This is a genomic window from uncultured Bacteroides sp., from assembly GCF_937912035.1.
Taxonomy (GTDB): Bacteria; Bacteroidota; Bacteroidia; order Bacteroidales; family Bacteroidaceae; genus Phocaeicola.
Genome location: NZ_CALDPF010000030.1, coordinates 1 through 57,671 on the forward strand (window position 1 = coordinate 1; position 57,671 = coordinate 57,671).

The 57,671-nt window shown below is 39.6% G+C and carries 53 protein-coding genes and 3 pseudogenes (1 of these 56 running past the window's edge); 29 read left to right on the forward strand and 27 right to left on the reverse strand.

Annotated elements, in window-relative coordinates; all coding sequences use genetic code 11:
- From Q0486_RS05335 to Q0486_RS05345, 3 genes are all read right to left on the reverse strand, one after another.
- Positions 1 to 433: S1 RNA-binding domain-containing protein (locus Q0486_RS05335; RefSeq protein ID WP_299230951.1), on the reverse strand; the 433-nt coding region annotated here is incomplete at its 3' end.
- Positions 434 to 625: 192 nt separating this feature from the next.
- Positions 626 to 1,327 carry an SIMPL domain-containing protein gene (locus Q0486_RS05340; protein ID WP_299230953.1) on the reverse strand — a complete coding sequence of 234 codons (702 nt, stop codon included), beginning with the start codon at positions 1,325 to 1,327 and terminating at the stop codon, positions 626 to 628.
- Between the two features lie 12 nt (positions 1,328 to 1,339).
- Positions 1,340 to 2,170 (reverse strand): ATPase, encoded by an 831-nt coding sequence (locus Q0486_RS05345; RefSeq protein ID WP_299230955.1) that lies wholly within the window; start codon positions 2,168 to 2,170, stop codon positions 1,340 to 1,342.
- 163 nt (positions 2,171 to 2,333) lie between these two features.
- On the opposite strand from Q0486_RS05345, the gene Q0486_RS05350 reads away from it, so the two are divergent.
- Positions 2,334 to 4,136 (forward strand): IdeS/Mac family cysteine endopeptidase, encoded by a 1,803-nt coding sequence (locus Q0486_RS05350; protein WP_299230957.1) that lies wholly within the window; start codon positions 2,334 to 2,336, stop codon positions 4,134 to 4,136.
- A gap of 24 nt (positions 4,137 to 4,160) precedes the next feature.
- Complete coding sequence (locus Q0486_RS05355; protein WP_299230959.1) at positions 4,161 to 5,024, forward strand: fimbrillin family protein; 864 nt, start codon at positions 4,161 to 4,163, stop codon at positions 5,022 to 5,024.
- Positions 5,025 to 5,075: 51 nt separating this feature from the next.
- On the opposite strand, the gene Q0486_RS05360 is transcribed toward Q0486_RS05355, so the two are convergent.
- The 3 genes from Q0486_RS05360 to Q0486_RS05370 form a co-directional block, all read right to left on the reverse strand.
- Positions 5,076 to 6,386 (reverse strand): histidine-type phosphatase, encoded by a 1,311-nt coding sequence (locus Q0486_RS05360; RefSeq protein WP_299230961.1) that lies wholly within the window; start codon positions 6,384 to 6,386, stop codon positions 5,076 to 5,078.
- A gap of 199 nt (positions 6,387 to 6,585) precedes the next feature.
- Positions 6,586 to 9,498, reverse strand: a complete 2,913-nt coding sequence (locus tag Q0486_RS05365; RefSeq protein ID WP_299230963.1) for a M16 family metallopeptidase — start codon at positions 9,496 to 9,498, stop codon at positions 6,586 to 6,588.
- 184 nt (positions 9,499 to 9,682) lie between these two features.
- Positions 9,683 to 10,255: an FKBP-type peptidyl-prolyl cis-trans isomerase gene (locus Q0486_RS05370; RefSeq protein ID WP_299230965.1), complete on the reverse strand. Its 573-nt coding sequence runs from the start codon at positions 10,253 to 10,255 to the stop codon at positions 9,683 to 9,685.
- Positions 10,256 to 10,460: 205 nt separating this feature from the next.
- Between Q0486_RS05370 and Q0486_RS05375 the strand changes: the two genes are divergently transcribed.
- The 8 genes from Q0486_RS05375 to Q0486_RS05410 all read left to right on the forward strand — a co-directional run bounded on the left by Q0486_RS05375 (position 10,461) and on the right by Q0486_RS05410 (position 16,554).
- Positions 10,461 to 10,943 (forward strand): DUF4252 domain-containing protein, encoded by a 483-nt coding sequence (locus Q0486_RS05375; RefSeq protein ID WP_299230967.1) that lies wholly within the window; start codon positions 10,461 to 10,463, stop codon positions 10,941 to 10,943.
- A complete protein-coding gene (locus Q0486_RS05380; RefSeq protein WP_299230969.1) occupies positions 10,930 to 11,436 on the forward strand; it encodes a sigma-70 family RNA polymerase sigma factor in 507 nt (168 codons plus the stop codon). The genes Q0486_RS05375 and Q0486_RS05380 overlap by 14 nt, the downstream gene beginning before the upstream one ends.
- The gene (locus Q0486_RS05385) at positions 11,433 to 11,957 is read left to right on the forward strand and encodes a hypothetical protein (protein ID WP_299230971.1); all 525 of its coding nucleotides are present in this window, start codon (positions 11,433 to 11,435) and stop codon (positions 11,955 to 11,957) included. The genes Q0486_RS05380 and Q0486_RS05385 overlap by 4 nt, the downstream gene beginning before the upstream one ends.
- Entirely contained in the window at positions 11,954 to 12,403 is a 450-nt protein-coding gene (locus Q0486_RS05390) for a DUF4252 domain-containing protein (RefSeq protein ID WP_299230973.1), read from the forward strand. The genes Q0486_RS05385 and Q0486_RS05390 overlap by 4 nt, the downstream gene beginning before the upstream one ends.
- Before the next feature lie 283 nt (positions 12,404 to 12,686).
- The gene (locus Q0486_RS05395; RefSeq protein WP_299230975.1) at positions 12,687 to 13,748 is read left to right on the forward strand and encodes a histidine kinase; all 1,062 of its coding nucleotides are present in this window, start codon (positions 12,687 to 12,689) and stop codon (positions 13,746 to 13,748) included.
- Entirely contained in the window at positions 13,745 to 14,464 is a 720-nt protein-coding gene (locus Q0486_RS05400) for a LytTR family DNA-binding domain-containing protein (RefSeq protein WP_299230977.1), read from the forward strand. The genes Q0486_RS05395 and Q0486_RS05400 overlap by 4 nt, the downstream gene beginning before the upstream one ends.
- A gap of 13 nt (positions 14,465 to 14,477) precedes the next feature.
- On the forward strand, positions 14,478 to 15,644 hold the full coding sequence (locus tag Q0486_RS05405; RefSeq protein ID WP_299230979.1) for a DUF1566 domain-containing protein: 1,167 nt from the start codon (positions 14,478 to 14,480) through the stop codon (positions 15,642 to 15,644).
- A 22-nt stretch (positions 15,645 to 15,666) separates the two neighbouring features.
- Positions 15,667 to 16,554, forward strand: coding sequence for a metallophosphoesterase (locus Q0486_RS05410; protein WP_299230980.1), 888 nt, complete (start codon positions 15,667 to 15,669; stop codon positions 16,552 to 16,554).
- Between the two features lie 120 nt (positions 16,555 to 16,674).
- Here Q0486_RS05410 and Q0486_RS05415 read toward each other — a convergent pair whose 3' ends face one another.
- On the reverse strand, positions 16,675 to 17,964 hold the full coding sequence (locus Q0486_RS05415) for a cytidylate kinase family protein (protein WP_299230982.1): 1,290 nt from the start codon (positions 17,962 to 17,964) through the stop codon (positions 16,675 to 16,677).
- 125 nt (positions 17,965 to 18,089) lie between these two features.
- Here Q0486_RS05415 and Q0486_RS05420 point away from each other — a divergent pair, with 125 nt between their 5' ends.
- Entirely contained in the window at positions 18,090 to 18,971 is an 882-nt protein-coding gene (locus Q0486_RS05420; RefSeq protein ID WP_299230984.1) for an AraC family transcriptional regulator, read from the forward strand.
- Between the two features lie 7 nt (positions 18,972 to 18,978).
- Here Q0486_RS05420 and Q0486_RS05425 read toward each other — a convergent pair whose 3' ends face one another.
- Positions 18,979 to 19,521, reverse strand: a complete 543-nt coding sequence (locus Q0486_RS05425) for a cyclophilin-like fold protein (RefSeq protein ID WP_299230986.1) — start codon at positions 19,519 to 19,521, stop codon at positions 18,979 to 18,981.
- A 140-nt stretch (positions 19,522 to 19,661) separates the two neighbouring features.
- Between Q0486_RS05425 and Q0486_RS05430 the strand changes: the two genes are divergently transcribed.
- Positions 19,662 to 20,117 (forward strand): GNAT family N-acetyltransferase, encoded by a 456-nt coding sequence (locus Q0486_RS05430; protein ID WP_299230988.1) that lies wholly within the window; start codon positions 19,662 to 19,664, stop codon positions 20,115 to 20,117.
- A 55-nt stretch (positions 20,118 to 20,172) separates the two neighbouring features.
- On the opposite strand, the gene Q0486_RS05435 is transcribed toward Q0486_RS05430, so the two are convergent.
- The 6 genes and pseudogenes from Q0486_RS05435 to Q0486_RS05460 all read right to left on the reverse strand — a co-directional run bounded on the left by Q0486_RS05435 (position 20,173) and on the right by Q0486_RS05460 (position 23,664).
- The gene (locus tag Q0486_RS05435; RefSeq protein ID WP_299231060.1) at positions 20,173 to 20,598 is read right to left on the reverse strand and encodes a GNAT family N-acetyltransferase; all 426 of its coding nucleotides are present in this window, start codon (positions 20,596 to 20,598) and stop codon (positions 20,173 to 20,175) included.
- Positions 20,599 to 20,646: 48 nt separating this feature from the next.
- Positions 20,647 to 21,237, reverse strand: a pseudogene (locus tag Q0486_RS05440) (sugar O-acetyltransferase); the annotation flags it as partial.
- Positions 21,235 to 21,705: pseudogene (locus tag Q0486_RS05445) on the reverse strand (GNAT family N-acetyltransferase); the annotation flags it as partial. The pseudogenes Q0486_RS05445 and Q0486_RS05440, both read right to left, overlap by 3 nt.
- 16 nt (positions 21,706 to 21,721) lie before the next feature.
- Positions 21,722 to 22,255, reverse strand: a complete 534-nt coding sequence (locus tag Q0486_RS05450; RefSeq protein ID WP_299231062.1) for a GNAT family N-acetyltransferase — start codon at positions 22,253 to 22,255, stop codon at positions 21,722 to 21,724.
- Positions 22,256 to 22,277: 22 nt separating this feature from the next.
- Positions 22,278 to 23,138: a helix-hairpin-helix domain-containing protein gene (locus tag Q0486_RS05455; protein ID WP_299230990.1), complete on the reverse strand. Its 861-nt coding sequence runs from the start codon at positions 23,136 to 23,138 to the stop codon at positions 22,278 to 22,280.
- 13 nt (positions 23,139 to 23,151) lie between these two features.
- Positions 23,152 to 23,664 carry a PH domain-containing protein gene (locus Q0486_RS05460; protein WP_299230992.1) on the reverse strand — a complete coding sequence of 171 codons (513 nt, stop codon included), beginning with the start codon at positions 23,662 to 23,664 and terminating at the stop codon, positions 23,152 to 23,154.
- A 176-nt stretch (positions 23,665 to 23,840) separates the two neighbouring features.
- On the opposite strand from Q0486_RS05460, the gene Q0486_RS05465 reads away from it, so the two are divergent.
- Entirely contained in the window at positions 23,841 to 24,833 is a 993-nt protein-coding gene (locus Q0486_RS05465) for a quinone-dependent dihydroorotate dehydrogenase (RefSeq protein ID WP_299230994.1), read from the forward strand.
- A 23-nt stretch (positions 24,834 to 24,856) separates the two neighbouring features.
- On the opposite strand, the gene Q0486_RS05470 is transcribed toward Q0486_RS05465, so the two are convergent.
- Genes Q0486_RS05470 through Q0486_RS05485 form a run of 4 tightly spaced genes read right to left on the reverse strand, consistent with a single transcriptional unit; the run spans position 24,857 to position 27,857 of the window.
- Positions 24,857 to 25,525, reverse strand: coding sequence for a nucleotidyltransferase domain-containing protein (locus Q0486_RS05470; RefSeq protein WP_299230996.1), 669 nt, complete (start codon positions 25,523 to 25,525; stop codon positions 24,857 to 24,859).
- Positions 25,506 to 26,156 carry a DUF2007 domain-containing protein gene (locus Q0486_RS05475; RefSeq protein WP_299230998.1) on the reverse strand — a complete coding sequence of 217 codons (651 nt, stop codon included), beginning with the start codon at positions 26,154 to 26,156 and terminating at the stop codon, positions 25,506 to 25,508. The genes Q0486_RS05470 and Q0486_RS05475 overlap by 20 nt, the downstream gene beginning before the upstream one ends.
- 7 nt (positions 26,157 to 26,163) lie before the next feature.
- Positions 26,164 to 26,925: an SDR family oxidoreductase gene (locus Q0486_RS05480; protein WP_299230999.1), complete on the reverse strand. Its 762-nt coding sequence runs from the start codon at positions 26,923 to 26,925 to the stop codon at positions 26,164 to 26,166.
- Positions 26,926 to 26,951: 26 nt separating this feature from the next.
- Complete coding sequence (locus tag Q0486_RS05485; protein ID WP_299231001.1) at positions 26,952 to 27,857, reverse strand: ion transporter; 906 nt, start codon at positions 27,855 to 27,857, stop codon at positions 26,952 to 26,954.
- A 469-nt stretch (positions 27,858 to 28,326) separates the two neighbouring features.
- Between Q0486_RS05485 and ilvD the strand changes: the two genes are divergently transcribed.
- From ilvD to Q0486_RS05515, 6 genes are all read left to right on the forward strand, one after another.
- Positions 28,327 to 30,129, forward strand: a complete 1,803-nt coding sequence (gene ilvD / locus Q0486_RS05490) for a dihydroxy-acid dehydratase (protein ID WP_299231003.1) — start codon at positions 28,327 to 28,329, stop codon at positions 30,127 to 30,129.
- Between the two features lie 13 nt (positions 30,130 to 30,142).
- The gene (ilvB, locus tag Q0486_RS05495; RefSeq protein ID WP_299231005.1) at positions 30,143 to 31,843 is read left to right on the forward strand and encodes a biosynthetic-type acetolactate synthase large subunit; all 1,701 of its coding nucleotides are present in this window, start codon (positions 30,143 to 30,145) and stop codon (positions 31,841 to 31,843) included.
- A gap of 18 nt (positions 31,844 to 31,861) precedes the next feature.
- Positions 31,862 to 32,413 carry an acetolactate synthase small subunit gene (ilvN, locus tag Q0486_RS05500; protein WP_299231007.1) on the forward strand — a complete coding sequence of 184 codons (552 nt, stop codon included), beginning with the start codon at positions 31,862 to 31,864 and terminating at the stop codon, positions 32,411 to 32,413.
- A gap of 13 nt (positions 32,414 to 32,426) precedes the next feature.
- Positions 32,427 to 33,170, forward strand: a complete 744-nt coding sequence (locus Q0486_RS05505) for an acyl-ACP thioesterase domain-containing protein (protein WP_299231009.1) — start codon at positions 32,427 to 32,429, stop codon at positions 33,168 to 33,170.
- Positions 33,171 to 33,226: 56 nt separating this feature from the next.
- Positions 33,227 to 34,270 carry a ketol-acid reductoisomerase gene (gene ilvC, locus Q0486_RS05510; protein ID WP_154042858.1) on the forward strand — a complete coding sequence of 348 codons (1,044 nt, stop codon included), beginning with the start codon at positions 33,227 to 33,229 and terminating at the stop codon, positions 34,268 to 34,270.
- Positions 34,271 to 34,434: 164 nt separating this feature from the next.
- Entirely contained in the window at positions 34,435 to 34,959 is a 525-nt protein-coding gene (locus Q0486_RS05515; RefSeq protein WP_299231011.1) for a nitroreductase, read from the forward strand.
- Positions 34,960 to 35,076: 117 nt separating this feature from the next.
- Here the strand turns inward: Q0486_RS05515 and Q0486_RS05520 are convergent.
- A pseudogene (locus tag Q0486_RS05520) lies at positions 35,077 to 35,677 on the reverse strand (AraC family transcriptional regulator); the annotation flags it as partial.
- A gap of 247 nt (positions 35,678 to 35,924) precedes the next feature.
- On the opposite strand from Q0486_RS05520, the gene Q0486_RS05525 reads away from it, so the two are divergent.
- The 3 genes from Q0486_RS05525 (at position 35,925) to Q0486_RS05535 (ending at position 39,545) form a co-directional block, all read left to right on the forward strand.
- Complete coding sequence (locus tag Q0486_RS05525) at positions 35,925 to 37,349, forward strand: MATE family efflux transporter (protein ID WP_299231012.1); 1,425 nt, start codon at positions 35,925 to 35,927, stop codon at positions 37,347 to 37,349.
- 148 nt (positions 37,350 to 37,497) lie between these two features.
- A complete protein-coding gene (locus tag Q0486_RS05530) occupies positions 37,498 to 38,364 on the forward strand; it encodes a DUF3737 family protein (RefSeq protein ID WP_299231020.1) in 867 nt (288 codons plus the stop codon).
- An 8-nt stretch (positions 38,365 to 38,372) separates the two neighbouring features.
- Positions 38,373 to 39,545: a MalY/PatB family protein gene (locus tag Q0486_RS05535; protein ID WP_299231064.1), complete on the forward strand. Its 1,173-nt coding sequence runs from the start codon at positions 38,373 to 38,375 to the stop codon at positions 39,543 to 39,545.
- A gap of 162 nt (positions 39,546 to 39,707) precedes the next feature.
- Here the strand turns inward: Q0486_RS05535 and Q0486_RS05540 are convergent, their stop codons facing one another.
- The 8 genes from Q0486_RS05540 to Q0486_RS05575 all read right to left on the reverse strand — a co-directional run bounded on the left by Q0486_RS05540 (position 39,708) and on the right by Q0486_RS05575 (position 52,759).
- The gene (locus Q0486_RS05540; protein WP_299231022.1) at positions 39,708 to 40,145 is read right to left on the reverse strand and encodes a hypothetical protein; all 438 of its coding nucleotides are present in this window, start codon (positions 40,143 to 40,145) and stop codon (positions 39,708 to 39,710) included.
- Positions 40,146 to 40,410: 265 nt separating this feature from the next.
- Positions 40,411 to 43,284 carry a PD-(D/E)XK nuclease family protein gene (locus Q0486_RS05545; RefSeq protein WP_299231024.1) on the reverse strand — a complete coding sequence of 958 codons (2,874 nt, stop codon included), beginning with the start codon at positions 43,282 to 43,284 and terminating at the stop codon, positions 40,411 to 40,413.
- Positions 43,285 to 43,302: 18 nt separating this feature from the next.
- On the reverse strand, positions 43,303 to 46,551 hold the full coding sequence (locus tag Q0486_RS05550) for a UvrD-helicase domain-containing protein (protein ID WP_299231026.1): 3,249 nt from the start codon (positions 46,549 to 46,551) through the stop codon (positions 43,303 to 43,305).
- A 9-nt stretch (positions 46,552 to 46,560) separates the two neighbouring features.
- Positions 46,561 to 47,703, reverse strand: coding sequence for a serine hydrolase (locus Q0486_RS05555; protein WP_299231028.1), 1,143 nt, complete (start codon positions 47,701 to 47,703; stop codon positions 46,561 to 46,563).
- A 178-nt stretch (positions 47,704 to 47,881) separates the two neighbouring features.
- A complete protein-coding gene (aat, locus tag Q0486_RS05560) occupies positions 47,882 to 48,523 on the reverse strand; it encodes a leucyl/phenylalanyl-tRNA--protein transferase (protein ID WP_204390400.1) in 642 nt (213 codons plus the stop codon).
- A gap of 6 nt (positions 48,524 to 48,529) precedes the next feature.
- On the reverse strand, positions 48,530 to 50,752 hold the full coding sequence (locus Q0486_RS05565) for an AAA family ATPase (protein WP_299231031.1): 2,223 nt from the start codon (positions 50,750 to 50,752) through the stop codon (positions 48,530 to 48,532).
- Between the two features lie 17 nt (positions 50,753 to 50,769).
- Positions 50,770 to 51,084: an ATP-dependent Clp protease adaptor ClpS gene (locus Q0486_RS05570; RefSeq protein WP_154042845.1), complete on the reverse strand. Its 315-nt coding sequence runs from the start codon at positions 51,082 to 51,084 to the stop codon at positions 50,770 to 50,772.
- Between the two features lie 130 nt (positions 51,085 to 51,214).
- Positions 51,215 to 52,759 carry a DUF4836 family protein gene (locus tag Q0486_RS05575; protein WP_299231033.1) on the reverse strand — a complete coding sequence of 515 codons (1,545 nt, stop codon included), beginning with the start codon at positions 52,757 to 52,759 and terminating at the stop codon, positions 51,215 to 51,217.
- Positions 52,760 to 53,220: 461 nt separating this feature from the next.
- On the opposite strand from Q0486_RS05575, the gene Q0486_RS05580 reads away from it, so the two are divergent.
- The 7 genes in view from Q0486_RS05580 to Q0486_RS05610 are tightly spaced (at most 46 nt apart) and all read left to right on the forward strand, a layout consistent with a single transcriptional unit that may run on beyond the window.
- Positions 53,221 to 54,174, forward strand: a complete 954-nt coding sequence (locus Q0486_RS05580; RefSeq protein WP_299231035.1) for an SPFH domain-containing protein — start codon at positions 53,221 to 53,223, stop codon at positions 54,172 to 54,174.
- Between the two features lie 36 nt (positions 54,175 to 54,210).
- Positions 54,211 to 54,714: a hypothetical protein gene (locus Q0486_RS05585; RefSeq protein WP_299231037.1), complete on the forward strand. Its 504-nt coding sequence runs from the start codon at positions 54,211 to 54,213 to the stop codon at positions 54,712 to 54,714.
- Positions 54,715 to 54,722: 8 nt separating this feature from the next.
- Positions 54,723 to 54,923: an Arc family DNA-binding protein gene (locus tag Q0486_RS05590; protein ID WP_154042841.1), complete on the forward strand. Its 201-nt coding sequence runs from the start codon at positions 54,723 to 54,725 to the stop codon at positions 54,921 to 54,923.
- A complete protein-coding gene (locus Q0486_RS05595) occupies positions 54,910 to 55,386 on the forward strand; it encodes a hypothetical protein (protein WP_299231040.1) in 477 nt (158 codons plus the stop codon). Before Q0486_RS05590 ends, Q0486_RS05595 begins: the two co-directional genes overlap by 14 nt.
- A gap of 46 nt (positions 55,387 to 55,432) precedes the next feature.
- Positions 55,433 to 56,257 (forward strand): 4-(cytidine 5'-diphospho)-2-C-methyl-D-erythritol kinase, encoded by an 825-nt coding sequence (ispE, locus tag Q0486_RS05600; RefSeq protein WP_235354335.1) that lies wholly within the window; start codon positions 55,433 to 55,435, stop codon positions 56,255 to 56,257.
- Between the two features lie 45 nt (positions 56,258 to 56,302).
- Positions 56,303 to 57,547, forward strand: coding sequence for an alpha/beta fold hydrolase (locus Q0486_RS05605; protein WP_299231044.1), 1,245 nt, complete (start codon positions 56,303 to 56,305; stop codon positions 57,545 to 57,547).
- A 35-nt stretch (positions 57,548 to 57,582) separates the two neighbouring features.
- A protein-coding gene (locus Q0486_RS05610) for an RluA family pseudouridine synthase (RefSeq protein ID WP_299231045.1) crosses the window boundary here: on the forward strand, positions 57,583 to 57,671 show its beginning. 1,546 nt of this gene lie beyond the right edge of the window; only the first 89 of its 1,635 coding nucleotides appear in the window; the start codon lies at positions 57,583 to 57,585; its stop codon lies off the right edge, out of view.

Genomic DNA, 57,671 nt, shown 5'->3' on the forward strand with positions numbered 1-57,671 from the left:
CAACGATCATACCACCCTTAGTGCGGCACTTAACGTAACCCTTAATGATTTCTTCATTTTCAAGAGCAGCGTTAACACGATCCCAAGAACGAGTAGCACGTGCTTTCTTGTGAGACAAGATCAACTGACCTTTTTTGTCTTCCTGATTTTCGATATATACTTCTACAGTATCACCGATTTTCAGATCTGGATTGTAACGGAATTCACTCAATGGAATGATACCGTCTGATTTGTAGCCAATGTTAACTACAACTTCGCGTTTGTTCATTGCGATTACAGTACCATCAACAACCTCACGGTCATTTACTTTGTTAAGAGTACTGTCGTAAGCCTTTTCAAGATCTTCTTTGCTTACATTTGTTAGTGTGTCACCACTTTCATACGCATCCCAGTTGAAATCTTCAATAGGAGCAATGTTCTTTAAGTTTTCCATTAAAATAAAAAATTGTTTTTAAATAATTAATTGTGTTAGACTTTATGTTGTTTATCTAAATCGGGCGCAAAGATATTAACTTATATCCATATATGCAACTTTTTGTCCGCTTTTATGCTGAAAAATAGAAGATTATATAAAAGAAGAGGAGACATGTGTAAGCATGCCTCCTGCAATATTATTATATAAGTTTTAGTCCTCAAGAGAATAGTCTATAGTAGTTACTACTCTTACTTTTTTTATGTACGGTGTATTTGCATCGCGGTCTGTGATACTGAACTGTCCTTGGTTGGCTTTTCTGATTTTACCAAGTTCGCTGTCCGAATCTTCCGCAAACTTTTCTGCTGCCTGTCGTGCATTTTTTGTAGCTTCCTCAATCATTTGCGGCTTGATTTTGTTCAGACCTGTATATTCGTACTGAACGTTATATCTGTAGTCGCCCGATGTGATTGCTACACCTTGTTTCAGAAGTTCACCCTGACTACTGATGAGTTTTCTAATCAGATCAACCTTGTCTGATGTTACTGTGATGACAGATGTGACGTTATATCTGTACGTACTTTCCTGATTGCTGTAGCGCTCAGCCTTCATATCTATTATTTCAGGTGCATTGACACTGATTTCTTTCTCTTCTATACCCTTGCTGATAAGAAATTGTGTAATTGTCTTGTTAGATTTGTTAATCTGGTCGTACAGTTCACTCAAATCATTTCCCAGACTTTTGTAAACCAGTGGCCATGTAACCTTGTCGGCAGGTACTTCCATTTCTGCAAGCCCTTTGACATTTACGCTGCGATCCTTGTCGGCGAAACTACTGATTCCACGTTCGATGAACACGCCAAGTAAAAGCAATCCTATTGCTATTACAATGGCTTCAAATCTTAAATTCTTCATAACTTTATTGATTTATTGGTTATTGTGAAATTCTTTCAGTCCCCATATAGGTTCTTTAATAAATTTACCTGTTTTCAGGTTAAGCCGTTTGGCTGTTTCTTTTATTTCTTCCTGAAAATACCAGGAAACGGAACCCGTAAACGAAATCTCCAAATTTGTGTCGTACTTCATTACATTTCTTTCGAAGAAATCGGTAAAACATTCACATAGGAAATTTTTTACCTGTGCTTCATGTTTTATATTATATATATAAGGTGTTAAAGATGCCAGGAAACGGTTTGCCTGTGGTTCTCTGTAAACTTTTCGCAATATGTTTTCTACCGTTAAACCGCAATTGTTCAAAAAGTCATTTTTAATATTTTCCGGTAGTAGTCCTTTAAGGCAGTCTGCTATAAATTTTTTTCCGAGATATGCTCCGCTTCCTTCATCTCCCAATATATATCCCAATGGAGAAATATTCTTTGTTATCTCTTTTCCGTCATACATACATGAATTTGAGCCGGTACCAAGAATACAAGCTATTCCCGGCTTTTTCCCGCATAATGCCCTTGCCGCTCCCAGCAGGTCGGTATATGCGTGGACTTTGGTTCCGGTGAAAAAAAACTGTAATATATTTATGATTTTTTCAGCCGGTTCAGGGAGGCATCCTGCACCGTAAAAATAGATCTCCGAGATATTTTCTTTTTCTATTTGTGGCAATAAATCAGTTTCTATTATTTTTCGAATGTAATTTTCATCTTGATGAAATGGATTTATACCTTCGGTCTTGATTATTTCTGATTTGTTTATATCGTTGATTAGCCAATCTGTTTTTGTTGCTCCACTGTCTGCTATTAGTATCATGTCTTTTTTTCGTTTATTACAAATGTAACTCTTTATTAATGAATAATCAATAAATAAATTGTCTTTTTTATCCTGATATGGTGATTCTATGAACAAAATAGTGTAATTTTGCGTTTCCTTACTGATACAAGCTATGTACTGACTGACTAATTCATTTAAATCAATGACTGTAAATTTAAAAAATCACATTCTTTTAATTGTTTTTTCTTTTTTATTTGGCATATCATGTACGTCTGATTATAATTTATCATCTGATAGTAATGCGGAACTTATTATTGAGTGTAACAGATCGCTTTCATGGATTGAAGGGCGTGCTGTTACAGAAGAAGATGGTAGTGGTAATTTTGTTGACGGTGATCGTATTGAGATGCTGATAAAATCTGGAGTTGTGAATAAGACATTCATGCCGGAGTATAAAGAAGGACGTTGGACACCCTCGTTAAATCGTGGAGATTATTCCTCAGATAAGATTAATGTTTCTGCCATTTATCCGATATTGCCATTTACAGATGAAGGTAATTTCTTGAGAACTATATCTTTACCGATTGATCAAAGCAATGTTGAGAATCATAAATCCGGTGATATTCTATATGCGAATACGGTGGCTGGTTTGTCAGATTCATATATAAGGTTACAGTTTTCTCATGCAATGCATCGGATCTGTATAAACCTGAAAGGTAATGTGCCTGAAGATTTGCAGGTAGAGCTCCTTAGCGTTACTGATGGGTATATCTCTTTAGAAAATGGAACTGTTGCCGGATTTGAAAGTTCTGTACCTCAATGGATGAGACCGTTCAAGAAAGGGGAAAATTCATATATGGCAATTATTTTACCACAAGACGCCACATCTTACCATAGCGATGAAGGGTTTATAAAGTTGACGAGTGGAGGTAAAACAGTACATTATACTCTTGATGAAGGCATAAATTCATTTAATCAAGGTATGCAGACTACTATAAATCTGACTTTAAAGTCAGCCGAAACAGGTGATGTGGATACTGAATTCAGTAATCAGACAAGATGGGTGTATGGAGTTAATGCACCTGATTTCCCCGGAAAGGAAAATGTTAAAACTTATAACGTCGGAAAATATGATGTTGAAGAAGGTATATGGTTACGATATGCATACGAAAATATGTATCCACCAATGCTCAATGAGAGTCAGTATCTTACATGGAAAGAAGGTTGTGGCTGGTATGACTGTAATAAGAGTTTTGAATATGAAGGTGACAGAAATATGTGCTGGGCGGCTTCCGCTTCAAATCTGATACACTGGTGGTTGGAGCATAACAGGAAATATATTGAAGCATACGATAAGAGATTCGGTCAGGATCATGCAAATATGAAACGTCCTGAAAAATACACAAAGATGACAAAAGAAAATCAGCATCACAGTGAGGTGTTTAATTTCTTTAAATCATCTTTCCGAGATAAAGGTAGTTGGGATACAGGCGGTGTCAACTGGTATATTAATGGAGACCGTAAAAACTTAAGTCCTGATATTCTGAATTTCAATGGCTTTTTCAGTGGAGTTTTTACAAAGGATGACAAGGTAGCAGAGGAGATAAAGAACATGTCGAAAGAGAACTTCAATAAATCAATGAAAGATGCTTTCAAGAATAACAAAGCTATTGGGTTCACTTCTTATGATTTTGCCGGAAAATATACAGGAGTACATGCCTTGACCATTTGGGGTGCTGAGTTTGACGCTGATGGAAATGTAGAATATGTTTATTTTTGTGATAACAATTCCAGTGATATTGAACCAAACCATGCATCATTACAACGATATAAAGTAGTGTATGTTGAATCTACTATTCCGGAGATAAAAGGTCTTATAGCCAACCTGCGCGCACTTGATAACAATGATGGCTCAATACCTACATTGTTACATCCTTTTTCTTCACTTACCTTAGTAGATTTACGTCAGGATGTCTGGCAGAGAGCTTTTCCAAGAATTGAATAAATTAATATTGATTAGATAATAAAAATGAAAAAGAAACATTTATCAGTTTGTTTAGCTTTAGCTTTTATAGCTTCTTCATGTAAAAATGAATTGCCTCAAGATGAGAATGTAATAAATATTGAGGCTAGTATAACTTCTCAATCTCGTGCTCCACAATTAGGATCAGATGGTAGTGGAAGTTTTTCAGATGGTGACGTCATGTCGCTTTTCATATCCAATACTGAAAATTCTACAGTAGCATTGGATTATGAGTATGGTACCGGTTTTATTACTTGGAATAGTATCGGTTTTGAAGAACAGTTTCCAAGTGTGATGGTTGCTGCTTGCTATCCGAAGCAGAGCAATATTCAGAATGGTAATTTTGAATTCAATGTTTTAACGGCCTCATATCAGGATTTGCTTCTGGCGCCTCAGCAGACAGTTAAAGTGGGAACATCAGAAACTGTGTATTTGACATTCAGTCATGCTATGCATAAGCTTGATATGTCTTTTACTCTAGGTGATAGCTATGCAGATAAGGATGTATCTTCACTTATGCTTTCTATTAATGCGAAAACCACGTGTGTAGTTGATGGTGTGAAGGGTAAGATAAAGGAATTGAAAGATGAAGTAGGACAATATAGTTCAACCGGTGCATCAGCATCTTTTTATCTTGTTCCTCAATCAACGTCCGGAGTTGTAATTAATATCAACATTGATGGTGATAGCAAGAGAATATCATTGGATGAATTGTTGAGTCAGTTAGGAAAACCACAGGAGGAAATTGAGGGTGGTAAATATACTTCGCTTAAATTGAAAATTAACCGAAACGGAATAAGTGTAGAGGGAGGCACCATAGGTGGCTGGGAAAATCAGGTAACTGCCGATGGCGAAGTCGTTATAGGATAATTTAAAGTATGATAAAACAAAAAATGCTCCTTTGGGGAGCATTTTTTTGTTTTAGTCTGTTTCATAATCTTCAGGCAATTCCGGAAGATAAATCTTGTCTGTAAGTTCTATCCATGCTTTTCTGAGGTCTTCCCAGTGATAGAAAGGGAAACAGTCTGTTTTTATTCCTGTCAGATGTATTTCACGTTCATTAAGCAATGGTTTGACCAGTATATCATTGCTATTTTTCTTGCGGAAAAAGATAAGTTGCATGTTTCCGCACATTGGAATCATACGGTATGTCTGATAATATTGAGGAATAGAGTCCCAGTCGGCTGTAGAATGGTTGAACCCGTCAATATTCATCAGAGCTAGCAGTGGGGCAAGGTTCGTGTCATGACCGAAACGAAGGGTGGCGCAAGGCTTTTTTGATACAAGTGCTGTGTCGGCAGCCTCTACGATGTTTCTCAGTAGATTGCGTGCCAGATTAGGCATTTTACCACCGCTCAGAGGTGATGGTCCCTGTTCGTAATACCATTCGAAATTGTTCAGTTGCCACAAGTCGAAAAGTTCTTTCCCGTTGAAAAGAAATGAAAGGTCTGGCATATTGTCCGAACTCTGGCTTATACCATGATACTCGAAAAGGTCGCATTCCAACTTTCCCGGATTCTTGACTTTTGAAATATATTCCTGTTTAAAAAGCTCTTTCATGATACGTTCCGGATGAACGAAACGCTTTTCTGCTTCTGCAAATACCGAATCTGCATTGTGCTGGCAACTGTCGGAATATATCGGATTCTTGTATTTTATGAAATATACGTCATGCTGGCTTGCATCTGTTGTGATGTTTAGTTTCGGATTCAGGCCTTTCAACTCTACACAGGCTGCTGCCATTGAAAGGAAAGCACGAGTCTTGTATGTAGAGCGGGCATCAATATGTGCTCCGTCTGTAAATATTTCAGGATAATTCTCAAACATTCTTCTTGCAAGTTCCTGATGTTGTCTGGCTCCTTTGGGAGTAAGCTCTCCGTAGCGGTTTTCGGCTATTTCAGCAAGCTGTCTCAGGATTTTCAGTGTCTTTTTTCCGTCATCAGTCAGCCCGTTGTTCTTCTCTGCTTCCTCCATTATTGTCAGAGCCGGTTCGTACTTGTCTTTCCCTGTCAGATAGCGTGAGCCGTGTCTGGCATACGTACTGATATAACATGGCACATATCCTTCCGGTGCAGGCGTCAATGGGGTAGTTGGTGCCTCGTATGCCATATACTTTCCCGTTGCTAATTTGGGATTTTCTCTTATTTCCACTTCTGCACGTGTTTGTGCATCGATACCCTGCATTCCTATAGCTGCAATGCAGATGCAAAACAAACTTTTTACCTTATTCATATAAATGTCAATCTTATTACGGCGCAAAAATAGCATATAGATATGTGTCGGTGTATGCAGTTGGCTATATGATATAATCAGACAAAGTGAAATGTAACAGGCTTGTAATGTTTCTGTAACAGTTTCTGCTGGTTAAGTAAAAAAAGAGACCCGCACTCAAGTAGTACAGGTCTCTTTACACTCTAGATTATATAAGAGATTAATATCCGAAAATATCCTTCTGTGAGAGTTTTGTAATCTTACCGTATTTTTCCAGTGATTTCATGTCAAGGTCTTTCTCGTTACCAAGAACGCAATAAGTATATTTGCGGTCTTTAACCCATTTCTGCTGGAAGTCTTTCACATCTTTCAGGGTCATTGTCTGTGCCTGTTCGAACAAAGCTTTTCTAGGATCTCCCTCGATACCTTTGTCCTGAAGGTCAAGATACTCCCACAAGATATTCATACCTGTAATTCTGTCAGTACGCAAGCGGCTGATAGTTCCTTCCTGAGCCAGCTTGAATGCTTTTTCAGATTCAGGCATATTGTTGATTATCTCATCGAAAGCCTTCATGGCGTCTATCATCTTGTCGTTCTGAGTAGCGATGAACGAACGGAAGATGTATGGATATTCCTTTTTAGAAGGAGAGGCGATGAAAGCGTATGATGAATATGCAAGACTTCTTGCTTCACGCATTTCCTGGAATACTATTGAGTTCATGCCACCGCTGAAGTATTCGTTGTACATGCTCAAAGTAGGCTGGATTGTAGCATCGTATTGCTTTTCGAAGTTTGAGATACCTGTGAAATAGATTTGTTTTGCATCGTATTCGGCAAAATAAACCTTGTTTTCAGTTGTAGGCTGATACTTGTAGTCGTATGCAGGTGCAGGTACGTCCTGAAGCTGGGCAGGTACGTTATGATACTGGTCGATTAGAGAAGTAAGTTCTTTTTCATCGGCAGGACCATAGTACATGATGCGATGCTTGTAGCTGTTGAATTTATGTATGCGGTCTACCAGTTCCTGAGGATTCATCTCTGTAAGTTCTTTTTCAGACAGGATGTTCTTCGAAGGTGAGTGTTCGCCCCACATAGCGTAAGAAAGCAGTTGTGAGAAGTTTGCAGACTGGTTGAGTTTGGCGTCCGCACGTTTCTTCAATATGTCAGCCGCATAGTTCTTGTAAGCGTTTTCGTCAACCTGTGCGTCGGCAAGGATCTCTTCGAACAACTGCATTGCCTGAGGCATATTTTCCTGAAGACCTGAAAGCACTACGTATGTGCGGTCCAATCCCGGATGTACGCTGAACGAGCATGCCAGACGATAGAATTCCTTGTTGATTTCAGCAAGAGATTTCTTTGAAGTTCCAAGATATTCCATGTATGAGAATGCTGTACCCAGAGCCTTGTCGTTCTGGCTGCCCATATCGAATACATAAATCATTTGGAACAGATCGTTCATGTCGTTCTTTTTGTAAAGTACTTCGATATCTGATTTTGCATTGAATTTCTGCATGTCTTTTTCGAAGTCGAGGAATACAGGTTCGATAGGAGTAACCTTGCTTGCCTGAATTTCTTTTAGGAATGAGCTTACGCTGTCACGGTTCATAACGATAGGAGTGATAGACGGTTTGTCCATCTTCTTTTCGTTAGGATCTTTACCCATGCGCTTGTAAACTAAAGCGTAGTTGTCAGCAAAATATTTGTTTGCGAAGTCAACAACCTGCTGCTTGTTCACCTTGCTCATCTTATCGATGAAGTTTACTACATCACTCCACTGGTCACCGTCAACGAAGGCTGAAACAAACATGTCGGCTCTGCTTTGGTTGCTTTCAAGCTGTTTCATGTAGTAGAGTTTGTAGTTGTTGATTGTAGCCTGAAGCAGTTCTTCGTCGAATTCACCTTTACGCAGTTTTTCAACTTCAGCCAGCATAAGGTCTTTAACTTCGTCCAAAGTCTGTCCCTGTTTTGGCTGACCGCTTATCATATATGTATAGTAGTCCGACAAACCGAGTGAGCCTGCGAAGCATCCCAAAACTTTCTGCTGTTGGTTCAGGTTTACGTCAAGCAGACCAGCCTGTCCGTTGTAAAGAATAGAGCTGATGAGTGCAGAGATGACATCATCGTCAACTGTAGTAGGCATTCTCCATGCCAGTGCTACGCTTTCTGCATCAAGTCCCATAACTTCCTTCACAACAGGTTCCTTGATAGGTGATTCCTTTGGCTGAGGACGTTCAGGCAAATTCGGATTAGCCTTCATCTCACCGAAATACTTGTTGATTATTTCGATAGTTTCATCCGGATTCATATCACCTGACATACAGATGGCCATATTGTTAGGCACATACCATGTCTTGAAATAATTCTTGATATTTGTGATAGAAGGATTCTTCAGATGTTCCTGCGAACCGAGTACAGTCTGAGTTCCGTATGGATAATCAGGATAAAGAGCGTTCAACAAAGTTTCATATACCTTTCTGAAATCCTTTGTGAGCGACATGTTCTTTTCTTCGTAAACAGTTTCCAGCTCAGTGTGGAATCCTCTGATTGTAGCATTCTGGAATCTGTCTGCCTGAATCTTGGCCCAGTTGTCTATTTCGTTCGACGGTATGTCTTCCACATACACTGTCTGGTCGTAGCTGGTGTAGGCATTTGTTCCGTTTGCGCCGATAGCTGCCATCAGCTTGTCGTACTCGTTAGGAATAGCTATTTTTGAAGCTTCGTATGACACACTGTCTATCTGGTGATAGATAGCTTTTCTTTCAGCTTCGTCAGTAGTTTTTCTGTAAACTTCGAACAGACGTTCTATTTCGTCCAGCATAGGTTTTTCCTTGCTGAAGTCTGTAGTACCGAACTTCTGTGTTCCTTTGAACATCAGGTGTTCGAAATAGTGTGCAAGACCTGTAGTCTCGGCAGGGTCATTCTTTCCACCCACTCTTACGGCGATGTAAGTCTGGATACGCGGAGTTTCCTTGTTTACTGTCAGGTAAACCTTCAATCCGTTGTCAAGTGTGTAGATGCGTGTCTGCATCGGATCGTTAGGTACGGTTTCGTACTTAAACTTCGAATCGTTTCCGCATGCTGTCATCAATGCCAGCAATACGGCTACTCCGATAAATTTCTTTGATTTGTTCATACTTCTGTTATTTGTAATATAATGCGAAGATACACAATGTTTTTCTAAAAATATGTCATAGAACAGATTTTTTATCTTTATGTATATCAGTTTTTGCTTATGCGATGAAAAACGGCATAAAAAAAGTGTAAACTACAATAAAATGTAATTTACACTTATGCTAAATCAGTCTTTTCGTCTGTAATTAATGACATCCGCAGCAACCACCACCGCAGTCTTCATCGTGGTCGCCGCATCCGCCGCCACAACCGCTGCATCCGCCACCGCATCCGCTCATTGAGTTAACGATGTCCTGAACTTCCTTGTTTGTTGCTTCACGCATTTCCAATACAGAACCTTCGAATATCAGATCCTTGCCTGCGTGAGGGTGGTTAAGGTCGATAGTTACAGTACTGTCAGTGATTTCACCAACGTTTGCATAGAACTGGTTACCTTCGCCGTCGTTCAGCATGATGATGTTTCCTTCGAACACGTTGTCTTCGTCGAATTTGCCATCAGGACCGCAGAATGCTGATTTAGGAAGAGTCTTTATTCCTTCAGGATCTACTTCGCCGTATGCTTCAGCACAAGGGATAGTAAAGTTGAAGTTGTCTCCCTTAGCAAGTGCTGTTATTTCTTTTTCAAATCTTTCAAGTGTATATCCTATACCTGTGATGAACTGGAAAGGATGTTCTGCAGGAGCTTCTTCTATCAATTCTTTTTCGCCGTCTATCATAGCATAAAGTTTGTATGCTACGGTGATGTACTTATTTTCCATAATCTAAAATGTATGTTTTAAAAATCCGAACGCAAAGGTAGTAAAAAGCTTTTAATTTTAGGCAGATATGTACTTTGGTTTTTCAGATATTCATATTTTTGTAAAAAAACTTATTTTCTGATGCAACATTTCACTCGCTAGTTCCGTCTTTCACATAGAATGCGCATCAAAAGCTTATGTATAACACTTAAAAGATGAGTCAGTCATGAAAAAATATTTTTTTATAGCTATGCTGTTTTCAGCCCAGATGCTATGTGCTGTAAATGTAAATTCTATTATCAACGAGTTTAAGGATGCCGATAGGGCAGAGTATGTAAGTGTTCCGTGGATATTGATGAAAATGGGACACATGTTTATGGACGAAGAAGACAAGGATGATATCGCCGCACGTATTAACAGCGTCAGAGTTCTCGACCTGGAAGAATGCAGTGAGCGTGTGAAGGCCAGATTTACAAAAAGAGTGGCCTCGCTAAACGGAGACGGATATGAGACAATGGTCCGCGCCAAAGATCAGGATGGAAGCGTGCAGATACTTGTCAAGGAAAAGAAAGATATAATTAAGGAACTTCTTATAATATGTGGAGGAAAAGATGATTGTGCCTTGATAGTTCTCAAAGGAAATATCAGACAGGAGGATATAGACAAACTAGTGCAACAGGAAACAGATAAACGCAATGGACGCAAATGAATTTAAGTCACTCTTCATTCCGTACCATGCAAAACTCTACAGGACAGCTTATTCCATACTCAGGAATGTCCAGGACGCTGAAGATATAGTGCAGGAGGCTTATCTGAAATTATGGAACAGACGCGATGAACTTGATGCGGCGGTTTGCCGTGAAGCATATTGCGTTACTATGGTGAAGAACCTGTGTATGGATTTCATAAGAAGCAGTCATAGTAATTATGAGGACGTGATAGATGAAGAACGGGTTGGCTTGGCAGACGATGATATTGGTGAAAGACTGGAACAGAAAGAAGAAAATGTCAGGTTAAGAAAGATGATAGGCGGACTGCCTGACATACAGAAAAAAGTAATGTGGCTAAGGGATGTAAACGAATGTTCGTTTGATGAAATAGGAAAAGCTACGGGGCTGAACCAGGTGAACATACGTGCCACACTCTCGAAAGCCAGAAAAAAGATAAGGGAACAGTTTATTAATTTAAAAGACAAGATATGAAGGAAGATACAATCAGACATTTGCTTGAAAAATATTACAACGGCGAAACCGATGTTAACGAAGAAAAAATTCTGGAAGACTATTTCATGCATGATGAAGTATCAGCCGAATTCTCTGTTGACAAAGAGGTGTTCTGTCGTCTGGCTGAGATGAAAGAAAATGATGAGCTCATAGTTCCTGAAGGAATGGAGAAACGTATTTCTGACAACATAGACATGTGGGAAAAACAAAGCAAGGCGGATAAGCCACGATATTATACTCTATATAAATATGTGTCGGGAATAGCAGCAGCTGTAGTGATACTGATAGGTATAAGTGTATTTATGCCAAAGAGTCAGGAGGACAGAACGGTGATGAAAGATACATTCGACAATCCTCAGGAAGCATACATGGCAACCGAAAATGCCCTGCAGCTTTTTGCCGAAGCTTTCAATAAAGGCGACGCTCAGATAGAGAAAGCAAGAAGCGTGACAATAAGTTTAAAAGAAAAAATTGACAATATTAAAAACTTTAGAAAATGAAAGCAAGATTATTTATTATAGTAAGTGTTATGCTGGCAGCATTGTCTGTTAACGCACAGAATCGTTTTGAGAAAATAGCTGAAATGGAAGGCGTGACTTCCGTTTATGTATCTCCGAAAATGTTCAGTATGATGAATGGTTCAAACACCGGTGATATAAATATAGATAAAGTGGCAAAGAAACTTACCGGATTGCAAATTCTTTCGTCCGAAAATCAGGAAGCTTCGGATATGTTACGCAAGGAAACTGCATTTGTCAATACCAAAAACGGATATGAAGAATTATTGCGTGTAAAAGAAGGAAATGAACGTGTGTTCATTTATACGAAGGAGAATAAGGACGCAAACGAATATGTTCTGTTGGTTGATGAAGGTAAGGAATTTACGGTAATAATTCTTGAAGGAAAACTCACTGTAGATGAAGTTCGCGGTATTGTAAATCAGTAGTACGGAAATTACCGTTGATACGTTTTAAAATAATGAACTGTCGTTCGAAACGAAATGAACTGTCATTTAAGTTCGAATGACAGTTCATTTTTTCACTATATATTTGAAGCCCATAAAAAATTCAATTATCGGTGATTGAATTTAATACCATTTCAAGCCTGTAAAGAAAGTTTTTGTTGATAAACTTGACCGTTACATTGATATTATTTCCATTTATATAGAATTTATTTTATTCTTTCATTCAATAAAGATAGTTTTGTAACAGGTTAATGAATAAGATAGTATGGTTGACATAAGAAAAATAAAAGGAGATATTATTGAGAATATAATATATTTGTTGTTACTGTGCGCATTCTTGCTTTTCCCGATAATTGTTTTGGGGGGAACGGGAAACCTCAGATGGGAAAGGGTTTTGCTGGAGTGGGTAAGACTGGTTCCATATCTGGTATTTTTTATAATCCATAACAATATCTTGATACCTCATTTACTTTTCAAGAAGAAAACGGCGATGTATGTTTGTGGTGTATCTGTAGGAATGATAATTTTTTTAATGCTGTTTCTGTTATGCAGAGAAATACAGTTTATGATTCTTCCGGATGAACCACCTCGTTCTCCGTATGCTCCAGGAATGCATAAAGGATTCTTTTTTATAAAGAATTTTCCAGACAAATTACTTTTTATGGCTTTAATTCTATCATTTAATCTTTTGCTGAAGTATTTCTTTCTTCAACAGAAGAAACTCAGACAAGAGGAAGCAAAGGGAAAGGAAATGTTACGCACAGAGCTGAATTTCCTGAAGAACCAGATAAGTCCGCATTTTTTTATGAATACATTGAATAATATTCATGCCCTTATAGATTATGACCCATATGCAGCAAAGGAAACCATAATATCTCTTTCAAAATTAATGCGACATATTCTTTATGATTCTCAGTCAAAAACTGTGTCGATAAAAAAGGAGATGAGTTTTATAAGCAGTTATGTAGAGCTGATGAAGTTGAAACTTTCAGATAGAGTTACAGTGTCATGCTCGATACCTGATGATTTACCAGATAAAAGTATCCCGCCGTTAATATTTACATCACTCATTGAGAATGCGTTTAAGCATGGAGTAAGTTTGAAAGAAAAAAGCTATATCAGGATAGTTTTTTCTTTTCCCGAAACAGGAAGAATAGAATGTTGTATTATAAACAGTAATCATCCTGCCGTATATCCGGAACCTCACAATGGAATAGGGCTGGAGAATACCAGAAGACGTCTTGATATAGAGTTCCCGGCAGCATACCGATTGGATATTAATGAAACTGAAAAGGAATTTACCGTTATTTTAAATGTACCGATATGATAAAATGTATTGCAATTGACGACGAACCTCATGCTTTGAGACAGTTGGCGGAATATATAGAGGCTGTGCCATATTTGTCTCTTGAGAGAGCATTTGAAAGTGCAATCGAGGCATGTACTTTTCTGAATGAAAACGAAGTGGATTTGATCTTTGCCGATATAAATATGCCTGATATTAGTGGAATTGATTTTGCAAAGTCATTGTCGAAACAGGTAAAAATAGTATTTATTACCGCTCACAGTGAATTTGCATACGAGGGCTTTCAATTGGATGCAGCCGACTATCTGTTGAAACCTGTAAGTTTCACGGATTTTCTTAAATCAGCCAATAAGGTGAACGAAAGATATTTCCGACAAAATACAAGTCTTCCAGAAATCCTTCAGAATCGTGATTATCTTTTTATAAAATCAGAGTATCGTATAATCAGAATAAACTTCAGAGACATAAAATACATAGAAAGTAAACGTGAATATGTAAAGATATTTCTTGATAATCAGAATCCTATAACATCACTTATGAGTATGAGTAAGCTTGAGGAATATTTGCCTGATACGATGTTTATGCGTGTTCACCGCTCGTTTATAGTAAATCTTGAAAAAATAACAGTGGTTGAGCGTAACAGAATAGTATTTGATAATAAGGTATATATACCAATAAGTGAAAATTTTGGTGACAAGTTTCAGGAATATATGGATAAAGGATTTATTAAAAAATGATATTTTAAAAGGTATGAAAAGATTGTTTTTATTATCTGTTGCGGTAGTAAGTATACAGATGGGTTATTCGCAAGAAAAGTATCCTATAGTGGATACAGGTCAAAAAGATTGCTACAGTAATAATGGTAAAATTGAAATGCCCAAGCCGGGAGAAGCTTTTTACGGGCAGGACGCATGCATTCAGGGAAACCAGCCGAAGTATAGGGATAACGGCGACGGAACAGTTACAGATCTGGTTACGGGATTGATGTGGGAAAAGAACATGGGTGAGAAACTCACATTCGAAGAAGCCAAGAAAAAAGCGGAGTCATTACGTACGGGAGGATATGACGACTGGCGTATTCCTACTGTAAAGGAACTGTATTCGCTCATTCAGTTCACGGGGCAGTCTATGGGCGAACGCGCTGTCAAGCCTTTTATTGATACGGATTATTTTGACCAGCCCATTGGTGACCGCAGTAAAGGAGAGCGTGAAATTGATGTTCAGACATGGACTTCTACCGTATATAAAGGAACAACCATGAACGGGCAGACTACTATATTCGGTGTCAATTTCGTGGACGGAAGAATAAAGGGATATCCGCTAAAGAAAAGAAGGGAAGATAACAAGATGTATTTCCGTATGGTGAGAGGCAATACAGAGTATGGTAAGAACCTGCTTGTTGATAACGGTGACGGTACTGTTACCGACTATGCTACAGGACTGATGTGGCAGAAAGCTGATAATGGAAAACTTTATGACTGGAAAGATGCTTTGGCATACGCTGACACGCTCAGCCTGGCAGGATATACTGACTGGTATCTGCCAAATGCAAAGGAACTTGAATCAATAGTGGATTATGACCGTTCGCCATCCTATACAAATTCGCCTGCCATATCTCCATTGTTGGAATGTACATTACATAATATGTATGATGGAGTGAAAGATTATGCATTCTATTGGACATCAACAACTCATCTTGACGGTCGCAATCCATACGAAAGAGCGGTATATGTGTGTTTCGGTCATGCCTGGGGTAGAGAACCTCGCACCGGTGAACTGTGCGATGTACATGGAGCCGGAGCGCAACGCAGTGACCCTAAGTCTGCCAATCCTTCTGACGTACCGTTTTTCTTCGGACCGCAGAAAGATATGCAGTGCGTGTATAACGCTGTGAGATGTGTAAGAAAAATTGAATAACAGAACATTAATACTTTCTATCATGAAGAAAACGATACTTACAGCCATATTCTATTGTGTTTCGTTGATTATGGCATTAGCAAACAGTTCATGGAGATTTGCGGTAGTAGGAGATACTCATGTTCCTAATGCTTACACCGTAAAAAAGATTGTTCCACGACTTCTTGAAGATAAGGTTGAAGTCGTCCTGTTTGTGGGAGACTTGGTTCAGGGTGGTAAAGGACAGAATGCCAATGGATTGGAAGTGGAATTGGAGGAGTGGAAAAACCTGACCAGACCTCTTACCGAAGCGGGAATCAAGGTACTTGCCATTCGTGGAAACCATGAAGATGATGTTAGGGGAAATAATATCGGACCTTGGAAGAAAATAATTTCTTCTGACCTAAACGTGGTATATTCTTATAAGAACGTAACATTTGTAGGACTTGATAACTATATTAACGGTGAAAGGACTGTGGATACCGGCTGGCTGTCAAAGACACTTGAATCAGCCGATAAGAATGATATAATAGTACCATTTGGCCATGAACCGGCATTCAGCTGCAATACTTTTCATCCGGTGTGTCTTGATGCTAATCCGGAAAACAGGAATGAATTCTGGGGTTTGTTGGAGAAATACGGAATAGGATACTATTTCTGTGGTCATACTCACCAGTATAACCTAAGCAGCATCACTCATAATGGCAAAACTATTCAGCAGGTTGTTTGTGGAGGTAGCGGAGGATTCTTGCAACCTGAAAAAGGTGGAATAAAAGAAACAAAAGGCTATGATGTCAAATCAGTGGAAGTCAGGAGTGAAACTGGGTATCTTCTTGTGGAAGTAAACGCCAACAGACTTTCACCAAAGTGGATACACGTTTATGATAAAAACGTAAAGACAAAACCTGATAGATTGAAGAGAAGAAGATAAGTCTTTACAGATTTATGGAGTATTACTTCTTAATATATTTGAAAAGAACGCAGCTGCATTAGAAACTAAATAGGTACATATTTAACATTTAATGCAGCTGCGTCTTTTAATTCTTTTTTATTACATATTCCCGTAAATATCTTTTACCAGCCTACATGCCGTTTCAAGGCTTATACTGCCAGTGTTAAGCATAAGATTATAATGATGAGGCTCTCCCCATTTGTCTCCGGTGTAATATTCATAATGATGAATGCGGTTACGATTGATACGGCGTATTTCAGCTTCGGCATCTTCTTTTCTGATGCCATATTCTTCCGTACATCTTTCGATGGCAGAACTAATGTCGGAATAGCAGAAAATCTTCAGAACCTTAGGGTAGTTTTTCAGTATGAAGTCAGCACATCGTCCAACGATGATGCACGGCTCTTTCTCTGCCAGTTCCTGAATAATCTTGCTTTCTGCCACAAACAGAACATCGTCCGATGAAAGGCTACCTTCCAGCGGTTGTTCGCTGTTTTTCGACATGATACATTTAAGCCAGAATGATGGAATGGATTGCTCATTCTTTGCAATGAAGTTTTCATCCATGCCACTTCGCTTGGCTGCCATACCGATAAACTCTTTGTCATACAGTTTTATTCCAAGCTCTTTAGAAAGCATTTCTCCAAGCAGATGTCCGCCGCTGCCATATTCACGGGCAATGGTAATGATGATATTTTTGTTCTCTTTTACGTCTGTGAATTTTTCATCAGTAGCAGGAGTAATCCATTTATCGAGAAACTTGTAGTACGGACTGACGAAATGAACAATAGGACCTACTATCAGAGCTGCAATTACAGTGCCTTCGCGTACGCCATATATGCCGGACATGAATATCAGCGAAAGGAGGCAGGCAATAGCTACCAGTGTGACATCAAATCCAAGTTTAATGTATCCGAACTCGCCACGGAAACGACGTGTAATAACCTTTACGAAATATTCTCCAGCCATCATTGCTGCATTGGCCTTTACTTCGAGTGCGATACCCACAGCCAATATCACGCAACCTATCAGAAGAGCTATAATCATGCTTGGATATGTTGCCGGGTTAAGCCAGAACAATATATAATGCATACATATATCTATGAATATTCCGAAACAGAAAGATATTGGTATCTGCAACAGAAACATGCGCAGGTCTTCTTTCAGGTCCTGACGTGTCATCATGAAAGGTTCGAGAACGACGAACAGTATGTTCAGCATGATAGTCCATTCGCCAATGGTGAAAGGAGTGAACATACTAAGAACGTATGTTACGCTGGTTATGGGTGATGTACCCAAGGCGGCTCTGGTGATAAATGCTATTCCCAGTGCGTTGACAAACAGTGCCACACAGAACAGAAGATAGCGTCTTAGAAGAAATTTATTCATATTGTATTTGTCATTTGTAAAACAGCTGCAAAGTTCAGCTTAAAATCTATAATGACAGATATAAAAGAACAACTTATTTTGGTCAAAAACGAAACAAAAACTATCTTTGTTGTAAAAATCGGATTATGGATATCTCTGTATATGAAGTAATGAAATCAATTGGGATGACGGCAGGAAATACGTGTTGTTGTGATTTATACGGTAATCCCGGTGATTATAGCGGAATTATATTTGAAAAGGGATTTTTCTTTCTTCTAGTCATAAACGGAACAGCAAAGCTATCCGATATTTATGGCAATTATGACCTTCACCGTGGAAAACTTGTTGTTCTGACACCGAGTACGACAAGCTCAATCGAAGACTTCGATGCAGATTTCTCGCTGAAAATCGTATATATCGTACCTTCGTATTTTGACAGTCTTCCTGACGGGCAGCCGCTGTATAATCAGGTGGCAAGGTATCTCGGCAATTACAGGCTTCCCGTGTTTGATATTGAAAGTGGGAGGTTCTCTTATCTGAAACAAACCATGTCGCTTTTTGGTGATGGGCTTAATGTTTTGAATGTATATCACGATGGAATAATACGAAATCTGTGTAATTTCTTCCTTTTACAGATAGCGGATACCTTGTGTACGGAAAACAACGATACTACTGTGTATGTGAAGCGTGAAAACGAGATATTCCGTAACTTCAAGAAACTGCTTGTAGAGAATTATCGCAAACATCATTCAATAGGTTTTTATGCCGACAGTTTGAACATCACTACCACCTATCTGTCGCGAGTGGTTAAGAGTGTTACAGGCAGTACAGTCTGCTTTCATATATCGAAGATGCTTTGCTCTGATGCACGCCGTATGCTTGAGTGTACTGATATGGATATTAAGGAAATTTCTGATATGCTGGGCTTTTCCGACCAGTCCGTGTTCGGAAAGTTCTTTATGCGTAAGACAGGAGTATCGCCTCTGAAATTTCGTATGAAGAACGATTTGCAGAGGCGGGATAAATAATGGCTTGTTATTCGCTTAATGAGATTGTAACCGTTACATCGCCGTTCCCAAGAATTCTAATCAGCTCATCGCCTGAAGTATTGTCTATTTTCCCAAGTGGAGTCAGCGAGTATGTATTCTGAGCGTAATAAATCACGAAATACTGCCCTAGGTAGAGAATCAGATCACCCGGTTGTGTGGTGAGTCTTTCGTTACATTGCGGTAGGGTAGTTCCTATAGGGCCGACTTTCTCCATTCTGGCATAGTCATTCATGTTTATGGTCAGAGGCCCTTCTTTGAGTAGATTTACTAAAGCTCTTGTAGATAAGTTGTCTTTTAGTGTGGCTGTGAGTGTCGTACCGTTAACTGAGATTTTAATTGTTGAGTTACTCATATTTTCTTCATTGTTATTTTGGTTATCGTTGTTTGTATTTTCTTCGTCTTGGTTGTTGCTCTCATTTGAAATTTCAGTTTCTGAATTATTGCCGGACTGTATTTCCGGTTCAGTACTGCACGCCATTGCAAACATGGAGTAGATGAAAATAAAAAACAGTAATCTTGCTTTTCCCATAATCATAGTCTTTATCTTTTGTACTGATACAAAGGTATTGACTTTGTGATTAAGGTTTGATATACAGATTACTGATGATTGTACCAGAATTACGGTTTCTCTTTTGTTTACATTTAATCATTTAGTATCTTTGTAATATTATGGAAATACGAAAGATAGAAACAAATAAGAAGAAATATTTAGATTTGCTGTTATTGGCTGATGAACAGGAGTCGATGATTGACCGCTATTTGGAGCGAGGTGATATGTTTGTTATGTTTAATACAAATTTAGAGCCTGTTTCTTCCGCAGTTGTGACAGATGAAGGTGATAATGTCTGTGAACTTAAAAGTTTGGCAGTTTCTCCACAATATCAACGAAAAGGTTACGGAAAGCAAATGGTAGATTTCTTATGTAAACGTTATGCAGACAAATTCAAATATATGATAGTCGGTACAGGAGAGAGCATAAACACAATCTCTTTTTATAAAAACTGCGGTTTCACATTTTCTCATATTGTTCCTGATTTCTTTACTGCCAATTATGATCATCCTATTATAGAAAACGGTATGATATTAAAGGATATGGTATATTTCAGAAAAGAATTGTCTGTATAAAAGTCTGATATTGATGAACAGGGAAATTCTTTTCTAATTAATATTGCATAGAAGTTCATAAAACTTTCTTCATCTTGTAGTTCGTCAGTTTCAAACGGTTTGCCTGCTGTTTTTGCTCGCATTCCACAACATATCCTTTGTGCTCAAAGAATGGACGTGCAGTTTTGCTTACTTCCGATGTAATTTCTTTTACTTTATATTGTATTGCTATTATTTCAACTTCAGAAAGAAGCTGAGTTGCTACACCTTTACCTTGCCAGTCCTTATGTACAAACATGGAATGCATATAACCGTTCTTGTTCATAGAAGAAAATCCAATCAGGTAGTTTTGTTCGGCGAATGCTCCTACATATTGATTAGAAGACAGAAGTTCTTTCCAGTGTTCTATGTCGTCACCGCATGAAGCCCAGTCTTCCACTTCCTCCTTTGTATAGTCTTTAATATTGATGTTTAATACTGTGGAATGGAATAGGTTCTGCATATTATGGATATCTTTTTCTTCAAGTGGGCGAATTTTATATTTTGGTTTTAACCATCTGATTACTCTACAAGGATTTCCAATGGCTACACAATTTGCAGGTATTGATTTTGTAACTATGCTACCTGCACCGATAACGCTTCCCTTACCTATTGTTACACCTGCAAGTATAATACATCCACCTCCAATCCACACATTATCTTCAACTGTTATCGGTAAAGCCCTTGTTTTGAAAAACAGTTCTCCTGAATTTTCATCCCAATCATTAACGAAACGTTCTTCAAAATCAACAGGATGCGTTGCCGTATAAAATTGTACATTAGGAGCTATTAAAACTCTATTACCTATATGAATATGATTTTCATCCATCATTGTACAATTATCATTTATGATTGTCTTTTCACCGATGAATATGTGTTTCCCGCATTGACAGGTAAAGTTATTTCCTACACTGGAGTGTTTTCCGATTTCTCCTAACATATTGCCTAATGTTTTCTTCCTGTCATCCTCGCTTGTATTTACGTCATTCAGAATAGATAGATATTTTTTTGTCTGCATTATCATTTCTAAAACTTCAGCATCCAAACGGTTACAAAGCTCTCCTGATAAAAAACGCTTATAATTATTAATATCTTGGTTCATGTTTTTTACCATAATAAATTCCTCATCGGTTTCTCTAATGATATTAAATCCAAGTTTTAGATACATATTTGTAGCGTAGTTTGCTTTTTGTACGGAAAGCGATACTTGGTGGTAACTTTTATTTCTAAGAAGTTTGAGCATTTCTTTCATAAGCTCTGTGCCAATACCTTTATTGCGGTATTCTCTATACAAGGATATAGAAAGTGACGGAGTATTGTTGTCAATGTGACCGTAGTCATTCATAATTCTTGCCCATACAGCACCAATGACTTTATGGCCTGTTTCTGCGACTAAGCAATAATCGTCTTTATACTTGCCAAAATCTTTAATATATATTTTCAGCTCCGGAATATCTATAATCTCTTTTGTTGGTGGTTCCACACCTTCAGGAATATAGATTGCCTCATAAAGAAACTCTCTCAATAAATGAGTCTCTTCATCACGTAAAGGACGTATAATATAGTTTATTTGTTTATTCATAATTTTACTCTTTGTTCCAATCATCTTTGGTCAGTAATGTAAAATGTTCGGTACGTTTGTCACCTAAAGGAGAAGTCTTTCCTTCTTCTGTATGGTGATATTTGAAACCGCATTTATCCATAACTCTACGTGATTTCGTATTTCCGTCATAATATCCGCACCATACTCTTTTTATATCAAGTTCGTCAAAGCAACGTTTCAAAAGACGGTTTACCGATTCCGGTATAAGTCCCTGTCCCCAGTAGGGAACACCAATCCAATAACCTATTTCTGCATCACCTTCCTTCATATCCGCACTATGTACGCCGTCACCGAACATGATGCCTACACTGCCTATAGGTTCGTTTGTTTCTTTCAATACTACGGCGTATGTTTCAGGAGCAGATAAAATTTCTCGTATTACATCTTTACTGTTTTCAATTGATGTATGTGGTGGCCAGCCTGCAATAGGTCCGATAGCGGGATCTTTGGCATATTTATAAAGCGATTCTGCATCGGCTTCAATCCACGGACGGAGAATAAGTCTTTTGGTTTCCATGAAATATATTGTCATATATCTATTATTTTTTTGTAAGATTGTTAATCATCTTATTCAGATTGGCTTCATTCTCTTCATCTGATAATGTAGGATCTTTCATGAAACGGGCACAAGGCAATTCCGGACAGCCTCCACAATTCTTACGTTTTTGTTCTTTGCAACATTTCCATATCGGACATACCTCATCACCTGTGTATTGAAGCCAAAATACTTTGCCTTTTATTTTGCGGCATCCCTTGCAATCTTTTGGAAAAGATGCGCATTCCACACATCTGGCACCGCATGGAGAAGGATAGAAGTATTCATCTTTCCAGTGCCACCATTTATATTTAGCTGTATCCGGTTTTTCCGTATTGATATAATATTCCAATGCTCTGTACAGATAAAGCTGGCACCGATCTATTGTGCAACCACGTAAACCACACTCCTCTTGATATAAATCATCAGCCTTTTTACCCTTTAATGACTCTATAGTGGTATAGCCCATTGCTAAAAGATCCTGCTCTGTTTGTGGTCCTACGTTAGGAAGTTTACGGAAAGGATGAATATTCTTGAGTGTATCTTTCTTATTTACTTTTTTCTCTTTGGGCAATGGTAATACCTTTTCCAATGCACTTATCACATCAACCAAAGGATGTTTGTGCTCTACGTCCAGAATATAGTGCTCCTTTGCACCATTGTATGGGATGCCTGCTTCGCAGTCTTGCATTAATTCGGCAATAGAAGGGTGTTTCTTAATGTAAGCTATATTGTCACATGCAAGTATTATAGGCTTTTCGTTGAGGTAAATCATATAATCGCCAAACATCTTGCGATAGCGTACTGTTCCAATTTCTTTTATTTGAGAACATATAAACTCTATGAAGTCAATGTTGCTTGCCATGTATTTATATTATTTATTTTATTATCGTTAGTTTAACTGACTCAATAAATTCATCCCTATTCTTACAACTGAACACATATTTCTTTCTGCATGTACGAATGAAGATTAATTCGTTCATATTAGTTGCATACATAGTGTAGCTGCCTAACTTAGGATTTTTGAATTTCCCTAAATATCCGAATAGGCCACCGCTGCCGAATATTCTAATGGAGAAAGCTGTTTCTGAGTTTGTTATAGCTTTTATCTCTATAATATCTTTTACAGGTATATTAATAGCACCAAAGAGTCTGTGTAAAATTATTTTGTCGTTTTCAATAGTTAATCGTATCGGCATATAGCCTAATCCACCGATAATGGTAGCTATAAAAACAACTATAAGCGTGTATTTGAGCCAAAGCATTGATGACGGAAAATCATCTGTCCAGATAAAATATGTAGATGCTACCAAAATAATGATTATTATGGTTGTTATGACCGTAACTCCTAAGCTCCATGGACATGTGAAAGAAATTCTATTGTTTTTCATAATGGTAAGTGTTAGTTATCAATCGTTTTAAACAAAGATATAATAAAAAAGTGATATGAGAAAGAAACAGATATATAACTATTATTTTGCGTAATAGGGCATAACTTTTTTGTATAAAAAGTTTTCGATTATAAAATATACATTTGCATTCGGAAATCAATTAACTGTTACGTTTTATGTATAAATCAATCCTTCGTCCATTGCTCTTCCATATAGATGCGGAAGAAATTCACGACAAAATTGTTAAAGTGCTTCAATTCTATCGTAATCTTACTCCTGTAAGAATGATTGTCAGATCAATATGTCATGCAGACACGGCAGGATGGAAATGGAGAAACATGACTTTCAGAAATAGGGTAGGACTTTCAGCCGGTTTTGATAAGGCCGCCAGCTGTTTTGATGAACTTGGCGATTTAGGCTTTGGATTTATGGAAGTCGGTACCGTTACACCGGATGAGGTGAAAGGTAATCCTTCTCCACGTATATTTCGTTTACCAAAGGATAAGGCTCTTATTTCACGAACTGGATTTAATAATCCAGGGAAAAAAGTATTCCTGGAAAATCTGAGAAGAAAGCAATCAGGGAAATATATTCTGGGTATCAACATTAACACTAATCATCCGGATAATGCGGAACAGGCAATAACAGATATCCTGGATTTGTATCGCAACTTTAAAGATTATGCTGATTATTATACTATAAATTGGGGAAGTATTGCTCCGGAAATATTGAGTCAGGTACTAATGGCTTTATTAAAATGTAAACAGGAAAGCAATAAGCCGATTTTCCTGAAATTGCCGGCAGATCTTCCTCTTGAAAAGGCTGATGACGTTATTGGCTTTGCCGTTAAGCATCATATTGATGGTTTTATAGCATGTGGACCAAGCCAGGATCGTTCTTTGCTTACTAATTCAACACAGGCAGAGATAACTAAAGTTGGAGCTGGAGGTATAAGTGGAATGCCTGTAATGCAGAAATCTCTGAAAGTGGTAAAATATCTGTCCGAGCATGCACCAAAGGATATGCTGATTATTGGTGCCGGTGGCGTTATGACTCCTTCTGATGCTCAGGAAATGTTGAAAGCCGGTGCCCAACTGATACAAATCTACTCTGCATTTATTTACGAAGGTCCTTTTGTCGTGAAAAGAATAGCAAAAGCCTGCAAATGAGAATTCTCTTTATGCTTATCAGTTTATCCGTGATATTCGGTTATTGTTTCACTCGCCCATTCAATCAATATGCGGCTGTACTCGGTAAAATCGTTTTCTTGAAAATCTGATGATGCTATATTTAATATCATAAGATCTTTGTCTGTGACATGCTCGGATAGGAGTTTCATCGAACCAATGTAAGAGCCTGTATCTAGAAAATATTTCATTCGTACGGTGAATCGGGCTACTTTGTACAGCCCCACTAATGTGTTAGAATCTTTTGCATGAAGAAAATTGTGTGAACACGCATGATACAGGTTACAGGCTCCAGTCAAAACAGAGCGGCGTATGTCCTCATCACTAAACATATTTTGAAGATGTTCCAATGAACCGATTATTGGTTTCGTGTCTAGAATAAGTTGAAGAAGATCCGATTTTTCCCAGTTCATAACTTCTTTTTCTCCGGATACGAATCCGCATATCATGTCGTGTTCCTCGAAAGAATCAAGCATTGACTGGTAATTCTGTAAGTCCTTAAAATTTACTTCGTCAAGAATTATTACCACATCTATGTCGCTGCCGGTTGCTTGTTCGCCTCGTCCGTAACTGCCTTGTAGTCCAAAAAACTTAATTCTGTTGCCAAAGAGTGATAAAAGTCTCTCTTGAAATACTTTCAACCATTGTGTGATATTAAAATTGTTGTTTGTCATATCGTTCCTCTCTTGAATTTAAATTGATGGATTCTAATACGGTTAATCCTTTCTTCATGTCCGATTCATTAATCATTATCAATACTTGTTCAGCCGGTGATACAATAGGACCATATCCGCTTCTGATATTGTTCTTTAAAAAACAATCAATACCATTGTCCTTTAAGATTGATTCCATTAGCTGGCACTCCCATAATTCTCCGCGATATAGTTCTACTATTCTATTCTTTGTTTTATTTTTATATGAAGTCTTTTCTCTTGAAATTATGACAGGTGAAAACATTGTTGTCAGGATTACCAACATCCACAAATTCCCTGATAATGGATTATATGCTGATATGAGTTCTTCCATTGGTATCCCTGTCACAATGCCTGATATAAATTCAAATATAACAGTTAGTAGCATCCATATTAAACCGGTTATGTAACTTTCTTTTCTGTTTAGGGCAACTAATCGTGGAAGAAGTAACCATGTGATAATCAGTATTATGATGCAGAGAATGACACCGCTTATGGTATTAGCCAATGCGGTATCAATATATCTTTCGAGTATATACTCTCTGAATCCACCATTAAGTATTGCAGAAGGAATGAAGCATAACCAAACGAGTATAGACTTAAGATATTTCATATATATATTATTTTTGTCTATGACATATAGTTCCCGTGGCCTGATAAGTAGGCATAACCAAAATTTCTGCAATTTGAACATGAGCTGGTGCTGATGCAGCATAATAAACCACTTCAGCTATGTCATCACCATTAAGAGGTTTTAAGCCATTGTAAACTGCATTTGCTTTGTCCTTGTCACCACGGAAACGGATAACGGAGAAGTTTGTTTCCACCATTCCGGGTTTGATATTGGTTACTCTTAACGGAGTGTCAACGAGGTCTATGCGAAGTCCGTCGGACAGTGCTTTTACTGCGGCTTTGGTTGCGCAATATACGCTACCGCCTGCATATGCTGCGTCACCGGCAATGGAACCTATATTAATAATATGTCCGCATCCTCGTTCCACCATTCCAGGCACAATCATGCGTGTCATTGCCAGAAGTCCTTTTATGTTCGTGTCAATCACTATGTCCCATTCGTCCAATGAACCTTCGTGCTCTTTGTCAACTCCCAATACCAGTCCGGCATTGTTTATAAGAACATCAATGTTTTTCCATTCCCCTTGAAGGGAGTCTATGGCATTGCGCATTTCTTCACGGTTTCGTACGTCAAACGGAAGAGTTACGACTTCTGTACCCGTTTTTTCAAGTTCCTGTTTCAGACTTTCCAATTTTTCTATATTTCGTCCGTTCAGTATAAGTTTACTTCCCATTGCTGCGAATTTTCTTGCGCAGCCTTCACCGATTCCGCTTGTGGCGCCGGTAATTAAGATTGTTTTTCCTTTCATACTATATTGTTTATTGAGTTGTATTTTCAGAATCGTTCATCATTCGGTCTATCGTTCACAAATTTCTGCGGTTTCTCAGTTTTCAGTTTTGCACCGCAGTATTTGCAGTATATGGCTTCAAAATCGTGTCCGTCGCGGTTGCAGCGTGGACATTTGCGTTTTTCCTGTTTCTTGTGTTCGCTCACCATTGTGGCGGAAACTATACCCGTAGGCACGGCTATTATGGTGTAACCTATAAGCATTATCACTGCGGAGATGAAACGGCCTACGGCAGTTACCGGAGTGATGTCTCCGTAACCTACAGTAGTCATTGTTACTATAGCCCAGTATATACTGTTGGGAATATTGTTGAAGCCTGAGTCCGGCACGTCGCCCTCTATCATGTACATCACTGTTCCCATCGAAGTGACAAGTATAAGTACAAAGAAAAAGAATATAAGTATCTTTGGAGCGCTAATCCACAGCGAACGAAGGAGTAGGTTACCTTCGTTTATAAAAGTGAACAGTTTGAAAATACGGAATATTCGTATCAGTCGGAAAGCACGTATTACGAGGAGGTAATGCGAGCCGGCAACGAAGAAACTCATATATACGGGCAGTGTAGCCAAAAGGTCAACGATACCGAAAAAACTGAAGATGTATTTCTTAGGTTGTTTCAGGCAATATATTCTTGCCAGATATTCAAATGTGAAAAACAATGTCAGAAGATATTCCAAAATTCTTAGAACAAGATAAGCTGAGTGAGGGAATATGTGCATACTTTCAAGAATAACCAAAAGTACGCTAAGCGTGATGCTGCCTATAAGTATTATGTCGAAAAGTTTTCCACGTTTGGTGTCCGATTCGAATACTATTGAATATATTTTCTCTTTCAGCTCTTCGTTATGCAGAAAATGGTGCCAGTGTTGATATATTTTATAGATGAATTTCATGTCGTCTTCATGTTCAGTTTGATAGGACAAAGTTAACAATAAATTATAATGTATTGATGTTATTATATTAAGAATAATAACAAAACATTTGCTTTGGGCATGAAACGGTAATTTTAGTGTACTTTTCTATTTGTTTTATGTAAATGTTGCTGTATAAAACTTCCGATATGTCGCAAAACTTCGAAAAAAAATGATATTTGATATTTTTATTCAAAAAAAAGTGTCATTTTATTTGTTTGTTTCAAAATTCCCTTTACCTTTGCAATCGTAATAACAAAATAAAAAGAAAAGTATGAAAGCAACTAACATTATTATTAACCTGGCAGTCCTGCATATTATTCGCGTCGTGGTCCTGGAACCAAGAGGTGAGGAAGGTTCATGTATGTAGTTGCATATATATGATATTGATGAAAGCCTTTCTCACATTTGTATGGGAAAGGCTTTTTGATTAAATAAGGAGAGATAAAAAATGAAAAATGAGTTACGCAGTTCGATGAGCACACAGGGCCGACGCATGGCTGGTGCAAGAGCATTATGGGTGGCAAATGGAATGAAAAAGGAAATGATGGGTAAACCTATCATAGCTATTGTGAATTCATTTACACAATTCGTTCCGGGACATACACATTTGCATGAGATAGGTCAGCAGGTGAAAGAGGAAATAGAGAAACTCGGATGCTTTGCTGCTGAGTTCAACACTATCGCGATAGACGACGGTATAGCAATGGGACACGACGGTATGTTGTATTCGCTGCCATCGAGAGATATTATTGCCGACAGTGTGGAATATATGGTGAACGCTCATAAGGCTGATGCTATGGTCTGCATTTCAAACTGCGACAAGATCACTCCGGGTATGCTTATGGCTTCCATGCGACTGAATATTCCTACGGTGTTCGTGTCAGGCGGTCCGATGGAAGCAGGAGAGTGGGGTGGTCAGCATCTTGACCTGATAGATGCGATGATTAAGTCTGCCGACCCGACAGTGAGCGACGAGGATGTGGATCAGATAGAAAGACATGCATGTCCGGGATGCGGATGCTGCTCGGGTATGTTTACTGCAAACTCAATGAACTGTCTGAATGAGGCTATCGGGCTGGCTCTTCCGGGCAACGGAACGATAGTTGCGACTCACGAAAACCGCAAGCAGTTGTTCAAGGATGCTGCGGCTCTCATCGTAAAAAATGCTTATAAATATTATCAGGACGGTGACGAAAGCGTATTGCCAAGGAGCATCGCTACACGTCAGGCTTTCCTTAATGCAATGACACTTGATATTGCTATGGGCGGTTCTACAAATACAGTGCTTCACCTGCTGGCAATAGCCCATGAGGCAGAGGTGGATTTCACAATGGATGATATCGACATGTTGTCACGCCGTGTGCCTTGTCTCTGCAAGGTAGCTCCAAACACTCAGAAATATCACATTCAGGATGTGAACAGAGCGGGAGGTATAATGAATATCCTTGCACAGCTGAACAAGGGCGGTCTGCTCGATACATCGGTTTCGCGTGTGGACGGTATGACACTGGCTGAGGCTATTGCAAAATATGATATTTCGGCTGAAAATATTGATGCTGAAGCAAAAAGAATTTATACAAGCGCTCCGGGCGGAAAGTTCTCTATAAAACTTGGCTCGCAGGGCAATTATTATAAGGAACTCGATACAGACCGTGCTACAGGATGTATCCGAGATTTGGAACATGCCTACAGCAAAGATGGTGGACTGGCAGTGCTGAAAGGTAATATAGCGCAGGACGGATGTGTGGTGAAGACTGCCGGTGTGGACGAAAGCATCTGGAAGTTCTCAGGACCTGCAAAGGTGTTCGACTCTCAGGAATCGGCTTGCGAAGGTATCCTCGGCGGAAAGGTTGTAAGCGGAGATGTGGTGGTCATCACTCACGAAGGTCCTAAGGGTGGTCCTGGAATGCAGGAGATGCTTTATCCTACATCGTATATAAAATCAAAACATCTCGGTAAGGAATGTGCGTTAATTACCGACGGACGTTTCAGTGGCGGTACATCGGGATTGAGTATCGGACATATATCTCCTGAAGCGGCTGCCGGAGGAAATATCGGCAAGATTGTTGACGGTGATATCATCGAAATAGATATACCGAACCGCAGTATCAATGTAAAACTTTCGGATGAAGAACTTGCCGCACGTCCGATGACACCTGTCACTCGTGACCGCAAGGTGTCTAAGGCACTCAAGGCTTACGCAAGCATGGTAAGTTCGGCTGATAAGGGTGGAGTAAGAATTGTTGACTAAAAAGCATATACATATGAAAGAGAAAATATCAGGTGGTGAAGCATTGATGCGCTCGCTGGAGCATCAGGGAGTAAAGACTATCTTCGGTTATCCCGGAGGAGCGATAATGCCTGTATTCGATGCTTTATATGATCATAGAGATAAACTTAACCATATATTGGTACGTCACGAACAGGGTGCTGCCCATGCCGCACAGGGATTTGCCAGAGTTTCCGGTGAAGTGGGTGTATGTCTGGTGACAAGTGGCCCTGGAGCGACAAATACCATAACAGGTGTAGCTGATGCAATGATAGACAGTACACCTATCGTGGTGATAGCAGGACAGGTCGGATCAGGTCTTCTCGGTACTGACGCTTTTCAGGAGGTTGACCTTGTCGGTATCACCCAGCCTATTTCAAAATGGAGCTATCAGATACGCCGTGCAGAGGATGTGGCTTGGGCTGTGGCAAGAGCTTTCTATATTGCCCGTTCAGGACGTCCGGGACCTGTGGTTCTCGATTTTGCGAAGAATGCCCAGATAGAAATGACGGATTACGAACCGGTGGATGTTGATTTCATTCGCAGTTACGATCCTGATCCGGAAACAGATCCTAAGGCTTTGGCTGAGGCTGTAAGACTTATCAATGAGTCTCAGAAACCTCTGGTTCTCGTAGGGCAGGGAGTTGAATTAGGTAATGCTCAGGAAGAGTTGCTGAAGTTTGTAGAAAAAGCTGATATCCCTTGCGGATGCACATTGTTGGGACTTTCGGCAATGCCTTCCGCTCATCCGCTGAACAAGGGTATGCTGGGAATGCACGGAAATCTCGGTCCTAATGTAAAGACCAACGAATGTGATGTGCTGATAGCTGTAGGTATGCGTTTCGACGACCGTGTGACAGGAAAACTTGAAACATATGCCAAACAGGCTAAGGTGATACATCTTGACGTTGATCCTTCAGAGATAGGCAAGAACGTACCTGTACATGTCCCGGTGCTTGGTGACTGCAAACGTACTTTAGATCTTCTTACCGAACTTATCCAGCCTAACAAACATACTGCATGGATTGACAGTTTTAGCCAGTATGAACAACAGGAATTCGACAAGGTAATCAAACGCGAGGTTTATCCTGAAAACGGTCCGATAAATATGGGTGAGGTAGTAAACGCTGTCAGTGAGGCTACAAACCATGAAGCGATATTGGTGACAGACGTTGGTCAGAATCAGATGATGGCATGCCGATACTTCAAGTTTACTAAGAGTAGAAGTGTGGTTACTTCAGGTGGTATGGGAACAATGGGATTCTGTATCCCGGCAGCCATAGGAGCTACATTCGGTCGTCCGGACCGTACTGTATGTGCGATAATGGGCGACGGTGGTCTTCAGATGACAATGCAGGAACTCGGTACAATCATGGAACAGAAGGCTCCGGTCAAGATGATTCTGATGAATAACAACTATCTGGGAAATGTACGTCAGTGGCAGGCAATGTTCTTCAACAGAAGATATTCGTTCACTCCGATGATGAATCCTGACTATATGCAGATAGCTTCGGCATATGGTATTCCTTCAAGGAGAGTAATAGAGCGTGAAGAACTTAAAGACGGAATAAAGGAAATGCTCGCTACAGACGGTCCGTTCCTTCTTGAGGTCTGTGTGGTGGAAGAGGGTAATGTATTGCCGATGACTCCTCCGGGAAGCTCGGTTAACTATATGATGATGGATTTGGATTGCTAACGAGTAGGAGGATTAAAAATGGAAAATAAGACATTATATACTATCATAGTTCATTCGGAAAACATAGCCGGTTTGCTTAATCAGGTGACTGCCGTTTTTACACGCCGACAGATTAACATCGAAAGCCTTAACGTGTCGGCTTCCTCAATAGCCGGTGTACATAAATATACAATCACTTGCTGGACCACTGCAGATATTGTGGAGAAGGTCGTACGCCAGATAGAGAAGAAGATGGATGTCATTCAGGCACACTATTTTACCGATAAGGAAATCTTCCAGCGTGAGGTGGCTATGTACAAGGTATCTACACCGGAGTTTCAGAATAATCCTGAGGCATCAAAGGTTGTAAGAAGATTTAACGCCCATATAGTTGAGGTCAATCCGGTGTTCTCTATAATAGAGATGGTGGGTATGAGCGATGAGATAACATTCTTGTACGAGGATTTGAAGAGACTTAAATGTGTACTTCAGTTCGTACGTTCTGGAAGAATAGCGGTATCAACCAGTTGTTTTGAACGTGTGAACGAGTATCTTGCTCACCGTGAGGAAAGATATAAAAAAGGACTTTAAAACATTTCTTGTTATGGGAGAAGAAAATAAAGTTGGCACATATAACTTTGTCGCAGAACCATTCCATGTTGACTTTACAGGAAAGTTGACGATGGGAGTTTTGGGTAATCATCTGCTTAACTGTGCCGGTTTTCATGCCACTGAACGTGGTTTCGGTATAGCCGAGTTGAATGAAAGCCATTTTACGTGGGTGCTATCCCGTCTGGCTATAGAGATGGAAGAATTCCCAATGCAGTATGAGAAATTCAGTGTGCAGACATGGGTGGAGAATGTTTACCGCCTGTTTACCGACCGAAACTTCTCTATTCTCGACAAGGATGGAAAACCTATCGGTTATGCGCGTTCAATATGGGCGATGATAGACCTCAAAACACGTAAGCCGGCCGATTTGCTTACACTGCACGGTGGCAGTATCGTTGACTATATATGCCAGAAGGAATGTCCGATCGAAAAGCCAGGAAGAATAAAGGTTGCTTCGGTAGAGCCTGTAGGTGAATATGTGGCAAAATATAGCGATATAGATTGCAACGGACATGTGAACAGTATAAAATACATAGAGCATATACTTGATTTGTTTCATATGGATGTTTTCCGCGAAAAAATGATACATCGTTTTGAGATGGCGTATGTTGCGGAAAGTTATTTCGGTGATAAACTGACTTTTTATCGTGAACAGATTTCGGATAATGAGTACGACATAGAAGTGAAGAAGAACGATAGTGAGGTAGTAGTAAGAAGTAAAGTTATATTCAGGTAATGACAATATAAATTGAGATTAGAATATTTAGTTGAACTTAATAATTTATTAAAAACATGGCACAATTAAATTTTGGCGGTGTGATGGAAAATGTAATCACACGCGATGAATTTCCATTGGAAAAAGCACGTGAAATCTTGAAAGACGAAACAATTGCAGTTATAGGATATGGAGTACAGGGACCAGGTCAGTCATTGAACCTTCGCGACAACGGATTCAATGTCATCGTAGGTCAGCGTCCGGGTAAAACATACGAAAAAGCTATCGCTGACGGATGGGTACCTGGAGAAACATTGTTCGGTATCGAAGAGGCATGTCAGAAAGCTACTATCGTAATGTGTCTTTTGTCTGATGCTGCTGTAATGTCTGTATGGCCTAAAATCAAACAATATCTTACTCCTGGTAAGGCTTTGTATTTCTCACATGGTTTCGCTATTACTTGGAACGACCGTACAGGTGTGGTTCCTCCTGCTGATATCGATGTTATTATGGTTGCTCCTAAAGGATCAGGTACTTCATTGCGTACAATGTTCCTTGAAGGTCGTGGTTTGAACTCATCATACGCTATCTATCAGGATGTAACCGGCAAGGCATTCGACAGAACTATCGCTCTTGGTATTGGTATCGGTTCAGGATATTTGTTCGAAACTACATTCCAGCGTGAAGCTACTTCTGACCTTACAGGTGAACGTGGTTCATTGATGGGTGCTATTCAGGGATTACTTCTTGCACAGTACGAAGTATTGCGTGAAAACGGACATACTCCTTCTGAAGCATTCAACGAAACTGTAGAAGAGCTTACTCAGTCATTGATGCCATTGTTCGCTAAGAACGGTATGGACTGGATGTATGCTAACTGTTCTACAACTGCACAGCGTGGTGCTCTTGACTGGATGGGCCCATTCCACGATGCTATCAAACCTGTAGTACAGAAATTGTATCAAAGCGTTAAGAGCGGTAACGAAGCTCAGATTTCTATCGACTCTAACTCTAAGCCTGACTATCGTGAAAAACTTGAAGCAGAATTGAAAGCTTTGCGTGAAAGCGAAATGTGGCAGACAGCAGTTACAGTACGTAAACTTCGTCCAGAAAACAACTAATAAATAATTAAGAGAATTATTCTTCCCTTTCTTTGGCTATCTCATATTGTCGAAGAGAGGGATTTTTTTGTATGTAGTTTCAGAAAATTTTCTTTGAAAGGTATAATATGTCGTGCTTTTGACTAATTTTGTTGACGATGATATAACATAAAAAATATACAGACATGAATAACGAATTTTTGGAGATTATAAAGACTCGTCGCAGTTGCCGTCAGTATAAGGCAGAGCAGATTACTGATGAAGAATTGAAAGCTGTGTTGGAAGCCGGAACATACGCACCTACATCAAGGGGAATGCAGTCGCCTTATATTGTTGCAGTGCAGAATGAAGAACTACGAAAGAAATTGGCAGAAATGAATGCACGTGTAATGGGAGTTACTTCCAATCCGTATTATGATGCGCCTACATACGTACTTGTATTTACTCCGGCTGATGCTAATAATCCTATACAGGACGGAAGTTGTGTTTTAGAGAATATGATGCTCGCTGCCCATGCGATAGGACTTGCAAGTTGTTGGATACACAGGGAAAGAGAAATGTTTTCTACCGATGAAGGAAAGAAACTGATCGAAAGTTTTGGCTTGCCTGAAGGACTTGTTGGAATTGGCGCCTTAGCTTTAGGTTATCCGGCAAAAGCGGCAGATGCCCCGAAACCTCGTAAGGTGGATTACTACAGGGTGATAAAATGAAATTTCGGAAATAAAAGAAACAGAAACCATGACAGCTCTTTTGATTGATTTGCTGTCATGGTTTTTTCGTAATCGTGATATTATACTTTTTAGTTGAAAAGCTAATAAAGCTGAACTTCAGTTATTCAGAAATCTATACTCGTTAGGAGAAACACCAATTATCTTTTTGAATATCAGACTGAAATACTGTACATTGATGTAATCTATCTGGCGGGCGACGTTGGCTGATGTATTTATTGGTTTCTCAAGCATCTTTCTTTTTACATTCGAAATATTTACATAGAGTCTTACCCGTCTCAAATTTCAGAAGATAGTTGAAATAAAACTCTGATAGACCAAGTCTTGCGGCACAGTATTCTGATGTTGGTAATATGGACTTGTATAGCATGCCTGAATCCATATATTCGTCAATAAGTTTGGCCAATTCTTCAAGAATTATCTTGTTTTTATTCTCGTGTGTGATGAACTGACGTTCGTAAAAACGTGTACAATAGTCGAGCAATAATTCGATATGTTTTGAGAGAATAATCGCAGTATGCTTGTCGATGGAATGATGTAATTCTCCTTCTATGTTATTAAAGCAGCACATAATGGTTGCTGTCTCGCGTGCGGATAAGTGTAATGCCTCTTTTTTGCTGTACGAAAAGAATGTATAATTATTTATCGTTTTATTCATTGATGTGCCGTGAAGCAAATCCGGATGGAAGATTATTCCGTAGGTATTCGTTTTAATCTGATTAGTAGTCGGTCTTGTCTCTACAGTTTGTCCCGGCTAGAAACAGACTATTGTTCTTTCTTCGTTGTTGTATTTTTGTTGTCTATACTTGATGTCGTAAGCTTTTCCCATTTTTAGATATCACTCGAGTAGATAATGTAATAGTGGTAATAATATCAGTAATTCATATACACGGTGTGATTGGCGATAAGTCTAATTTTGCAATAAAGAAATTCAAAGAAAGAAATGCATGAAGGCTCGAAATAATAAAATAGGTGAGATGCTTGCACTGATACGAAATGGGAGGCATATGACTATGTCACAACAATTATATCTGACAGTGCAGCTTAGTATTCCGGCAGTCATAGCACAACTCTCTTCCATAATCATGCAGTATATCGATGCATCAATGGTGGGACATCTTGGAGCTGAGGCTTCTGCTTCAATCGGATTGGTATCAACTACCACTTGGCTATTCTGGGGACTGTGTGTTGCATCAGCTACTGGATTTTCGGTACAGGTGGCACATAAGATAGGTGCGGATGATATTCAAGGGGCGCGTGCCGTGTTGCGTCAGTCATTGGTCTCTACATTCTTGTTCAGTGTGATTCTTGCTCTGATAGGTTCTGCCGTCAGCGGTATTCTGCCCGCTTGGTTAGGAGGGGACATTTCTATACGTCATGACGCTTCACTTTATTTTTTTGTCTTCTCACTTTTCTTGCCTGCCCTGCAGATGAATTTCCTTGCAGGTGGTATGTTGCGGTGTAGCGGTAATATGTTAGTGCCAAGCATTGCCGGTGTGGCCATGTGTGTGCTGGATGTGGTCTTTAATTTCTTGCTGATATTTCCTTCACACCAATGTGAACTGGCTGATGTGACTTTCATTGTGCCTGGTGCTGGACTAGGTGTGAAAGGTGCTGCATTAGGTACTGCTGCTGCTGAGACTGTGATTGCTATCATTCTGCTGTGGTATCTTTGGACTCGTTCGAATGAACTTAAACTTACCGGAGAAAGATATGATTTCCGTCTCAGTGCGTCAACTATAAGAAAAGCTCTTCGTATAGGTTGTCCTATGGGACTGGAACATATAGTCATTTGCGGAGCTCAAATCATGACAACGGTTATAGTCGCTCCGCTTGGTGTCTTTGCTATTGCGGCAAATTCGTTTGCTGTCACTGCGGAAAGTCTTTGTTATATGCCAGGTTATGGAATTGCCGATGCTGCTACCACACTGGTAGGCCAGAGTGTCGGTGCCGGTCGCAAAAGACTCACTCGCAGTTTTGCGCGTATCACCGTATTGATGGGAATGATTGTCATGGGATTAATGGGGATACTTATGTATATGTTTGCGCCTCAGATTATAGGTTTGATGACACCGGTTCATGAAATCAGAGAACTTGGTGTGATGGCACTACGTATTGAGGCATTTGCCGAGCCAATGTTTGCAGCTTCGATAGTTGCTTACGGCGTTTTTGTGGGTGCGGCTGATACACTTGTCCCTTGTCTGATGAATTTCTTCAGTATCTGGGCTATTCGTCTGTCATTGGCTGCCTTACTCGCTCCGTCATTAGGATTGAAGGGTGTATGGATAGCCATGTGTGTGGAACTTTGTTTTCGTGGCTTCATATTCCTCGTTCGTCTGAAACGGGAGCGATGGATGAACTGTATGAAATGATGTCAGTAATTTGGGTAATTTTCTCTGTAATTCATCTACATGAGAGTAAAAACGGAAGGCTTAATTTTGTAGTATGAAATAATGTAAGCGATAACTGAAGAAAAGAATTTTGTGATTATTTATAAATGACCGCTAATATATTACAAGTATGAAACTGATTAAGAATACTGAATTTGGGGGCGAACGACCATTGTTCGAATCTCACGACCTCCGTCTTGAAAATGTAATTATCAGGGCTGGCGAATCTGCCATTAAAGAATGTAGCAATATCGAGGCTTTCAAATGCCGTTTCGAAGGAAACTATCCTTTCTGGCATGTACACGGTTTCAAAATAGACAAGTGCTATTTTGATGTGGGTGGACGTTCCGCTCTATGGTATTCAGACCACCTGAAGATGACAGACACAGTGATAGACGCTCCTAAAATGTTCCGCGAGATGAGTGAAATAGACATTGAGAATGTAACGATGAACGACGCGGATGAAGTGTTCTGGCGCTGTAACGGAATACGTGTCAAAAATCTTGTTTTACATGGAGGTACTTATCCGTTCATGTTCAGCAACAATATATATGTGGACGGATTGGAAAGCGACAGCAAGTATGTTTTCCAGTATGTGAAGAATGTAGAAATCCATAATGCCAAAATTACTACAAAGGATGCTTTCTGGGAGGTAGAGAACGTAACGATTTATGATTCGGAGCTTAATGGTGAGTATTTGGGATGGCATTCAAGAAACCTACGTCTTGTGAACTGTCATATTACCGGTGAGCAACCTCTTTGTTACGCTCATGACCTTGTGCTGGAGAACTGTACTTTCGGACCGGACTGCGACCGTGCATTTGAGTATAGTACGCTGCATGCCGATATCCGTGGTGCCATAACCAATATTAAGAATCCGATGTCGGGATGTATTGTTGCGGATGAATATGGTTCCATCACAATAGATGAGAATATCAAGGCTCCGGCAGATTGTGAAATCAGACTTAGAGATGAACGTACTTGCTTTACTGACTAAATATGGACATGATGTACGATTTTGATAAAATAATTCCTCGTAGGGGAACCAATTCCTACAAATGGGACAGTATGCCTGAGGATAGGGATGTGCTTCCGCTTTGGGTGGCAGATATGGATTTCCGTACTGCACCTGCGATAATTGATGCCCTCGCTAGAAGAGTGGAACATGGGATATATGGATATGTACACGTTCCTGACAAATATTACAAGTCCGTAATAGATTGGTTTGACAGGAGACATAATTGGCTGATTGACAGAGAATGGTTTATCTATACTTCCGGAGTGGTTCCCGCTATATCTGCCGTTATAAAGGCTTTGGCTGAACCAGGAGACGGAGTGATAGTGCAAACACCTGTCTATAACTGTTTCTTTTCATCTATAAGGAATAATGGATGCCGGATAATCACAAATCCGCTTAAATATGAGAACAGGACTTATCATATAGATTATGAGGATCTGGAACGCAAGGCTGCAGCTCCAGACACCAAGCTCATGTTGCTCTGCAATCCGCATAATCCCGCCGGTAGGGTCTGGACACGCGAAGAATTGTGTCGGATAGGGGAGATCTGTATAAAAAATCATGTTACAGTTATTGCCGATGAAATTCATTGTGAGCTGGTTTATCCAGAACATGTTTACACTCCGTTTGCATCAATCAGCGAAAAACATTTACAGAACTCTGTAACATGTATTTCTCCTAGTAAATCATTCAATATGGCAGGATTGCAGATAGCCAATATTATCGCTGCCGATGATAGAGTACGTGAGCGAATAGATAAGGCCATAAACATAAATGAGGTGTGTGATGTCAATCCATTCGGAATTGAAGCTACCATAGCAGCATATAACCAAGGAGAGGAGTGGCTGATTCAACTTCTGGATTATCTTAAAACAAACTACGATTTTTTGTGCAATTTCTTTACCGAAAACTTGCCTCAATTCACGGTAACTGAATTAGAAGGGACATATCTAGTGTGGACAGACTGCAGTATATTGCACATATCATCAGACGAGCTGCAGGCATTACTGCTCGAAGAGACCGGATTGTGGCTTAACAGCGGTACAATGTATGGAGAAAATGGCGAAGGATTCATGCGCTGGAATATAGCCTGTCCGCGTGCTGTATTGGAGGATGCCTTGACGCGGTTTTTGAACTTTGTAAAAACACGATGTGATTAAATGCATATGAGGTAAATAATCCTCAACTCAATATTATATGTGTTGTTCCAACATTATGCGGATACCAATAAGGATAAAGAATAAACCTATAGGAAAATGAAAAAGCCATGACAGTTATTAGAAACTAATATTCTGTCATGGCTTTTTAAATCCATTGCTCTTTTATAAGAGGTCTGCCATTTCACCGCCTTTTTTTGCACTGTACTTTCCTTTGGGATCTGTATATGAGGTGAATTCTACTTTTACATAATCACTTGTTTTTGTGAATTCAATTTCTCCTATTTCTTCTCCTTTACTGTTCTTTACCACATCTGATGGAATATTAGTAAATGTTCCCTTCCATTCCACTGACTGTAGGTTAAGTCTGGAATTTGCTGCTCCCCAATCTTCGTATCTACAATAAAAGTTATAACCTGAACTACTTTTGTTTATCCTTATTAATATGTCACCGGTTTCTTCAGAACCGCCAATGTATTCGCCTGCAATATCATCTTCAAGCACTTCCTCGGAACATGCGCTGAAAGCTACAGCCATAGTTATGCACAACATTAGATAAAAAGCTCTGCTTTTGATTGATTCGATTAATGTTCTTGTTTTCATAAGATTTGTGTTTTTAACTGTTATCGTGATACAAAATTAAGTAATATATATGAACAAAAAAAGAGACTGCCGGGGAAAATTGCAGTCTCTTGTTCTTTAGGGACAAACTCTTTTGTCTCTCTGACTTACTCACTTTCACAAGCTTGAAGTCAGGATATATAAATCTATTACTATGAAAAACATGCGAATGTAACCATATTTCGTGATATGTGCAATAGTAATGCCCTAAAAATTGTAGTTGATTAACAGTATTTATATCAAAATGTTACTTTTTACACAAATCTTTATAATCACAATACTGACATTTGTCTTCAACCTCGGTTTGGGAGAAACTTATTTCAGGGTTAAAAATCTCCTCTAAAAGAATGTTAAGATTCTCACGGAATTCTTTTTCATGTTTGTTGAAATCATCTATATCTTCTTTTTTTCTGCCTTCTCCCATCTGAACCACAGGTGAGTAGTTTTCTGATGCTGCTTTATGTATATAGAGCAGGGAAGGAGCAACCTTCAACGGATTGTTTTTCTCTCTCAGTTTCTTGCATACGATTGACGCGTACATGAATGTCTGGAAAATATAATTTGATCTTTTCTTATCCTGCACGAACAGTGATTTTACGTCTGATGGGCACTGTGCATCACCACCTGTTTTGTAATCCACTATACGGAGGGTGTTGTCTTTTGTATCCATACGGTCTATTATACCGCCAATTCTTGATTTGATTACACCTTTCGGAGTATTTATATCAATTTCTTCTTCCACAAACTGTTCTGAAGCTGTGAATGTGAACGGAGCATATCTCAGGTCATTCCGTAAAAGTTGCTTTATGTACCTAAGTATGACTGCAGAGTTTATGAGTTGTAATCCGTTGTATTCTGGACGTTCTGTCAGAGGTATATTGAAGAACAGTTCCTTGAAACCATTATCAACATATTCCTGGAGTTTTACGTCGTTTTGCAAAAGCTTTTCAAGAGAGTTGCAATCTATCACTTTACCGTGCGCCGTGAGATCTTTGTAGATATGTTCGGCTGCATAGTGGAATATACTTCCGAATTTTGCAGAATCTATATCCGCACTTACTTCATCGGGTGCTGTCAACAAAGCTACATATTTGTAATAAAACTTCAGATTACAGTCTATATATGTGTTGAGTGCTGAAGGTGACAAAATGGCCTTTTTGTTTACTCTTGTATCGAAATTGCTTTGCATTCGCCTCATTATCTCCGGAGTCTTTTGGATTTCAATCTTTTCAGTACCCTGTGGCGATTGTGCGGCTTCCAGTCTTTCACGTTTGATGTCGAATCCCCATTCGATTAGGAACTGAAGCATGAAGCGTGACATCTCTCCTCGGTTTATTCCGTCGCTTGAAGTGTTAAAAAGAAGAGTTACCTTTTCAGCTCTTTGCAGCAGTCTGTAGAAGTAATATGCAAAAACAGCTATCTTATGGTCTATAGTAGTCATGCCGAATGCCTTTCTGATATTGTATGGGATGAATGATGCATCGCTTCCGCTTTTAGGCAGTTGTCCTTCGTTCACCGAAAGCATTATTACGTTTCTGAAGTCAAGATTTCGAGTTTCAAGGACTCCCATCACCTGCATACCGATTGCCGGCTCGCCGTGGAAAGGAATGTTGGCCGACTGTATGACGCGTGAGAGCAGACGCTTGAATGTACTTTGGTTCACATCAAGGTCGCCTTCTTCTATAAGAGAGTTGAAACGGTTTACCATGGTATATGCTTTGAACAACGCTTCGCGATACAGTTGGTCAAGAGCTGTATCCATAGTAGCTGATTTCTTCTGATATACGGCTGCTACCTGTTTCAGTACTGTAGAAATCATCTGACAGATAGCATGGTTGCTGTTGCAAGGCGTGAATATGGTTTCTGTAGTTTCGTCCTTTTTCAGTTCCGAAGGAAGAGGGTAGAAGCGGTTGTCGTGGATAAGAGATTTCTCCAGCTTCTCTGCTTCCTCGCTCAGGAGTTGTGTGTATGGATGTTTAAGAACACTCAAAACTTCGGCAAACAGGAACCTGCCGTTTGAAGGATTGTAGCCTGAGGTGTGAAGCTCAATGAGTGAGTTGATAAAGCTGCACGCAGGAGTCTGCGACAATGGAAATCCCATTGTTATATTGATATGACGTATATTCTCTGGCAGAGAATGCAGAACCGGCTGTAGTAAAGATTCGTTACATAATACCACCGCTGTTTCTTTTTCTTCTTCCGTAAGGTTTGTTCTTATCCATTGCGGAAGATACCTTGCCTGACCGTTTTCGGTAGGCGATTCAATATATGTAATATCTTTCGGAGAGTTCAGATTGTTGAATACAGATGTTGGAAGTTCCGATGGAAAATCCCTTAGGTTGCGCTTTATGAATTCACCTGCCTCGTGAGGGTGCTTGTTGAGATAGAAATTGTCGTAATCCCAATAGAACATAGCCTTTCCAGCCTTATCAAGTTTCTTGAACAGAGTATGTTCCACCTTATTCAGCACGTTGAATCCCACGAAGACATATCTATCATAAGGGAGTTTGTCAATATCCATAGATTCTGTTACTTCTCTGTACATCATACCCTCGTAAGCTATGCCCTGTTCGCGGAGTACGGCTTTGAATTTTGTATATATTTCTCCCAATACGTCCCAGATATTGATGAATCGTTGTTTCAGTTCGGTAACCTTGTCGATGGAGAAATTCTTGAAGAACTGGCTTAATGCTTCCTTCTGTCCTTCTTCCAGAAATTCGTACCCGTTGTCGCTAAGTTCGTTCAGGTCCTTGATATTGCGGAACATAGCTTCTGTATCCACCATATTCTTGTCAGCATCGTCAAAGTCGCTTATAAGAAGTTCACCCCAGAAGTAGAAATCGTCTAGCGATTCCTTGCTGCCGGTTATGTTTACAAACACTTTATAGAGTTCGCACACTAACTTCACAGGGTCACCAATCTGAAGGTCTGATACTTTTCGGAACAGTTCGCCTATACTTATGTATGCGGGCGACCATATAGGTCTGTCAGTTTCCGATGACAGATATTCATTGAAGAACAGTCCTGCTCTCTTGTTTGGGAAGACAATGGCTGTACGGGCAAAGTCACCGTTTGTCTTCGTATATAAATCGTGAGCTACAAGCTTTAGAAAAGTTTCCATTTCTTTTTAAATAAATCGTTACACATTCTCAAGTTCTCCGGAATAGACATACCATATATATCCTTTTATGTCAGTATATCCCATTTCCGATAGCAGAGACATATACTCTCTGACTTGTGTGGAGTATTCCGGCTTTTTCTTTCCGAACTTGAAATCAACCACAACTACCTCGTTTCCCTTCATCATAACTCGGTCCGGACGTCGGGTCTGCATCTTTCCTTGTTCGTCATTATAGATTATGGAGCATTCGTTATACAATGTCCATTCTCCACTATACCAGTCCTTCACTTCATCAAGGTTCAAAGCTCTTTCTGCTATCTCATATATCTCTTGGGCTTTCTCTGCCGATTCTATTACACCTTCAAACAGAAGTCTTTCTATGGCGGCAGTCAAATCTTCCTTCGTATCGATAGATGCAAAAAGTGTATGAAGCAGCTGTCCCTGTCTGATATATTGCGAACGAAGATTTTCTTCCTCATCCTCATCGCCTCTTATGAAGTCGGCAGAACGGTTGGACTGCTTGAAGTCAATCTCCGTTTCAAGTGATTCAATCTTTACGTTTACAGCGTCAGGTATGGCTACAAGTCTGTTTGTGGAATCTGATTTTTTCTTTTCACCACTAATGCAGATATCTCCGTATTCATATACGATAGGTTCGTCGTTTTCTTCCTTATTCTCTTCGTCTTCTTCATCAGGTTCAGGCATGTTGCATGTCATTTTTATTTCTTTCATGCAGTCTATTGATTCTCTTAGCAATTTTGATACGGTATCTTTCTGCTCGTCCTTGCACCATACTATCAGGTTTTTGCATGCTCGGGTAAATGCTACGTACAGCAGGTTCAGATTATCTACCCACAGTTGCAGACGTTCTTCTCTGTAGCTGTCGCTGAAATATGATTCTGCCATGGCGGATGAATAGTTCACAGGAGTAAGGTCAAGTTCACAGAACGGTTCCTTGTTGGCATCCGCTTCGTTTATTCTGCACCACAACATGTGGTTGAAAGTTTCATTCTCCATCTTCCAGTCGCAGAATGGTAGTAACACTGTGTGATATTCCAGACCTTTCGATTTGTGGATTGAAAGGATTCTGATACCGGATATTTCACCGGACGGGATAGTCTTTGCATAAAGAGTATCGTTCCAGTATGTCAGGAATGAGGTCAGTTCCGAAGAATTGTTCTGCATATATTCAGTCACCGCATCATAGAAAGCACAGAGATAGGCATCCTGCTCTTCTATCATATCCATGCGGAAAATCATGAACAGCTTTTCAAGCAGTTCGTATAATGGCATAAGACTCATTTCAGGCAGCATTAACCGGAACTCGGCAGGTAGATAATCCTCAACGTTGTTCAGCAGCACAGTGTTATAATCCACATTCTTTTTGAGGATTTCCTTCTGATAAGCCACTGCCAGTCTTGCACAGGCTATCCTGTCCGTAGGCTCGGATATATACCTCAGTCCGTCGATGAGCATACACACTGCAAGCGAAGCGTCAAGTCGGAATGCTTCGTCCGAAACGACTCGGTACGGAGTATTTTTGTCAAAGTAATCTGCTATGGCAGGTATGCTTTTGTTTTTTCTAACCAATATAGCAATGTCATTCACTCTGACACCTCTCTTTACGAGAGAGTCAACCTCCTCTGCCAGCAGTTCCATAGTAGTGTCGGTGTATGGATGTTCCTCGCTGTTTTTCAGGAAAGATATCTTGATGTATCCTTCCTTCGTATCCTTTGATGTTTTCTGGCGGACATCGCTATACGCGTCAAGCAGTTGCGTGCAATCTTCCCCTTCATCAGCCTTGTATCTTTCGTTCAGAACCTTACAGGCAGATGTAAATATATCATTGTTGAAAGCTATGATATTAGCTTCACTTCGCCAGTTTGTATCCAGCGTTTTCGAATTCAGACGGAAACTTTTGTCCTTATCCAGTCCGGCAAGAATCTTCCAGTCGCCGTTTCTCCAGCGGTAGATACTCTGCTTTATGTCACCCACTATCATACTGCCTTCCTTTTGTGCGAGACTTTCCTCAAGCAGAAGATGGAAGTTTTCCCATTGCATACGCGATGTGTCCTGAAACTCGTCTATCATCACGGTGTCTATTGTAGTACCTATTTTCTCATATACGAAAGAGGCGTCACCTTCTCTGATGATACTGTGGAGCAGCGCGTTGGTATCCGAAAGCAGGAAACGGTTATGACTAAGGTTCTGTTCCCTTACTTCGCTGTCTATACGCATGAGCAATTGCAGATTGTTGAGATAGCGGAGCGACATGTCGCACGAATTCAGAACCTTGTTGCTTGCCATTCTCGTGTTCTCCGCATCATTAAGTATCTGTATCAGAACCTGGTCTGCAAGTGATATAATGGTACTTTTATATGGAGAGGTCTTTGTTGTCCAGTTTTCCGCACCTTCCAGGCATTTCTCAACAGTGGCATTTCTTACATCATTGCTCAGTTTCCCGGATGCAATCTTGTTGAAATAGCTTCCTATGCCCCTGGCGCTGTTTTTCAAGTCGGCAGGTGTAAGCCCGTTGGCATTCAGAATTTCCTGAAAGTGTTCGTTGAATCCCTTCATTGTGTCAAGTATGGATTCACGTTTTTCCTGGAGTTTCTTTCTGTATTGCGGGATAAACTTAGTGTCCTTCAGTTTTTCACGTAATGCCACGCCTTTTTCTATATATGCCTCGTCGAAGATATTGCGACCGAAACCTTTAATTTCGGAAGATACATTCCAACGTTTGTCGTCGGCTATTCTTTCTTCTATATATTCAAGTAGCCAGTAGAGGGTAGGTGACATACGATTCAGTTTCTCAATCATACTATCTACGGCATCACTCAAGACATCGCCGTTATTCAGCTCGATTGTCATATTGGCACCCAACTCAAGTTCGCGTGCAAGATTTCTCATTACCGACTGGAAGAACGAATCGATAGTCTCTATTCTGAAACGGCTGTAGTCGTGGATGATATTCTTCAGTGCAGTGTCAGCAGCTATCCTTATTTCGTCAACGCTTTTATTTGAGGTTTTCATTATCTCTTTCAGATAGCCGTCCGAGGATTTAAGCGAAGTGGCTATACCGTACAGCTGACTGAGGATTCTTTCCTTCATCTCTGTAGTAGCCTTGTTGGTGAAAGTAACTGCCAGAATACGTCTGTATGAGTAGGGGTCTTCTATCAGTTGCCTGATATATTGCACAGCCAGGGTGAAAGTCTTTCCTGAGCCTGCCGAAGCCTTATATACTAATAATCTTGGGTCCTGTTCCATATAGAGTGGTTATTGTTGTAAAATTTTTTCAGCTATTTCCATATATTTTATTATGTCCGTAGTGAGTTCCTTGACATACTCTCTCGAACGTTTATGCCCGAGGCGAACCACTATAGCATTCTTCGAAGGTATGGCTATGATATATTGTCCCAGCATACCTCTGAAGTACGGACATTTCTCTCCTTTGTAGTCCATAATCCATGTCTGGTAGCCATAATATGAAAGCGGGTCTTTGCCCCACTGGTCTTTCAGATATGATGCCGGTGTCATGGCCTCTTCTATATATTCCTTGCTGACCAGTTGCCTTCCGTTCCAGTTTCCTTTGTTCAACATCAGACGTCCGAATCTTGCAGCATCCCTTGCTGTTGTGTGGAAGCAGCAGAATGATTTCTCATCACCGTTCTTCTTGTCGAGTAGCCAGAAAGCATCCTGTCCTGCCAGCATCGGCTGCCAGAGCTTCTTCTCTGCATATTGACTGATGGTTTCACCAGTTGCCGCTTCAAGAACAAATGACAGCAGTTGTGTCTCACCGCTTCTGTAGGAATACTGAACTCCCGGAGTATCTACTATATCAAGGCCCATGATTAGTTCGTAGAGGTCATTGCCGTAATATCCGTGCGTGGTTACAGAGAAAAGTGAAGCGTAGGCTTCGTCCCAGTCCATCCCGGCACTCATTGTAAGCAGGTTTCTGATAGTGATATCCTTTTGCCTTCCACGGCTGTATTCAGGGATATATTTCACTACCTTATCGTCCACACTGCCTATTTTGCCCTCGTCTATGGCTATTCCAACAAGTAGTCCCACTATGCTTTTAGTGGCAGAAAACAGGTTTGAAGTCAGAGTGTCGTTCCATCCTCCGCGATAAGTCTCGTACAGAATACTGTCATTTTTTATTACCAAGAAAGACACCGTTTTCATATCGTCTATGTACGCCGAATCCTCCTTTGAGAGCTGGAAAGAATTGTAATCCTCCGAGACAGCCCATTCCCAGCAGGAATCGGGCGCATGAACAGTGGCATGTTCGAAAATACCTAGGTCGTCAATAGTGGGAAACCAGTGGATCAGTGCCTTTTTGGCATAGAAAGGCAGGCACAGATACACTATAATTATGGCAATAGGTATCGCTATGAGAATTTTTTTCCCTGTTTTCATAATTTTTTTTGTTTTATGATCGAACAAAAGCTATAGTTCCTCTGTTATATATTTTGAAAGTTATACAAAAGCTTAATATTCTTGTTTGGTTTTATGTTGGAGTTATGTTTTTAATTCCTCATTGATTAAAAGTCCGTCAGTGTTTGTGAAAATGCTGACGGATTTTCTTTTTATGGTTTTATTCTTGTGAAAGAATATTCATATACTCCTCATACGAAATGTATCTGCCACCCATCGATTTCAGGTGCGGAGTCTCGAACTGACAGTCTATCATCAGTCCGCCTCTCTCTTCAAGGAACCATGCCAGATGTATAAGAGCAAGTTTTGAAGCACTTGGAACAAGCGAGAACATACTCTCACCGAAAAAGCATTTCCCCAATGCTACACCATAAAGTCCGCCTACGAGCCTGTCATCCTCCCATACCTCCACACTGGCTGCAAACTGCTGTTCATGCAGTCTGATGTACGCTTCCGTCATTTCCGGGCCGAGCCAAGCGCCTTCTTCATCCTCGCGCAGCTTTCCGCAATTGCGTATCACATCTTCAAAAGCTTCGTTAATGCTTATTCTGTACTTGTCTTTGTTTATCAGTGTACGCATGGAGTGCGATACATGTATCTCCGAAGGGAAGATTACGAATCTCTGCATAGGGCACCACCATTCTATGACCTGTCTTTTGAAGGCATACCACGGGAATATACCGTAAGAGTATGCCAGCAGCAGTCTGTCGATTGACAAATCACCGCCTATGGCAAGCAGCCCGTCCGGCTCTCCCAAATGAGGATCCGGAAAGGCAAGTCTTTTACTCAACTTGAATACCATGCCTTATCACTTTTTCAGGGTTATGGCAGGAATATTATTCTCTATGCCGACAAGAGCATGGCCACCGTTCTTCAGCTTGCCGAAAAGCATTTCTTTGACGAACAGCGGTTTCAGGTGATGACCTATAACTCTGTCCATTTCGCGTGCACCGTATTCCTTGGTTATACTCTTCTTCAGCAACCATTCCTTGGCATCAGTACCTATTTCCATAGTCACCTTGTTAGCCTCAAGTTTCGCGCTGAATTCTCTCAGTTTCTTTTCGAGGATAAGTTGAGCCATGTTACTGTCCATATCGTTGAACACCACAGTGGCAGAGAGTCTGTTCAGGAACTCTGGTTTGAATGTCTTCTTAACCTGTTTCAGCATGGAGTCTCCTGCAGTGGCCTGTCCCTTGAACCCTATCGAAGCTTGATGAGCATATTGTGCTCCCGCATTCGATGTCATAATCAGAATCAAATGACGGCAGTCCGACTTGCGTCCCTTGTTGTCGGTAAGCACGGCATAGTCCATCACCTGAAGAAGTATGTTGAATATGTCCGGATGAGCTTTTTCTATTTCGTCAAGCAGCAGAACACAGTTTGGAGTCTTGCGTATAGCATCTGTCAGAAGTCCGCCTTCTTCATAGCCCACATATCCGGCAGGCGAGCCGATAAGTTTCGCCACAGTATGTTTTTCCGAATACTCACTCATATCGAAACGTACCAGGCCTATACCAAGTTCGGCAGCAAGGACTTTTGCAATCTCTGTCTTACCCACGCCTGTAGGACCCACAAACAGTAGACTTGCTATAGGCTTGTTGTCATCGTTCAGTCCGGCTTTAGACATCATAACAGCTTCCGTCACTTGAGTGATAGCCTGATCCTGTCCGTAGATAAGCGCTTTCATCTTGGCTGGCAGATGCTCAAGCTCTGTATTATCTTCCTTGGCAGTGATGGATTCTATCTTGCACATTCTTGCAAGGATGTCCGAAATGAGTTCTTTTGTAACGATATTTTTATCTTTCCCGTCGTTGTGTATTTCTCTGTATGCACCAGCCTCGTCTATCAGGTCGATAGCCTTATCGGGTAGGAACTTATCTTTGATGTATTTGTCACTCATGCTTACGGCATACTCAATCACTCCCTTACGATACTTCACGTTGTGGAATGTCTCGTATCCCTTTATAAGTCCCTTTATAATCTTGACAGTATCATCGATGCTTGGTTCAAGAATATCTATCTGTTGGAAGCGTCTTACCATTCCCTTGCTTCCTGCAAAGTATTTGTTGTACTCCTCGTAAGTGGTTGAACCAATGAATTTTATATTTCCTCCTTCAAGGTATGGTTTAAGCATATTCGATGCATCCAACGATCCGTCACTGGTTCTTCCGGCACCGATAAGATTGTGGATTTCGTCAATGTAGATGATGGCTTTGCCCTCTTTCTCTGCTCCAAGCATGATACCCTTCAGTCGCTTTTCAAACTCACCACGGTACTGTGTTCCGGCTATGATACCGCCAAGATCAAGTTCATAGATGCGGTAACCTTTCAGTTTCTCCGGCACATTGCCTTTCTCTATCCTTTCTGCAAGACCATATATGAGAGAAGTCTTTCCAACACCTGATTCGCCTATATGCAGAGGATTGTTCTTCTCCTTGCGGCACAGAACCCTGATAGTCTTTTCAAGTTCTTCTTCTCTTCCGATAAGCGGATTATGGCTCTCTAAATTGTCGTTTATGCAGGTTACGAAGTTTTTCCATGTCTCGTTTTTCTCGTAGCCGTGTTCATGATCGAGAATGTCATCGTAGTCATAGCTGTATTCATCAATGAGCATGCTTGTGAACTCGGCAATATCATCTTTCAAGGTATTTTTCAGGATATATGCTGCCCAGGAGTCTGTCAGTTCAAGCATACCCTGTACCAAGTGTGGAACATCTATTTCGTTGGCTCCTGAGAAGGTGACAATCATATGTGCCTTTATGAAAATCTCTGCCATTTGAGTAGAGTTTTCCGGCTCGTATTGCGTACCTTCAGGCAAGACCTCGAATTTTGTGTTCAGAACTTCCTTTACATTTTTCTCCAGCTTGTTTATGTTGCAAGCCATGTCCTCAAGTGCATATACGAATTCATCCTGTTGCATTAGGGCATACAAAAGGTGCTCAGGAGTAACAAATTCGTGTCTCCTGAACTTTGCTTCCGTATGTGCAACTTCCAATGCTTTATTTACGTGTTTAGTATATTTCAAGTCCATATTTTCTGTTGTGAATGTTAGGCCTGCTTGTCCTCAGGCAGTACTGTAAGTTTTAGTGGAAATCCTTCTTCACGTGCCATGTCCGTAGCTTTTCTCACCTTAGACAGCGCAATGTCGTAGCTGTAAATGCCCACAACTGCAGAACCGCTTTTGTGAACACTCATCATCAGTACCTCAGCTTCATTTTCCGATTTGAAGAATACTGTAGTCAGAATCTTTACCACGAAATCCATGGTTGTGAAGTCATCGTTATAGATAACTACTTTATAACGTCTCGGCTCTTTCAGGCTGACACGTCCTTTTTCCTTTATGTTTGTCTGTTGTTTTCCCATAATGAGAACAAACTTAATAAAAAAACTTCATATCCCAATAATCTTCGTTTCAAATAAAAGAGTAAAGTCCCATAATTGGCCTATTCGTGATAAACCTATTATGGGACTTTGAAACTTATTATTTTATTTTTCAGATACCGGCGAGTTCTTTAGTAATCTGTATCATTTGTTTTAGGAAATTCGTTTTTGTGTCTTTCAGCTGTACTGTCATTGTAATTTCATCATCGTAGGTGATACTCATATTGTTGGCATTTTTCAGAACACTTCCTACTGCTGTCATTTTTGCATCACCGGATTTTAATACCATTTGCATCACGGGTAGCTGGCTTAATGCATTGAAGTCAATAATATATGCCATTCGTTTGCCTTTTATATCATTGGCATAGGTATTGTCTTCGGCTGAATCTTCCAGTTTTTTACCTATAGTTTTATACCAGGTCTCGCTGTTTGTAGCATATATCATATCGTTTTTATAACCGATGAATATATTGTCTCTTCCTGACTGTATTAAATATTCATTCTCTTTCAGTTCTGTAAATCTTGAATTTTTTGTAAACGAGTTACTATTTTTGTTGTTATACAGTTCTTTAAGTATGTCGCCGTTCTTTGCTTCTGCATAAATAACTATTGCAGGTTTTTCTGTCAAGTTGAAGTCTGTTATGCCAAAAGTTATTTCCTTGCCGATAGATTTTAGAATATTTTCTATAGTCTCGGCGTCTTCCAGTGAAATGTTCTTTTGGAAATCCTTGTTTTCTTTTAGCATTTCGAATATTTTGTCATTCTCCATACTTATGCTCATCAGGCATAATGATGATTTAGGGAAGAACTTCAGTAGTGAGTTATTGATATGAGACAAGTAATCGTTTTGTTTCTCCTGCAATTCCTTTATCTTTTCATCTTCGGTATATAATTCCGAATTTATGACAAGTTTACCATCTTCAAATAATATACCTGAAATAAGTTTACATTTCTTTGCTGCATCTTCTACGCCAAGTCCCATTGCTAGGATATTTTTGTAGCTATTGTCAAATATCTCGAAATTGTTGTATATTGCAATGTCTGCTTTTTCATCCTGCATTTTTATGAAACCTTTGTCGGACACTATACTTTCATCGCCTTTTCTGTTGAGTATTTCAATGGCGTTCAACTTCATTTTGTCTATGTTCGCCAGTATATTACTTTTCACTGCTATTAAGGTGTTTTCGTTGAATGCAAGATAGCTGTTGTTATCTAACTGTGAGAAACTATAACCTTCTTCTTCTTCTGTTATGGCATTTGCTTTAGAATTATTTCCTAAAAGTGTTATACTGCTTGACAGCGCTTCTTTGTCGATTACTTTTGCTGTGAGAATCAAGGACTTTTCGTCAGACGTGAATGCATAAACCGGCTTGTTCAGGTCGATTCCGCATTTCTTTGGATTTTCTATTATACTTTGCAGTTTTTCGAAACTGGCCGCATTCATTTCTTTTTTCAGCATATCGGTCAGTTTGCCTAATGCTTCTTTGTTCTCACTGTCGTTTATTCCGGCTTTTTCACCTAAAGCTTGTAGGTTAATTGATGCCACCATTGGGGTGTCCTTAGGAATTACGTTCAGATAATCATCAGACTTGGAACATGAAGCCATGAAAGATACTACCGTCAGTAGTAGTGCTACAAATAAATAAATGCTTTTCATAATGAAAAAATTAAGAGTTATACATTTGTGATAATTAAGATTTAGAACTCTATATGCAAAAATATGATATATTTTGATAAATTGATAATTTTTTGTATTGTTTTTTACAGCTTGAGTAACAAAATGAATCAAGTAATATTTGTTCAAACGTCTTTATATGTTCTATAAATATAAGTTGTATTTAGATAAATTACACTTGTGTTTTTACAAATAACACTGTGGTTTATAAAAACACAAGTGTAATTTAAAGAATATATCAAGATAAATTCTATTTAATTTCAGTGCGATTGGGTAATGTTTTAATGACTTCTGAATATTGTTTGATATGGCTTAACAGGTCATGTCTTTTTTATTGTTAGTTAATGGGGATTTTATCGGAAAATTATCTCTAATTTCTTTTGAAAGTAAAATTAAATCCATATATTTGTGATATCAAAATAATATCACTTAATCTTATAATTATGGACACAAGAGAATTAGTTTACAAAGGTTTTAAGATGAATGGCTTTTTAGCCTTGTTTTTACATTTGATAGTGCTTACAGGAGCTGCAGTTGCTTGTTTCCTTCCAGGATTTATAGCTTTGTATATAGTAGGTGCATTGTGTATTTTGGCATGGTTGATATTTTGGGGTGGATATATGCAGTTGGAACCTAATGAGGCCAGAGTGATGGTCTTCTTCGGAAAGTATAAAGGAACGTTCAAGGAAACCGGATTCTTTTGGGTGAATCCTTTTATGGATAAGAAGAAACTTTCTTTACGTGCAAGAAACCTGGATGTTGAGCCTATAAAGGTGAATGACAAAATTGGTAATCCTGTATTGATAGGTCTTGTACTTGTTTGGAAGGTGAAGGATACTTACAAGGCTATGTTTGAGATTGATTCCCAGACAATAGCTAATACTTCGACAGCTAATGGTAAAGAGGTTTCAGTTGGGAGTACGGTTGGTAGCCGCATGAATGCTTTCGAGAATTTTGTTCGCATACAGAGTGACGCCGCTTTGCGTCAGGTGGCAGGACAGTATGCATATGATAATAATGAGTCGGAAGCTGATGAGTTGACTTTGCGTTCCGGTGGTGAAGAAATAAATGAACAGTTGGAACAGAAACTGAATGAACGCCTGACTATGGCGGGTATTGAAATACTGGAGGCAAGGATAAACTATCTGGCATACGCTCCTGAAATCGCTGCTGTGATGTTGCGCCGCCAGCAGGCATCTGCAATCATCAGTGCTAGGGAAAAGATTGTTGAAGGTGCGGTTTCGATGGTTAAAATGGCTCTTGACAAACTTTCAGATGAAGAAATAGTTGAACTTGACGAAGAGCGTAAAGCTGCAATGGTGAGCAATCTGCTGGTTGTTCTTTGTGCTGATGAGGCTGCACAACCTGTGGTTAATACTGGTACATTGCATCATTGATAGATTTGTTTTTCTTTGAATTATATTTACAGTGCTATGTTTAGGATGAAGTTTTTTGATAGTAGAAAGGGATATTATTGTTCTACAAGAGTATCCTCTTTCATACCGATGCTGTTGAGTATTGTAATGACTTTAGTTATTTCGGTTAATGGCTTTGTAAAATTCTTTATACAATCTGTAAAGCCGGTTGAAGACGAGATATTTGTTTATGGATTATTACTCTCGCTTTTAGTCCTTTCTATATTGTATTATGCTTATAGATATTTCAAGCCGGTAAAAGAATTCAAATATATTGTCTTGAATAACTTTACAGACAGATTGTATATCAAGAATAGAGTGGCGTGTGCTTTATATCTCTTTGCTTTCTATACATTAATAATAGTTTTGATTCTTTGTATTTCTTACTATTTTAAATGTGGCGTAACAGGACTTATGGATATGAAGTTGCGTCTGGTGGCAATATCAATTCTATTTGGTGCATTTTTATCATTTAATGAATTTAATAATTACTATTCATATTATTCAGGTAAACTGGAATAAATAATATTATGGCCAAAAAAGAAAGTTCGATAAAGAGTTTTGTGCTTCGTGTGGATTCGGAAACTATGGAAGCCATTGAGCAATGGGCTGCGGATGAATTTCGCAGCACCAACGGTCAGCTTCAGTGGATAATCAACGAGGCATTGCGAAAAAGTGGCCGATTGAAGAAAACACGAAAAGAAAGGGTGACAGACGATGAAAAAGATTAGAATGCGTTTCTTTAATATAAATCTTGGGCCATATTCTGCACAAGGACAGGATATAAATATCAAATACCATCCTTCTTTGATTGATAGGGTGTTTGAGGTGGTTTCGGCGTTAATGGTAATAGCGGGATGTTTATATTTTGTGGTAAATAATGGATTTGAAAACAAAAATATGCTGACAGGTTTCCTGGTAAATCTTATTGTTTGTCTGCTGGTATTTACATGTCCCTACACTCCGGTGGAATATATACGTTTCCCGGTGAGAATATTCCGTCAGAATATAGTAAAGCAATACGTAATGGCACTTCGGTTAATGAGGATTGTAAATATTTTTATCAGCCTGATGCTTGTTTTCAATGCATTGTCTATCACTTTCCCCTGGGCAAATCCTGCTATAGGAATATCTGTAACGGCAATGTTGCTTTCAATAATGGTCTATTATATTTTTGCTATCAGAAACAAATAATTAAAACATAAGTGCTATATTTGAAGAAATTATAAATTCTACGACAATGATAACATTTCCAAATGCCAAAATAAATCTGGGCTTGAATATAGTCGAGAAACGCCCGGACGGATATCATAATCTTGAGACAGTGTTTTTCCCTATCAATCTTCAGGATGCCCTTGAAGTAAAACCATTGGAAGAGGAGGGTAAGGACTATAAAATCAGTATGAAAGGTAATGTTCTTGACTGCAATCCGGATGACAATCTTGTGGTCAAGGCTTATAAACTCCTGAAGCAGGACTTCGATCTTGCTCCTGTAGATATTCATCTTTTCAAGCATATACCGAGTGGAGCAGGTCTTGGAGGCGGTTCTTCTGACTGTGCCTTTATGATTAAGATGCTCAATCAGAAGTTTGCTTTGGGGCTGAGTCTGGAGAAGATGGAAGAATATGCGGCAAAGCTTGGGGCTGACTGTGCTTTCTTTGTGCGCAATGAGCCTGTATTTGCAACCGGAATAGGTAACATCTTTGAGCCTGTCAAACTTTCGTTGGCAGATTATTATATAGTATTGGTGAAGCCGGATATTTTCGTGTCAACACGTGACGCTTTCTCGAAAATCAAGCCACACAGACCGGAACTTTCACTTAAAGAAATAATAAAGATGCCTGTGGAGAAGTGGAAAGACGTGATGGTAAACGATTTTGAGGACAGTGTTTTCGCACTGTATCCTGAGATTGCTGCCATTAAGGATAAGATGTACGATCTGGGTGCTGTATATGCTTCCATGTCCGGATCAGGCTCTTCTGTATATGGACTTTTCCGTCAGCCTATAGAAAATGTGGATGAGAAGTTCGCAGGATGTTTCTGTCGTCAGAGAGAAATGTTCTAAGCTTTAATCTTGATTATGGTAAATCTGTAAAACGGAATTTCTACAATGAAAAGAACTCTTCTATTTGCGTTGTTTATGTCTGCTGCATCTGTGTCATACTCACAGGTGATAAACGGTACATGGAAAGGTTTGTTGACTGCAGCAAACCAGAAATTGGAAATCGTTTTTCATTTTCATAATGAAGAAGGAGATAAGCAGTCGTGCAAGATGGATGTTCCGGCGCAAAGCGCTGTCGGTATTCCTGTAAATCTTCAGATTTTGACAGAGGATTCCGTCTCGTTGAGCGTGGCTGCTATAAACATGACTTATAATGGAAAGCTTATTGATGGGGCGATTAAAGGAAAATTCAATCAGTTCGGTATGTCTTTTCCGCTTGAACTTAGACCTGGAGAAGTTAATAAGCCGAACAGATCTCAGGAACCTACAGTGACGTATATCTATGGTACTGAGGAAGTTACTTTCAGTAATGTGAATGCTAATGCAAAACTGTCAGGAACGCTGACATATCCCGTAGGCTACAATCCGAATAAGAAAGTACCGGTGGTGTTAATGGTTACCGGAAGTGGCTCGCAGAACCGCGATGAAGAGGTCTTTGGACATAAACCGTTTCTCGTGATAGCTGATTATCTGGCCAAATGCGGTATAGCGTCTTTGCGATATGATGACAGGGGAACAGGAAAGTCAGTTGGTGGCGATGTCACGAATGCTACTTCCGAAGATTTTGCCGAGGATGCGGATTGCGGTTTGCAATGGCTTAGGAAAAGTGGAAAATTCGGAAAGATCGGTGTCCTTGGTCATAGTGAAGGCGGAATGATAGCTTTTATGCTTGCTGCAGATAAGAAACCTGATTTCATTGTAAGTATGGCTGGTCCGGGAATTAAAGGCGATACTCTGCTGGCCGAACAGCAGAATGCTTTATTGAAGTTGAAGGGAATACCGACTAATGTCAGTGTAAATACTATAAGAAAGGAAATGTCTGTGCAACCCAAAAATCCATGGCTTGAATTCTTTATGGATTATAATCCTGAAAATGACTTGAAGAAGATAACAATACCCGTAATGGCAATAAACGGTAGCAATGACGCACAGGTTATTTCGGAAAGTAATTTGGGCAATATTAGACGGCTTTTGAATGATAAGTATCCCAAGAACCTTATAAAGGAATATCCCGGACTTAATCACCTGTTTCAGCATTGTAAGCCTGAGACTGCAGTAGATTACTACAATATAGAAGAAACCTGCTCTGAAGAAGTTCTGAAGGATATTGCCAATTGGATTAATAATTTATAATTCACCATTTGTTTGAATTTGGAGGATAGATAGAAGTGATTCATTTTTTCAAACAGAATATTGAGGGAATTTCTCTACCCGAGAAATTTACATTCCCTTTTCATTATACACCTCATCCGCTGAC

What these genes read in the sequence shown, in the direction of transcription:
- Q0486_RS05340 (WP_299230953.1), bottom strand. Translation starts at nt 1,327, where the DNA reads ATGAAGAATTTAAGATTTGAAGCCATTGTAATAGCAATAGGATTGCTT.
- Q0486_RS05345 (WP_299230955.1), bottom strand. Translation starts at nt 2,170, where the DNA reads ATGATACTAATAGCAGACAGTGGAGCAACAAAAACAGATTGGCTAATC.
- Q0486_RS05350 (WP_299230957.1), top strand. Translation starts at nt 2,334, where the DNA reads ATGACTGTAAATTTAAAAAATCACATTCTTTTAATTGTTTTTTCTTTT.
- Q0486_RS05355 (WP_299230959.1), top strand. Translation starts at nt 4,161, where the DNA reads ATGAAAAAGAAACATTTATCAGTTTGTTTAGCTTTAGCTTTTATAGCT.
- Q0486_RS05360 (WP_299230961.1), bottom strand. Translation starts at nt 6,386, where the DNA reads ATGAATAAGGTAAAAAGTTTGTTTTGCATCTGCATTGCAGCTATAGGA.
- Q0486_RS05365 (WP_299230963.1), bottom strand. Translation starts at nt 9,498, where the DNA reads ATGAACAAATCAAAGAAATTTATCGGAGTAGCCGTATTGCTGGCATTG.
- Q0486_RS05370 (WP_299230965.1), bottom strand. Translation starts at nt 10,255, where the DNA reads ATGGAAAATAAGTACATCACCGTAGCATACAAACTTTATGCTATGATA.
- Q0486_RS05375 (WP_299230967.1), top strand. Translation starts at nt 10,461, where the DNA reads ATGAAAAAATATTTTTTTATAGCTATGCTGTTTTCAGCCCAGATGCTA.
- Q0486_RS05380 (WP_299230969.1), top strand. Translation starts at nt 10,930, where the DNA reads ATGGACGCAAATGAATTTAAGTCACTCTTCATTCCGTACCATGCAAAA.
- Q0486_RS05385 (WP_299230971.1), top strand. Translation starts at nt 11,433, where the DNA reads ATGAAGGAAGATACAATCAGACATTTGCTTGAAAAATATTACAACGGC.
- Q0486_RS05390 (WP_299230973.1), top strand. Translation starts at nt 11,954, where the DNA reads ATGAAAGCAAGATTATTTATTATAGTAAGTGTTATGCTGGCAGCATTG.
- Q0486_RS05395 (WP_299230975.1), top strand. Translation starts at nt 12,687, where the DNA reads ATGGTTGACATAAGAAAAATAAAAGGAGATATTATTGAGAATATAATA.
- Q0486_RS05400 (WP_299230977.1), top strand. Translation starts at nt 13,745, where the DNA reads ATGATAAAATGTATTGCAATTGACGACGAACCTCATGCTTTGAGACAG.
- Q0486_RS05405 (WP_299230979.1), top strand. Translation starts at nt 14,478, where the DNA reads ATGAAAAGATTGTTTTTATTATCTGTTGCGGTAGTAAGTATACAGATG.
- Q0486_RS05410 (WP_299230980.1), top strand. Translation starts at nt 15,667, where the DNA reads ATGAAGAAAACGATACTTACAGCCATATTCTATTGTGTTTCGTTGATT.
- Q0486_RS05415 (WP_299230982.1), bottom strand. Translation starts at nt 17,964, where the DNA reads ATGAATAAATTTCTTCTAAGACGCTATCTTCTGTTCTGTGTGGCACTG.
- Q0486_RS05420 (WP_299230984.1), top strand. Translation starts at nt 18,090, where the DNA reads ATGGATATCTCTGTATATGAAGTAATGAAATCAATTGGGATGACGGCA.
- Q0486_RS05425 (WP_299230986.1), bottom strand. Translation starts at nt 19,521, where the DNA reads ATGGGAAAAGCAAGATTACTGTTTTTTATTTTCATCTACTCCATGTTT.
- Q0486_RS05430 (WP_299230988.1), top strand. Translation starts at nt 19,662, where the DNA reads ATGGAAATACGAAAGATAGAAACAAATAAGAAGAAATATTTAGATTTG.
- Q0486_RS05435 (WP_299231060.1), bottom strand. Translation starts at nt 20,598, where the DNA reads ATGCAGAACCTATTCCATTCCACAGTATTAAACATCAATATTAAAGAC.
- Q0486_RS05450 (WP_299231062.1), bottom strand. Translation starts at nt 22,255, where the DNA reads ATGGAAACCAAAAGACTTATTCTCCGTCCGTGGATTGAAGCCGATGCA.
- Q0486_RS05455 (WP_299230990.1), bottom strand. Translation starts at nt 23,138, where the DNA reads ATGGCAAGCAACATTGACTTCATAGAGTTTATATGTTCTCAAATAAAA.
- Q0486_RS05460 (WP_299230992.1), bottom strand. Translation starts at nt 23,664, where the DNA reads ATGAAAAACAATAGAATTTCTTTCACATGTCCATGGAGCTTAGGAGTT.
- Q0486_RS05465 (WP_299230994.1), top strand. Translation starts at nt 23,841, where the DNA reads ATGTATAAATCAATCCTTCGTCCATTGCTCTTCCATATAGATGCGGAA.
- Q0486_RS05470 (WP_299230996.1), bottom strand. Translation starts at nt 25,525, where the DNA reads ATGACAAACAACAATTTTAATATCACACAATGGTTGAAAGTATTTCAA.
- Q0486_RS05475 (WP_299230998.1), bottom strand. Translation starts at nt 26,156, where the DNA reads ATGAAATATCTTAAGTCTATACTCGTTTGGTTATGCTTCATTCCTTCT.
- Q0486_RS05480 (WP_299230999.1), bottom strand. Translation starts at nt 26,925, where the DNA reads ATGAAAGGAAAAACAATCTTAATTACCGGCGCCACAAGCGGAATCGGT.
- Q0486_RS05485 (WP_299231001.1), bottom strand. Translation starts at nt 27,857, where the DNA reads ATGAAATTCATCTATAAAATATATCAACACTGGCACCATTTTCTGCAT.
- ilvD (WP_299231003.1), top strand. Translation starts at nt 28,327, where the DNA reads ATGAAAAATGAGTTACGCAGTTCGATGAGCACACAGGGCCGACGCATG.
- ilvB (WP_299231005.1), top strand. Translation starts at nt 30,143, where the DNA reads ATGAAAGAGAAAATATCAGGTGGTGAAGCATTGATGCGCTCGCTGGAG.
- ilvN (WP_299231007.1), top strand. Translation starts at nt 31,862, where the DNA reads ATGGAAAATAAGACATTATATACTATCATAGTTCATTCGGAAAACATA.
- Q0486_RS05505 (WP_299231009.1), top strand. Translation starts at nt 32,427, where the DNA reads ATGGGAGAAGAAAATAAAGTTGGCACATATAACTTTGTCGCAGAACCA.
- ilvC (WP_154042858.1), top strand. Translation starts at nt 33,227, where the DNA reads ATGGCACAATTAAATTTTGGCGGTGTGATGGAAAATGTAATCACACGC.
- Q0486_RS05515 (WP_299231011.1), top strand. Translation starts at nt 34,435, where the DNA reads ATGAATAACGAATTTTTGGAGATTATAAAGACTCGTCGCAGTTGCCGT.
- Q0486_RS05525 (WP_299231012.1), top strand. Translation starts at nt 35,925, where the DNA reads ATGAAGGCTCGAAATAATAAAATAGGTGAGATGCTTGCACTGATACGA.
- Q0486_RS05530 (WP_299231020.1), top strand. Translation starts at nt 37,498, where the DNA reads ATGAAACTGATTAAGAATACTGAATTTGGGGGCGAACGACCATTGTTC.
- Q0486_RS05535 (WP_299231064.1), top strand. Translation starts at nt 38,373, where the DNA reads ATGATGTACGATTTTGATAAAATAATTCCTCGTAGGGGAACCAATTCC.
- Q0486_RS05540 (WP_299231022.1), bottom strand. Translation starts at nt 40,145, where the DNA reads ATGAAAACAAGAACATTAATCGAATCAATCAAAAGCAGAGCTTTTTAT.
- Q0486_RS05545 (WP_299231024.1), bottom strand. Translation starts at nt 43,284, where the DNA reads ATGGAAACTTTTCTAAAGCTTGTAGCTCACGATTTATATACGAAGACA.
- Q0486_RS05550 (WP_299231026.1), bottom strand. Translation starts at nt 46,551, where the DNA reads ATGGAACAGGACCCAAGATTATTAGTATATAAGGCTTCGGCAGGCTCA.
- Q0486_RS05555 (WP_299231028.1), bottom strand. Translation starts at nt 47,703, where the DNA reads ATGAAAACAGGGAAAAAAATTCTCATAGCGATACCTATTGCCATAATT.
- aat (WP_204390400.1), bottom strand. Translation starts at nt 48,523, where the DNA reads ATGGTATTCAAGTTGAGTAAAAGACTTGCCTTTCCGGATCCTCATTTG.
- Q0486_RS05565 (WP_299231031.1), bottom strand. Translation starts at nt 50,752, where the DNA reads ATGGACTTGAAATATACTAAACACGTAAATAAAGCATTGGAAGTTGCA.
- Q0486_RS05570 (WP_154042845.1), bottom strand. Translation starts at nt 51,084, where the DNA reads ATGGGAAAACAACAGACAAACATAAAGGAAAAAGGACGTGTCAGCCTG.
- Q0486_RS05575 (WP_299231033.1), bottom strand. Translation starts at nt 52,759, where the DNA reads ATGAAAAGCATTTATTTATTTGTAGCACTACTACTGACGGTAGTATCT.
- Q0486_RS05580 (WP_299231035.1), top strand. Translation starts at nt 53,221, where the DNA reads ATGGACACAAGAGAATTAGTTTACAAAGGTTTTAAGATGAATGGCTTT.
- Q0486_RS05585 (WP_299231037.1), top strand. Translation starts at nt 54,211, where the DNA reads ATGTTTAGGATGAAGTTTTTTGATAGTAGAAAGGGATATTATTGTTCT.
- Q0486_RS05590 (WP_154042841.1), top strand. Translation starts at nt 54,723, where the DNA reads ATGGCCAAAAAAGAAAGTTCGATAAAGAGTTTTGTGCTTCGTGTGGAT.
- Q0486_RS05595 (WP_299231040.1), top strand. Translation starts at nt 54,910, where the DNA reads ATGAAAAAGATTAGAATGCGTTTCTTTAATATAAATCTTGGGCCATAT.
- ispE (WP_235354335.1), top strand. Translation starts at nt 55,433, where the DNA reads ATGATAACATTTCCAAATGCCAAAATAAATCTGGGCTTGAATATAGTC.
- Q0486_RS05605 (WP_299231044.1), top strand. Translation starts at nt 56,303, where the DNA reads ATGAAAAGAACTCTTCTATTTGCGTTGTTTATGTCTGCTGCATCTGTG.